Below are 57,671 nucleotides of genomic sequence, written 5' to 3'. Positions count from 1 at the left end.
TAAAAAATAATTTAAACAGATTATATATTATTACGCCAATTCATTTTAAATAAACAATCTAATTTATTATACGTTAATAAAAAAGAATAACCGTATGCTAAAGGTTAGCACACGGTTTATATCAAATTTAATTTTTTCTGAAAAATAAAGGAAGTAATAATGTGCTTAGTATCAAAATAACCAACGTTGATATCATGACCCCTGTGAATGCTTGGTCAAAAGCAATATTAGCCTGCGTGATTAATACATTAGCACTATCACTAGGCAAGCTTTCTGCAACGATAAATGCTTCATCAATACTGTCATAAGCTTTTGTATCAACAATAACGTCATCAGGTAACGATAATTTCATAGTATAAATGGCACTCATCAGCCCTCCCATGAAGGTCACACCTAGAACACTACCGATTTCATAAGCAACCTCTTCAATAGATGCAGCCATACCTGCTTTACTATCTGGAGCATTTAACATAACGGTGGTTGATGCTGTGGTGAACGCAACTCCTAGCCCAAAGCCAATAAAAAATAAGAACGCTAATAATATGGCTCCAGTTGAGCTTTGATATACATATGTAAGGCCGATCACCCCAATCAATGTACAAACAAAACCAAAAATAGTGAGATATCTTTCACCTATCTTATGTAAAAACATGCCCGCTAAAGGACCGGCTAATACCGATGCCAATGGAATAGGAATGATATACATCGCGGCTTGAAGGGGGGTATACCCCATCACGAGTTGCAATCTTTGGCTTAACAGCAATTCAATACCAACAATAATCAGCATTGATAATATGGCCATAATAACGCCAGCACTAAAACGTGGGTTAGTAAATAATTTAAAATCAATCATTGGCGATTGAGAACCCATTTGTCTACGGGTAAATATTGTCAAAAATACGCCACCAATTACCGCCGCAATAACAAATTCCCACCAGTTTGTATAAGGTTTACCGAGTTCTTTTAAAGCATAAATAGCTCCTATCAAGCCAATCAGCACCAAACCAGAACCCATATAATCAATTTTTTGCGAACCTTCACCACCACATTTAGGAATGAGGAAACACGCAAAAGGTAATACAAGTAATACAACAGGCACATTAATTAAAAAAACCGATCCCCACCAGAAATGGTTAAGCAAGATCCCTCCAACTAAAGGCCCTATTGCGGCTCCACCGGAAGCAACCGCAGACCAAATACCAATTGCTAACGCACGCTCTTTTGGCTCTAGAAAAACATGTCTAACGATCGATAAGGTTGCAGGCATACTCATTGCAGCCCCAACAGCCAAAAAACCACGTGATAAAATCAAACTCGTGGCTGTAGGCGAGAATGCAGCACAAAGTGATGCAAGTGCAAATAGGGGTAATCCCATCAAAAACATGGTCTTATGACCAACACGATCACTTAACATACCCGCAGCAGGCAATAACCCAGCCACAATCAATGGATAAGCATTCATGATCCATAATTTTTCGGAAGATGTTGCTCCTAAATCATGTGTTAATCGAGGTAAAGCGGTATATAACACAGTGACATCGATAACGATGAGGAAAAGTACACTTGAAACTAAAAGTAAAATAATCCAGCGTTTGTAATCTGCTAGCATAAAATAATCTCTACACGTTTATTTAATCACTATTCATTAATGATCGTGCTACAATATAAATCCATACGTACGTATTGAAAAGAGGTTTTTTTAAATGGGACGTCAACGAACGATTGATCGCGATAAAGTACTTGATGCTGCTGAAGACATTGTCATTAAACAAGGTGCTGCGGCTCTGACTATTGATGCTGTTGCAAAATCAATGGGAATTTCTAAAGGTGGGGTTCAATATTGTTTTGGAAACAAAGAAGCGTTAATCGACGCTATGTTTGATCGCTGGAGCTACTCCTATGATCAAATATTTAACCGTGAAATTGAAAAAGATGATTCCCCTGAAAATCGTATCAATGCCCATAGACTCGCAACATACGAGCACGATAAAACCGCAATTGCAAAAGGAGCCGCATTAATGGCTTCATTATTACAAACACCTGAATACTTAGAAAGTACACGAACTTGGTATCGAGATCGTTTACGTAACCTAGACACGTCAACAGAGCAAGGGAAGCGCGCTCGTTTAATGTTTCTTGCCACCGAAGGTGCTTTTATACTGCGCTACTTTGGGTTAATGGATATTGATGATAACGAATGGCAAGAAATGTTCCGTGATATGTCACGTTTCTTAGGTTAAGTAATCCCATTAAAAAATTAATAGATAACAGTGATAACTTGAGTTCCCATCAACCATCTAACCATCGTTTTGCTTGCAAAATTAGCGGCAAATCGACCATTTTTCCATCGACTTTAAATGCATATTGGTCTTGAGCTTTATGTAACACAGCTTTAGACCAAGCGACCTGCTGCTCGCTTATATCAAACGACTGTTTGATTATTGGAACTTGAGCCGGATGGATTGCTAATTTAGCAGTGAAACCTAAAGCTTTACCATGTAAGCATTCGGCCTCAAGTACTGATAACTCATCAATATCCGGTGTTACACAATCAATGGGAGATAAAAGCCCCGCTAAGCGTGAAGCAAGCACTACCAGTGTTCTTGCAAATAACAACGATTCTCGTGACATGTCACACTGCATATCTAATGAGAAATCTAACGAACCAAATGCCAAACGGTAAACCCCTGAACTCGCAATCTCATGTATACGATGTAGCCCCCATGCCGTTTCAATAATCGCGATGATGGGGCAATCTTTATCGGCAGATAAGTGAGAAAGCAGATGTGTTCTCACTTTATTAACCATGATTGCAGATTCAACTTTAGGTATAACAAGATAAGACAAATAAGGTAATAAATGATTATTGGTTATCCAATCAATATCTTTTTGATATTCAACACTATCTGGTTGGTTAATTCGAATCGCTATTTTGGGTGATTGCCCATTCTGTTGATAATTTATTAGCCAGCTTGCGATTTCTTGTCTAGCTATAGGTTTATGTAAAGGATGAACTGAATCTTCTAGGTCTAAAATCAATACATTTGAACCACTAATACAAGCTTTATCAAAGAATTGAGGATGATCACCGGGAACAAATAAATAAACCGTTGCATAATCAGCCATGGTTGTACCTTTCTTGTTAATTATTTGAATAGCATATTTATTTCCTTTCGCTCACAGCTGAGAATAAAAAAAAGAATAATTATCATTTACTATTTTTTTTTGTAATGCTAACGTTATTAGAATCTTCTTTCAAGTATTCTTATCTATATTCTCTCGTTAATGAATATAGATTATATATGACGTTAATTGATTCATTTTCACGGCTTAAGAGGCTGATTATGATAAATAACCCCATAAATAAAGCAGCTTTTAGCATTAATGAAAAATACTCGAATAATAATAGTCTTAGACGCTTTATTCATTGTTTATTTGCTGAGAACCTCATTGATAAAAAACGAATTTATTGGGATACAGATCATTGCGGATATATTTACAAACTCAAGAACGCTCCTGATAAAATCCTTTTTAATAATATGGAAATCTACCCAGCAGATACATTCTTTAATTATGGGGATATTTATTTAATTAATAAAAACAATCAAAAAGAAATTATTCAAACGACAGATTATCTTCTGGATAAGTTAGTCGATGAATTAGATATAAAATTTAATCATAATAATATAAATAAATTAAAATCAGATATTAAAAATAGTATCAATAATGATATTAACGCACGCAACTATCGTACCAAATGGTTAACACAGATTAACTCTCAAATGGAAGAAGGCAATATCCGCTACTTCACTGATTGGGTTACTGAACAATATAGTGTACGTAATGCAGCTTTGTTTCTTGATCAATGGGGGTCATTAGAAGGTCATCCTTATTATCCGACATGGAAAAGTAGACCAAACATGAGTTTTCAAGATGTCGCCGCTTACTCTCCTGAATTTAATGCAACCGTCAATTTAACAATTATGGCTCTTCGCCGAGATATGGCCTATGTTGAATCACTACCGCATGTGTCAAATATTCACGAGTGGTTCCTTCAACAATTCCCTATCGTCGCTCAGCAATGGGTTAAATGGCTCAGCCAACAAGGGAAAGATCCGCAACAATGGCTACCCCTTCCCGTTCATGAATGGCATTTAAATCATTGGGTAAAACAACAAGCAGCTTCACTGATTGAAGATGAGATTCTATTCATTGATGGCCCTCAGTTAGAAACAAAACCTACTATGTCATTTCGAACAATGCTACCAACAGATACGGCTAATCGCGCATTTATAAAGCTACCCATCTCTGTTTGGATGACTAGCGAAATGCGTAGCTTACAAGCGAAATCTATTCATATGGGGCCTAGGATCAGTCAGCTCATTGACGATATTTTAAATCACGAACATGATTTCAATGGAAAAATCCAGTCTCTGCGTGAAGATATGGGAATTTATTACCGCCATGCGATCGAGCAAGATGATGCCGCAGGCCGCTTTCTTTCAGTCGTATTTCGTTGCGCCGAGGCTTATGAAAACAACGATCATTTACTACCAATAACAGTAGCAACGCTGTTTACTGATTTACCCTATCAGCCTCGACCAATATTTACTGAACTGATTGAAAAATCAGGTTTAACACCTAGACAATGGTTTAACCATTATGCAACTGTGATTTTAGAGCCTTGTATTTCACTGTTTTTACTTTATGGGGTGGCTCTGGAAGCCCACCAGCAAAATACGCAAGTACTTTTCACTGCCCAAGGCATTCCTGAAAAGTTTTTAATACGCGATTATGGTGATGGACGAACTTTTTTACCGCTATTGAACCAACGAGGTTATCAGCTACAAGCTTATCGCTGGCCTGGTATCTTACCGACTGTTTTTGAAGAAGATATAGAGCCAGTTAGAACGTTTTTAATCGATGCTTGTTTAGTCAGTCATTTACATGAATTAGCCGTGCATCTAACCCGATATTATCGATTAACCAATCATCAACTCTGGCGAGAATTAAAAACCATTGTCCATGATATTTTTAAACAACTCCAACCACGAATTGATGCCAATTTATGGCAGCATGAATATCAAATATTTATGAATGCGCCTTGGCAAACGCGTTCGCTACTTAGTATGCATATTCAACAATATACTAATTATCGAATACAACATGGGTTAACCAATCCTTTTCGGTTATTCCCCGAAATAATTAGCACTCCATAAAATAAGAAGGCGATTATAACGCTGTTCCCTTCATTTTATTAAAAATCAATTGAATGATATTTAAATATGAAAAATAAACCAATAATGAAAAAAAGCAAATACACAGCTAAAAATATAAACATATATTCTACGTGGTTATATGTTGTTATAGGGCTATCCAGTACAATAACTGCACATGCTCAAACTAACGAGCCCAAAAATAAAGATAGTATCTTTGTAACCACAAAAAGTAATAATAACCAACAACCTAATAATTTTTCATCTCGAACAATGCAAGCTGGGTTATTAGGTGATAAAGATATTATGGATATTCCATTTAATATCTCGAATTACAACTCTGCCTATATGCAGTCACAACAAGCACAGCAAATTTCAGATATTTTATCCCATGATACCTCAATACAGATTAGTAGCTCAAAAGGTGGGCTTCTTGATTCTTTATATATTCGAGGATTTCCGATTACTGAAGGTAATATCGGCGAGTTTGCATTAAATGGAATTTATGGTGTATCCCCTAATTTTCAGCTGTTAACTGATTATGCAGAGCGTGTTGATATCTTAAAAGGACCAGCTTCACTGCTATACGGTATGTCTCCTGAAGGAGGTGTCGGTGGCGTTATCAACGTCGTGACTAAACGTGCAAGTGCCCAACCTATTACGCAATTAACCGCTCAGTACCTCAGTGATTCACAATTAGGCGGCAAACTGGATGTAGGACGCCTCTATGACCTAGGGAATAACCAATATTTTGGTATCCGTATTAACGGTAGCTACACCAATGGTGATACACCCGTAGACCATCAAAAACGTAGGCTAGGTGTTGGTGCAATTGCCTTAGATTACTCTAATGAACGTTTTCGCGCGTCCTTAGATTTAATTACTCAAAACCAAAACATGAATGCGAGTAACCGGCCTTTTTATTTAGGTGCTGATGGCATTGTTCCTTCTGCCCCAAATGGAAAAACTAATTTAGCCAGCCCTTGGACATGGTGGAAATCTAATGATGACTCCGCACTACTGCATATGGAATATGACATATTAAGTAATACTTCTCTATTTATGGATATAGGCGGAGCACGTACCCGTATTGATCGAGTTAGTGAACAAACCTATACCATTCTTAACGACCAAGGTGATATATCAACCTATATCATGAATTTTCAAAGCAAAACTCAACGCTATTCAATGGGGACTGGGGTTAAAAGCGAATTCATGACAGGGGATATATCACACCAACTCGCATTACAATGGAATCAATATTTTGATCGCTATAATGTCGGTACTACAGCAGGGACACCTTATATAACCAATCTATTTAACCCTACTTATATTGATAAACAGATCCCGACTTACCCTGAAATAACTAAGCGCTCTGAAAATACACTGTCAGGAATTTCCTTCGTCGATACTATTGGTTTCTTTAATGATGATTTTATGGTGACTCCAGGAGTTCGCTATCAAAAAGTACAGTCTGATAACTTTACTTCAGGCCAGCTTTCAACGCGTTATGATGAGTCCGCAATAACACCTCTCATCGGAGTATTATTTAAACCTACAGAAGATATTTCTCTATATGCAAATTATGTAGAAGGGCTAAGTAAAGGCAGTGCAGCACCAGCCAATGCAAAAAACAGTGGCGAAATGATGAAACCATTTCGTTCAAAACAGTACGAGTTAGGTGTGAAATATGAACGACCTTCCGCAATAACAACATTAAGCCTATTCCAAATTAGTAAACCAAGTGGGTCATTAGATCCTCACAGTATGATTTATTCAGCAAATGATGAACAAAGAAATAGGGGGATAGAACTGAGCATATCAGGTAAACCTTTTGAATCTCTTCGTTTAACGGGAGGAGTTACTTATATTCAAGCTGAGCTGACTAAAACTGCATCAGGACAAAATAAAGGTCATGAACCAATAGGTGTATCACCGTGGGTAGCGAATATTGGTGCAGAATATGATATTCCCTCAGTTTCTGGTTTAAGTATCAATGGCAATGTTAATTATCACACTCGCCAATACGTAAACAAAGAAAATACGCATTCAATTCCTTCATGGACAACTGTTGATGTCGGTTCTGCTTACAAAACAACGGTGTCTAATACCCCTGTCACTTTAAGGTTAAATATCAACAATATTTTAAATGAACGTTATTGGTCTGGTGTAGCGTCTTATAGCACTTTCGCTCAAGGCTCACCAAGAACGGTAATGGGATCAATCACTGTTGACTTTTAAGAGGTAAAATCATGGTGGATCAAACTAGCTTAGTCGATATCTCAACTGTTACTCTTTTATCAGCAAAAACAATCGCCCCAATAGAGCTTCCTCCTATTATGGATCCTCTAATTCATCAATTATGTTTTGCTAATAATGAACAGCTTGTCGGCTTGATTAAGCGGTATGGTTCACCATTGAACTTAGTTTTTCCTCATACAATGAAACAAAATATCCTAAAATTGAAAGCCGTTTTTCAAGAACATCACGTGAAAGGATGCATTTTATATGGCGTAAAAGTTAATCAATCAAATATCCTACTCAAAACAGCTATCGAAGAAAATATTGGCGTTGATGTTTCAAGCCTTCATGAATGGAAAGACGCTTACCAATACGGTATTTCACCTGAAAAACTCTGCGCGACAGGGCCCGCCAAAACAGATGATTTCCTCTGGCAACTTATATTACATCAGTCGCTGATTGTCGTAGATTCCCTTGAAGAGCTACACGATATTCTGCGTTTATTAGGATCTCATTCACGTAAAGCAAGAATATTATTGCGCTATCAACCGCATTCAAGCCATTCACGATTTGGTATGAAATACCCAGCTTTTGTTAGTGCTCTTAAATTAGTTAAACAACATAATCAATTACAATGGCAAGGTATTCACTTCCATTTAGGTGGCTATACACTAACCTCACGGGTGCAAGCTTTTCACGAAATATTACCACTGATTGAATTATCCCAACAATTAGGGCTTAACATCCAAACTATCGATATCGGAGGTGGGCTACCGATTCAATATGTCCCAACAGAACACTATCAAACTTGGATTAATAATCAAACCACTGAAACTTATCAAAATCACTGTATTCCAGCCGATTTTTATCCTTATGGTAGTGAACAATCCGCAGAGCAATGGCTTAACGCCTTACTGACAAGCCAATGTACGGATAATGAGACTATAGCCCAATACATTAATAGGCTAAATATCACACTAACGATAGAACCTGGCCGTAGCCTTGTCGATCAAAGTGCTATCACTCTATTTCGAGTAGTGCGTACCTGCCAGCAATCCAAACACCCTATTATATTTGTTGAAGGCAGTAGTTTTAGCGCCTGTGAAACATGGTTTAACTCTGAGTTTTTAATCGACCCCTTTCATATTGTTACTAAGCACGCAAAACAACAACCTATCCGAGCTTGGATAGCGGGACATAGTTGTTTAGAAGATGACGTTATTACTCACAGACTTATTTTATTTAATAACCTTCCCCAAGCAGGTGACTTATTAGGATTCGTTAATACTGCGGGATATCAAATGGATTTGCTTGAAAATCAATTTCATCGACACCCAATACCTTGTCGGTTATATGCACAGGAAAACAATGTTGGGCAGTTTATCTTTTTCAAAGACACTAAATAGGTAAGCTTATGATCTACAGCAAAATCACTGATTTGATAGGCAATACGCCCATTTTACGTATTGCAATTCCCCATAAGAAAAGTGCCCTATTTTTTAAAATAGAAAAGAACAATCCCGGCGGAAGTATGAAAGACAGAATGGCTCGCAATATGGTCATAGCTGGCCTTAAGTCTGGAAAAATTAAACCTAAAAGCACCATCGTAGAATCATCATCAGGCAATACTGGAATAGGCCTTGCACTTGCTGCCATTGAGTTTGGTTTGCATTTTATTGCTGTTGTTGATCATCACGCCTCCCCTGACAAAATCGCAATAATGAAAGCATTAGGTGCTGAAATCCGTTATGTCACAGGCAACTATCAGGAAAATGAAGTGGCTGTTGTCGAACGCCAACGCCTAGCGAATGAACTCGCATCTCAGCTCCCCAATGCAACATTTATGAATCAATCTGACAATGCAGCAAATTCAGGTGGTTATGCTGCATTAGTTTGTGAACTCATAGAACAAATTGGCAGAATTGATGCTTATGTAGGCTGCGTTGGTACCGGTGGTTCAATAACAGGTGTATCCCAAGGATTAAAGTCACATAATCCACAAACTATCACAGTTGCTGTTGAACCTGAGGGATCCATTGTTTTTGGGCATCAAGGAAAACCTTATTATCAATCAGGAACAGGAACCCCTGAAGGGGATGTCGTTGGGTTAGTACTAGACTACAGCTGTATTGACCATAATGCACAAGTTTCAGATATTCAAGCATTTGAAACGGCACGATATCTTGCTAGCCAATATGGTTTGTTAGTCGGAGGCTCAACTGGCGGAATTGTTTATAAAGCTTTAGAGTTCATTAATAACGATACTATTCACGGTAATATTGTTGTCATCGTTGCCGATGGCGGTGAAAAATACCTTAACACCGTATTCAATGAGCAGTGGCTCAGCGCTCGCAATCTGATCTCACCTGATATATCTCACCAACTTAATTACTGGCTCACTAATACGATTTCATTAGAGAAAGCTAGCTAAGGGGGAAGTGATGTCCAAAGACAAACATCTTAATATAGTGATTTGTGGAGGAGGTCAAACAGGCCACCTTGCTGTAGCTTTGTTTAGTCAATATCCTAATATAACAGCATCACTACTCACCCAAAATACCACAACAGTTGAACGCCACCAGCAACAAAATAATATCCTGTCCGTTCATTACAATAATGGCGAGATAAAAAACTATCCTGTAGAGCTAATAACCCATTCACCACAACAGGTGATACCTGAAGCAGACATTATTATTCTTACTGTTCCTTCTCACCGCCAAGCAAACTGGTTAGGTTTTATCTCTCCTTATTTATCTTCTGATAAAACTGTTTTTATTGGGGCTATTCCTGGGATCAATGGCTTTGACTGGCTTGCTGAACAGTTTTTTAAAGATAATCCTAATATCGTGATTTGGGGAATGAAAGATGTCCCTCATATTGCATGGGGGTTAGAGCCTGGGGTCAAAATCTGTTTCGGTGGTGAAAAATCGGCATTATTTATTGCTTTTCATCATCGAGAAAATCAAACCAATAAAAAGCAACTTCATGAATGGTTATCAAGGCTATATTCAGCTCCTATTGGTATTCTCGATAATTATTTAGAAATTACGCTAACACCAGCAAACCCCATCATGCATAGCTCAGTGATCTATGGGCTAATCGGCCCATACGCTCAATGGCATAATAGCTATTTTGAATCGCCTATCTGCTGGTGGAATGATTGCACTGAACTTAGTGCCTATTATTTACAGCGTTGCGATGAAGAACGACTCGCTATTTGCCGACATTTAGTCAATTGCGCAGGTATTTCTTTAGCGACAATAAAATCCTTAATTGATGAATTACGCGAAATCTATCCCAACCAAATTAGTGACACAAAAACACTTTGGTCAATACTTCGTACCAATCAAGCCTATCATGGGATCCAATTACCATTAATAAAGCGTGATCAAAAGGGCTGGTCTTTTAATAAACAACATCGAGTATTTCAAGAAGATATTGTTTATGGATTAAGTTTACTGGTTCGTATAGGTGAACATCTCAATATTCCGCTCCCTTATACAAATGAAATATATAACTGGTGTATGGGCTATTTAGGGCTAGATCCTAGCATCCCTCATCCAGCCTTCAGTAAACTAAATCTATCCCAATATCAGGTGAACAAACAGTGAATTTACTGAAAAGCCATCTGATTATCGGGTTTTTATTTGGTATCCAACTTATTTCAATGGGAGCGATGGAAATGAGTGGGCCTTTTTGGCCTATTCATTTACAAAATAATAGCTCAGGTTGGCTATTGTCTTTCGCTTTGACGATGGTTTATGTCGCGCCAATGGCAGGGATCATGTTAACCAGTACATTTTGGGGACGAATGGGTGATCAAATGGGTAATAAAGCAATGATGATCCGTGCATTGCTTGGCTTAGCAATTACCCAATTTTTATTATCATTTTGTAACGACCCTTGGCTAATTTTATTATTGAGAACTGTGCAAGGTGCTTGCGCAGGATATATTGCTCCAGCGCAAGCTTATGGCGTTTCAGTCACCGAGCCTAAAAAGCGAACACAACTTTTTGCCTTCCTGCAAGTCTCTACAAATATCGGATCTTTACTGGGGGCACTGTGTGGTGGGTTAATCTTAGATTATCTCAATTTCTTTTGGATCAATATGATTGCAGGGCTACTCTGCGCTGTTTGTGCTATTACTGTATTTGTTTTTTTACCTTCAGATAAAAAATATCACTCAGTGATGCAGGCAAAAAAATCATCTAACAACTCAAAAAAATACCGCCCTCAACAAATAGTGAAACATCTTATATTGCTAATGGGGCTTTTGTTAATGAGTCGAATGATCACTCTTCCCAGTTTTTCATTATACCTTAATCATACCTACTCAATAGATTATTGGGTTATTGGATTGATTTATGGTCTACAAGCTATGGGGGTTATTCTTTCCGCTCAACGATGGGCTAAATGGTTCGAATTTCAATCCATAACTGTGTCATTGATTCGTTTAAAATGGATTACCTTTGCCTGCATTATTGTTGTTATTGGTCTAGCAATAACCCCTATAATTTGGGGATTCGCCTTACTGTATTTACTTTGGGGGATTTTACTTGGTGCAACAACACCAATACTCACAGCATTAATCTCTTCTGCTACATCTTCTGAATATCAAGGTTATGTACTTGGTTTATCACAAAGTATCAATCAATTCGCCTCTATAGGAGGAATTGCCTTAGGAAGCATATTTATTCTATTTCCTGGAATAGATTGGCTTTTTTATTATGTTTCAATTAGTTATATCGCATCCTTAATTGCAATCATTTTACTGATAAAACATTCTCATAAATAAGGGACAATATGAAAGGAAAACATAAGCTATCTAGCAAAATAATCTCTCTGTTATTGTTTACTTTTACCTTGCTATTCTCTACGGCCACTTCAGCAAAGCCTATTGTTGTTACTGATATTTTAAGTAGAAGAGTTACTGTCAACGTTCCAGTAAATAAAGTCATTTTAGGCGAAGGCCGCATGCTTTATCTTGTTGCCATGCTAGATAAAGAGAATCCTGCAAAACGGATTGTTGCAATGGGGAACGACCTGCAAACTTCTGATCCTGCAACATGGCGTCAATATAGTCAGCATTTTCCTCAACTCAAAAATATCCCAACATTCAGTGGGACAGAAAAACGCTCTTTGAACATAGAACATGCGTTAGCTTTGCAACCAGATGTCATCATTATGAATATCGAAGCAAAAACTGCAATTGAAGAACAAGGGCACGATAAGGCATTACAGAAAGCAGGTATTCCGATTATCTATGTTGATTTTCGCTATAACCCATCAAACAATACCCCACTTACCATGCGCTTATTTGGTGCTTTATGGGGTGAAGAAAAAATCGCAGAGCAATTTATTGAATTTAGAGAACAGCAATTAAAGCGAGTTAGTGATGTACTCGCAAAGAACACCCCAAAGAAACCCAGAGTTTTTATTGAACGCATTGGCGGTTATACCGATGAATGTTGCCTTACTTTTGGTGATGGTAATTTTGGCCGCTTTGTTTCGCTTGCTGGCGGTGACAATATTGGTGCAAAAAATGCCCCTAACACATTCTACATGATGAACCCTGAACAAGTACTTGTCGCAGATCCAGATAAAATTGTTATTACCAGTGCTAATTTTTCAAAGTTTATGCCTGAAGGAGATTGGATTGGCTTAGGCCCCAATGAAGACCTCAATGCAGCCAAAATAAAATTAGAGAAATACTTAAAAAAACCGGCTTATACCGGCAGTAATGCAGTTAAAAACCAACAGTTTTATGCTATTTGGCATCAATTTTATAATAGCCCTTACGATTTTATTGCCATACAGCAGCTCGCACACTGGATCCATCCAGAGCTATTTGCTGATTTAAATGCAGATGACACTTTTAAAATATTCTATGAAAAATTTTTATCTATTCCTTATGAACCTGGATACTTTGTGAGCTTAGAGAATAAGTAGCGTTTTTAAGGCAGGTGATGTTATGACTAGCAATATCTACCATATTGAATTGAAACCAATACAATTTCTGTGCTCATCAGAAGAAACAGATAAACAGCATATTGATTATCTCAGTCACAAAATTGTCAGTGATGGAACTTGGACGACCCCCATTCCATGTGAAATACATACAGGTATTATTATGGATGGCAACCATCGCTACCAAGTCGCTAAACAACTAAAATTGTCGCTATTACCTTGTATATTACTGAGTTACCAAGATAACCGAGTCAAAGTTAGCTACCAAAACTCTGATAAACCTTATGATATACAAAAAATTTTTGAAGCCATTTTATATCAAAACAAGCTATTGCCTTATAAAACAACAAAACATCATTTTTCGCCATTCTTACCGACAATTAATGTAAATTTAGACTTACTAAAAAGGCTGTAAATATAAATAAATCCGATTATGCGCTCAGCTGCATAATCGGATTTGGTTTTGTGGGCGGACAAAATAGTTGGGAACTGGGAGGGGTGGAAATGGAGTTTTTAAGGATTATTTAGGGAAGAGTGACAAAATAGATGGGAACTGGGTGTAGCGTCGTAAGCTAATACGAAAATTAAAAATGACAAAATAGTTTGGAACTAGATTTCACTTATCTGGTTAACTAATCTAGCTAACCTGCCGCTCAGCTTAGTACGATCCTATATCCAACTGATCATAATCCTTTCATCAGTATCCCAAATTAAATCCCCCTCCTAGACTGCCTCACCAACACTTTACAGTGATCCCGTATTTCCGGACAGGTGATTGATTTTTTTCGCTTGTACAGGTGTTAAGCCACAGTTATCTTGATGTGGACATTATGCATTGTAATAGCCCATTAACATGCGCTAAGAGCATAAATTAATATACAGTAACAAGCATTACGAGGTGCTAATGTTTGGAAAGCAGCCTCTTCCAACTACAATAATAAGTTAACTATCCTCCACCCACAAATAATTACAAATGACCCCTTTCCGCTATAACTCCGATCTCACCAGCGGCTCGCTACAAACCCGAGAGTGTCGCATTATTACTGGCTTGTTACTCCAAGAGCTTGATGAAGCTGCCTGGGATAAAGCCATGTATAAGGAAAATGTGCTTCAGAAACGCACGCAATCTACGGTAAGACGTATTTCTTCAGCGCTTAGAAAACGCCTAGAACACCTAAGCTCTGACTTTTGGGCTTTTGCGTTTTTATGTTAGGCATTGTCTGGCAACTGGAGGAAGTGTAATGACCATGAATGGTCACTGTGATTGACAGTATCTTGCTTAAACTTATCTGAACAATGGTAGAACTGGCTCATATTTATCCCCTCTATGATTGTTTATCTTTTTCACCATAAAAAGTATCAGGGGCTACTCAGGGCTACATAAAGATATTTATCTACTTTTACTGATTGATAAGTAGCATCAGTCCATCCGCAGGACTGGTGGTGCCGGCAAAATGCTGACCCAACACATGCGTATAGATTTGCGTGGTCTTAACATCGTTATGCCCTAAGAGTTCTTGCACAGTGCGAATATCACGCCCCGCTTGTAATAGATGCGTAGCAAACGAGTGACGAAATGTATGACAAGTGACACGCTTGCTAACGATGCCTGCTTTTTGTACGGCTGCCTTCAATGCCTTTCGCGCAACGGAGTCATGCAGATGATGGCGGCATAATTTGCCGTTATACGGGTGGTTGCAGAGCGTGCTGGAGGGAAAGACAAACATCCACGCCGCTTGTCGATAAGCAGAAGGGTATTTGTGATCTAAAGCAAAAGGCAGCGATGGCCCTACGCCTTGTAAGTTGTCGTCTTGCTGAATAAGCCGCGCTTGCTCAATGAGTTATTTTATTGCTGGGATTAGGCGCGTGGGCAGTAGGCTGTTTCTGCTTTTCCCACCCTTACCGTCATGCACAGTGATGCAGCCATTATCAAAATCAAAATCTTTAACCCGCAAACGCAAGCATTCATTAATGCGCAAACCTGCACCATACAGCAGCGTAAAAATAACTTGGTTGCGAGTATCCATAACCTGCAAAATGCGTTGCACTTCATTTGCAGAGATAACAGAGGGTAGCCGTCTAGGCTTGCTTGCAGGGATATAATCAATATCGCCCAACGGCTGTTGTAAAAACCTGTTGTACAAAAAAGCTAGGGCATTTAAAGCGATTTTCTGCGTGTTTATGGCTACATGTCTGCTGTTTGCTAAGCTGGATAAAAACAGCCTGACCTCTTCACTGCCCATGGTCTGAGGATGACGTTTTTTGTGAAACAGAATAAAACGCTTAATCCAGTGCAGGTAAGTTTTTTCAGTTTTCAGCGCATAACCTTTTTGTCGCATATCCGTGCGTATAGAATTTAAAAATGGACTGTTAGACATAAAACGCTCCTTGTCTTGCAACTGTCTGCCTATACAGCCTATTCTAGCTGGGATTTAAAAAAGTGCCTGTTTTTTACGCCTAGAGATGCTTGTTTACCGGTAGAGTTTTAATTTAATGCTAAATAAATTAAAATGTTATGAGTTCTTTGGGTGAGATAATGTGCATCGTGCAAGCAGGATAGACGGCATGCACGATTTGTAATAACAGAGTGTCTTGTATTTTTAAAGAAAGTCTATTTAATACAAGTGATTATATTAATTAACGGTAAGCATCAGCGGGTGACAAAACGAGCATGCTTACTAATAAAATGTTAGAAAAGGGTAAATATGAAAAAATTATTTGTTTTATGTGTCTTTGTCTTTTGTAGTATTACTGTCGCAGGTGAGACTTTGCCTAATTTGAGAGTTGAAAAGCTTGAAGAAGGTGTTTATGTTCATACATCGTATGAAGAAGTTAAAGGTTGGGGTGTTGTTACTAAACACGGTTTGGTGGTTCTCATAGGCGCTGACGCCTATCTGATTGATACTCCATTTACTGCTAAAGATACTGAAAAGTTAGTCAATTGGTTTGTGGAGCGCGGCTATAAAATAAAAGGCACTGTTTCCTCACATTTCCATAGCGACAGTACGGGGGGAATAGAGTGGCTTAACTCTCAGTCTATCCCCACGTATGCGTCTGAATTAACGAATGAACTTCTGAAAAAAGACGGTAAGGTTCAAGCCAAAAACTCATTTGACGGGGTTAGTTATTGGCTGGCGAAAGATAAAATAGAAGTGTTTTATCCTGGCCCTGGCCACACTCAAGACAACGTAGTAGTTTGGCTGCCTGAAAAGGAAATATTATTTGGCGGTTGCTTTGTTAAGCCTCACGGCCTTGGTAATTTGGGTGACGCAAATTTAGAGGCTTGGCCAGAGTCCGCCAAAATATTGATGGAAAAATATGGTAAAGCAAAGCTGGTTGTTTCAGGTCATAGCGAAACCGGAGACGCGACACACTTGAAGCGTACCTGGGAGCAGGCTGTTAAAGGACTTAAAGAAAGTAAAAAGACATTGCAGCCAAGCAACTAAATTTCTAACAAAAGCAGTCAAGGCGACGCCAAAAAAACGGCGCGCTTGCTGCTGGCGTTGTGCTGACGAAAAAAAACAAAAATCTGCGTATACCTTTCCTCATAATCTGTGGCTTCAATAAAAGGATATTTCTATGCTTCAACTGAAAATGATCGAACTCTTCAAGGAAGGTTGTCATGAGGATGCACGAATAATCGCGGCATTGATGTTCGGCTCATTTGCTATCGGAGAGGGTGACGAGTTCTCTGATATCGAATTCGCAGTGTTCATCCAGGATGACCATTTTGAAAATTTCGATCAGCGCTCGTGGCTTAATGCCGTAAGTCCGGTTGCTGCTTACTTTCCGGACGACTTCGGCCACCACACCGCACTTTTTGAAAACGGCATTCGCGGTGAATTCCATTTCATGCGAAAATCGGACATACCGGTCATTTCCACTTGGCAAGGCTATGGGTGGTTTCCCTCGCTTGAGGCGGCTGTTTTGTTGGACCGATCAGGAGAGTTGTCAAGGTACGCAAGCGCTCTCGTGGGCGGTCCCCCGATACGTGAAGGCGCGCCGCTGGTGGAAGGGCTTGTGTTGAACCTCATCAGCCTGATGCTCTTTGGGGCCAATCTTTTAAATCGGGGAGAGTACGCTCGCGCCTGGGCTTTGCTCAGCAAAGCACATGAAAACCTACTCAAGCTGGTTCGACTCCACGAAGGGGCAACAGACCACTGGCCGACACCTTCACGCGCGCTCGAAAAGGATATCTCGGAGGACTCGTATAATCGCTATCTGGCATGCACAAGCAGTGCAGAACCAAGAGCACTATGTGCAGCCTATCATCAAACGTGGACGTGGAGTCTCGAATTGTTCAAGAGCGTGACAGAACCTCTGAATATCGAGCTTCCGAGAACTGTAATTGCGCAGGCAAAAAGGTTGCTCAATGAGTCTGCGACGCCGCACAATCGGGTAGCCGAGGGTTTCTAGCCCTCAGCCCCCACAACACCCTGCATGCGGCTCCGCACAGGGCGTTTCATCAAGAATGATGAAGCTTAATCCAACCATCGCGCAATGCGTACAGACCCTGAGATTTTAAGTAAGCATTTGATAATGCCTGATTAATTCCCGGAGTTTTAGAGCTACGCCATGGGCCTTTGCTGGTGATACCGCATGCAACTGCAGCTTGCACATGAACGCCCAACCGCATTAAGTTTCTTACTTTAGTGCGCGGCTTGCGCCACTGTCGCCAATAGGCCATTCGCACTCTGCGCCGGATCCAATGATCCAGTTCAACGCAGTGCTGATAGCCACTGGCAATACCAAAGTAGTTTATCCAGCCGCGTAAATATTGGCTGATCTTAAATAGCTGGTATTTCATTGACACGCCCCAGTTGCGATTCGTGAGTTTGCGAACATTCTGCTTAAATTTCAGCAGCGTTTTCGGATGCCAATGAATGCGATTCGCCTTGAACGTAAAGCCCAAGAACTGGCTTTCATTGGTTTTAACCACACGACTTTTGTCAGTGTTGACCACTAACTTCAAACGGCTTTGCAAGTACTGACTGATACTGCGCAGCACTCGTTCTCCAGCTCGCTGGCTCTTCACTAGAATCGTGAAATCATCCGCGTAGCGGGCAAACTTATGACCGCGTTTTTCAAGTTCTTTATCCAAAGAGTCGAGCATGATATTCGCCAGTAACGGCGACAATGGCCCACCTTGCGGTACACCCACTCGACTCTCACCTTTGAACTGATTATCGATAAACCCAGCTCTCAGGTAACGTTTAATCAGTCTAAGCAGACGTTTGTCTTTCACCTTGTCGCCAAGGCGCGTCATCAGTAGATCGTGATTAACTCGGTCAAAGAACTTCGACAGATCAACATCCACCGCGAAGCGGCGTCCTTCCTTGATGATGCTCTGTACCTGCTTAACCGCTTGCTGCCCATTACGACCTGGACGGAATCCAAAACTGTGTTCAGAAAACTCAGGATCGAAAATAGGTGTTAATACTTGGGTAATGGCTTGTTGGATTACACGATCAGTAACGGTTGGAATACCCAGCTGACGAGTGCCGCCATCTGGTTTAGCTATTTCAACACGCCTTACCGGTGAGGGTTGATAACAGCCTGTTACCAGTTGTTGTTTCAATGCTTTCCAGTTGCCGGATCTTACCCAAGCGGGGAATTCATCGATGGTCATGCCATCGATGCCAGCGGCCCCTTTATTGGCTCGAACGCGTTTCCATGCCGCAGAGAGGTTATCTTCCTGCAGCACGTGCTCGAATAGATCGTTGCTAAAGGCTGGCTTCATATCGCTACGCTGAGTCACGTCATCGCCGGACGGCGTTCGTGTGTTCAAGTGTGACAAGGCTCCTCCTTTGTTCTTAATGTTCAGGCCTTCACCGTGTCCCAACCATTACGATGGGCGTTTGGCTACTATGCCGTCTGCTGACTTCTGCTTAATCACTCACAGAGTTGCCTCTGTTCGCGCTATCGGTTTGCATCTAATTCGCTCTCCAAGGTCGATACATTCCTTAGAGCCAAGGCACTTATTAACCAGAGCCTCACTGGTGGATTACCGATCGCTTGTTAAGCAGATCTCCCCAGATAAGAGCATGTACTGTCACTGCACTGCTGCATCATTTACGGTGGCCGTTAGATCACATGGCTTCGTTGTCTTGTGCCAACTCGCCTTCAGCCTACGCCTCATATGATGTTTTTGTTCATCAGCTCGCAGCTTTGCGTCCGGCTTCCTCCAGACAACTCCTCGCGGAGCCGCCCTTGCCATTCGCTAGTAGTTAACATCTAATAACGATCATAAATCGCTAAGGATGGTGACCTTCCTACAGAGGACTTTCACCTCATTAGTTCATGCCCATGCTGGGCGTACACAATTCGTTCAAGCCGACGCCGCTTCGCGGCGCGGCTTAACTCAAGCGTTAGAGAGCTGGGGAAGACTATGCGCGATCTGTTGAAGGTGGTTCTAAGCCTCGTACTTGCGATGGCATCGGGGCAGGCACTTGCTGACCTGCCAATTGTTTTAGTGGATGAAGCTCGTCTTCCCTATGACTACTCCCCATCCAACTACGACATTTCTCCAAGCAACTACGACAACTCCATAAGCAATTACGACAATAGTCCATCAAATTACGACAACTCTGAGAGCAACTACGATAATAGTTCATCCAATTACGACAATAGTCGCAACGGAAATCGTAGGCTTATATATAGCGCAAATGGGTCTCGCACTTTCGCCGGCTACTACGTCATTGCCAACAATGGGACAACGAACTTCTTTTCCACATCTGGCAAAAGGATGTTCTACACCCCAAAAGGGGGGCGCGGCGTCTATGGCGGCAAAGATGGGAGCTTCTGCGGGGCATTGGTCGTCATAAATGGCCAATTTTCGCTTGCCCTGACAGATAACGGCCTGAAGATCATGTATCTAAGCAACTAGCCTGCTCTCTAATAAAATGTTAGGCCTCAACATCTAGTCGCAAGCTGAGGGGAACCACTAGTGTCATACGAACCTCCAAGAGACGGTTACACAAACGGGTACATTGTTGATGTCATGTATGACAATCGCCCAAGTAAGTATCCAGCTGTGTTCAGAACGTACGTCCGAATTCCAGACTATGTCGAACTAGATAACGCGGAGGAGCTGGCCGACGCAATCATTCGAGAGGTTGAGTTAAAGGAGGCATGGCTCACAAGGGTCTTGGGGAACTCAGCCGATCCTGACGCTTCTGTGGGCAAGTGGGACCGGCGCCTAGCGCAGTGCGGTGGTATTGATGAGATGTCAAGTGGGGTGCAGGCAACATACTTCAGTCCAAACGGTCAGCTGGTCGGCTTAGTGGCATACATTGATGCCGAATGGATGGATGAATAGCTCTGACGTTACGATTCAGGTGAGACAACCAGATGGGCATTGCGTACAAGCTCAGTTGCCACCGATGTGGCTACGAGTCTGATCTTCTTTACCTAGGCCAAGGTATGGCGATGCTTCCTGAGCAAATAGTCGGAACGTGCACATGCTGCGACAATCTAACGACGATTTCTATAAATGAAAGCTACGGAGTATGCTCACTTTGTGGGGCTAAGGATCGTGTGATATTTACAAGCTATCAGCATGAGGCAAGGCCAAGAAATCCCTGCTATCTAGAGAGAAGTTTCAAATATCAATGCCCAAGATGCCATGCCTTCAGTATGGAGCCTCCGGATCTACCGGAGATGCTTTGGGACTAATGCTCCGCTTTGCCTCGGGTATCCGTTCGACCTATGTTTAAGAGGAAACGCACGTGTCTGCCGCCAAAGCTCTTGCCTATGCACTTTGTGACAAGTTGGAAAGCAAAAAAGTTGATGAAGTCGTACGAAATCTTGTTTCTAGCGGCTGGAATATTAGGGAAGTGGCCTGGGAAGCTTCGTCCTTTGATCATGAAATGCCCTACTTTGACACGGGGCGGGACTTCGATATTGGATTTCCTGACACGCTGTCATCCAAGATTGAGTTTTTGACCGCGAATGGATCAATCGTCCAAGCACGTGCTCGCCTGCACTTCAAGCAGGCTCTAATTTTTGCCAAGGCGTCCAAACATGTCGCCGCGCTCAAGAACTCATTGGATTACTACTATGGATCGTCTGTAATCCCCCCTCAAAACCACGGAGGCTATTTGTAGAAAATTCCATTAATATGAACTCAAGGTGTTCCCTACGGACGAATCAGCGATGAAGGTGGTGTACCTGGCTATCCAGGCGGCGACCAAGAAATGGACGATGCCGATCCGCAACTGGAAGCCGGCCATGAACCGTTTTATGATCGAATTTGGTGACCGTTTAAATGGCCACCTTTAACTGACCGGCAAAAGCACTTACACAAAAGGGTTTACAGGCTCTTTCAGTCATTCCTTTAATGCGTAAATTGCTCTCTAACCACTCTCTCAGCCCACCCTTCCATATCCTCTCTCGATACTTGCAGCTCCCCCAACCCCTTTGGATGATTCACCCCTCTATGCCCGTCTTGTCCATATAATTGATCAAACAAACTATTTGGCCAATTCAATGAGCTCTTCACCACTCCACGCCGTATCTTTTCAAAATCATTCCGCCATGTTTCGCTATCAACGCCACTCAACACTTTGGTAGAAAGCATTTTCACCCCATCCGATGCATCCACCTCTAGCAATACAAATTCACTGCCATTACGTTGCACCCCAACGGCTTTAATCACTCTTGGTGAGCCATCTTTACACAGATGTAATCGGCTACGCCCAACTTTTGGCAAAACCAAGGTTTCTTCAAAAAGCACCCGACATGCAAATTTAGTTTTTAGAATTGAAAGTAGCTCATCAAAAGCAGCAAATCGATTAGCAAAAATAGAGTTGTAATTGGTTGCATCCTGCTTCCCACCCACATCTGCCGCTGCTAGGACACCACCTAAGTGTGGCTCATCAGTACTAACCAAATTACTATTTTCACTTGTTGTTGCTTCTTCTTTTTCTAAAATAGTTTGGCTACTTTTTCTTGCCCTGCGAGATTTTTCAATTCGACTAGGTCTACTAAAACTTATCCATGTCGGCTCAGCCTCTATGACTCGTGTGTCTGTGTCTATATTGGCTGTTTCCTCATCGTCCAACTGTAGATGCTCATCATCAACAACTGACTCTGTTGAAACCGCTATGTGCTGCGTACTACCATCACCTGCCTCCTTTTCCTGAAAAGAGGCATGGCTAATAGCTGTTGTGCTAGGAAGCATAGCGTTGATTTCTAAACCTACTATTTCCTCAACTAAATAATCCTTATCCTCGTTAGAAGAACGTCCTTTTACATGTAATTTCCAACCCTGCATGGGCGGAGGGTCAAAGCTAAAGCACCAGCTTTCAACGCCGTTCTTAATTTCTCTATTTTGTTGATAGTGCCTAAAAATACTTTCATACGAATCCATAACATCTTGATCCGAAAACAACCAAACCAAAAGCTGCACTACGGCCGACTGCTCTAACGCCCCTTTAGGAAACGATGAACTGGGTAAGATCCTTATCTCTAAATGATCTCGCTCAACCTCATACTGAACGTCGAACTCTTGCTGTAAAGCGGTACTGCTCAAACAGCTTCGACAGAAATAGGAGTTAATTAAAAATAATGACCGAGCTAGCTCTAACTGTGGGATGTGATAACGAGTCTTGCTATATGGTGTTTCAGCTTCGTAAATAAATGAACTCTGCGCTCCATCCTTGTTGCGTACGGAAGCAAAGGACGAGAGATTAGGAAAATCGATTATTTTGGCTCGTTGAAGATCCGATGCTTCAAACTCAATCACACGATCCGCCTTATTTATTTGCTTTGTTGTACTGTTAACCACCTTAGCTCGACTTAATAAAGGCAAATGAGTAAATCGAGTCCATTTCCGTTCTTGCATTGGATTAAACCAAACAAAAATACGCCACTCCTTATGACCCGAGTTACGGAATAAATGACCAATATGTACAACCTGCACATTGTCATTAAATGTAGCTAGCCTAACCACTCACTCTTCCCCATAAACCATTTCCAAGAATCTTTGTGCTTCCTCAGTTATCCGCTCTTTAGATAACGTTGCACTTCTTAATAATCGCCAGCGCCTAAGCTCAACATCTTCCTGTTTAAGCTTAATAAAAGCTTGGCTAATCCGTCTAATTTGATAATCTTCCACACTCTCTGAGTAACGCTTTAAGCAAAGCGCTACCAAAGGCAGTTTCTGTAGATTTTTTGCAAGAGAGGTTCCGTTAGGAGTTTGCTTTAACAGCCAGCTCGATGTCGCTCTTGGGTGATCAAGGCTACTATCTAGACGCTTTATGATTCTTAATAGTTGTCGTACAGCAATTCGATCTCTTTGGTTCCAATCAACTCTAGGGGCGGGTGCCAGACGCTCTTGTTGATGCTGTTGATTCCAGTGAACTAGCCAATCCCTGTCATGTCGGTAAAGCCAAGCGTATAGCACCCCACCCTCTAAAGACTGTCTTGCCGCCTTAATTCCTTGGTATTTATGCACTAGTTGCTGCCAGTCTTTATGCTTAACAGATAAATCTTCAGAGTTAGGTTGCACAGACTGGCTAACAGGTCTTGTCGTTATAGAGTGCTCAGTAAGAGCACTTGCCTGCTGTAGCGCTTCTATAACCGTTAGTTTTGGCAATAAGGCTTGCCACACAATACTATGCTGTAAATAACTAAAGGCTTTTCTATGCTTACGGAATATACTTTTCAGCCAACACGTGTCCTTGTTCTCTGCCAACTTTAAATCCAGTTTCTCTAGTGCCTCATCACTAAAAGTCTGCCTCACTCTCTCCGCCACCAAGTCATGACGAATGTGCTTGCTTTTGGTTAGCCCTAGATCCTGCGCTAAGCGCTGATAAAACAGCGTCCACTGCTCAAGGCTTGGGGAAAGCTCTTGCGCTCGTGGAGCATCTAACAGAGGGGCTATATAAGCAGCTAGTGCTGTTAATTGAGATAGGGAGTCTTTGGGGTAGTCTGAAAGCAGCTCAGTATGACCCAAAGCCCAAAATTGATGTCGGTGATCATCTACAGCTCTATCAAAGAAGACTAAAGCACCGTGTTTTGGACAATATGGCAAAGCGGGCAAATACCAATCTCGTTGCCAAAAGGCTTCCCCATACCTATTTAGCTGAAGAGCAACGCAATCAGGGCAGTATCTAAAGCGGTTATCGCTCTTAACTCTAGAAGCAGCGACTCCTAGCATTAAATGCACCGCACCTTGCGCTTGGTACTCCATTAACCGAATAGCTTCGTCTCGGCGCTCCTTGCCTACAAACGGAGCATATAAAGGGAATAAGGTATGCTCATAAATAAGCTGCTGAACAGCGTAACGTCCTGTTTGATGTAGATGTCTTGCTATCACACCTAAATGCGAGGGCAGACCTAAGGTAGCGACCACCTTGCGGTTGCCATACACCTCATCCAACAGCTGCTTAGGACTAACAATCCCTTGATAAACGCCTGCCCGTGCAATAGTGCTATAAATCAGCTCATTCGAGTACGGAACAGGAAAGTTTCTCATGGCTAACCTGCTTGTTTAAATAAGCTCGCCATATCCACTATTACCCCTTTCCCTTTTAACCGTTCATGCATGGTTTTTTCAGGTTGGCGTTGTGAATAGATATAACGTAAATCCGTATCAGGCAAGCTATCCCAGTCGCTGGGCTTGACTACCTTTATAGCCGAAACCTTTTTACTCTTGGAGGGCTTTTCTAGTTCTGACACTACCGTTTCGCCTTCCATCAACCACTGCAAAACAAGAGGCAGTAACTTTTGTCTTGTCATCGTTGGATTCTGGCTAAACGCTTTTTTAATAGTGGGAATTAACAGGCTTGAATCGTAATCCTCTTTCAGCATCAGATATAAATGACGCTGATCTTCGGTATCTAACTCTTGAAGGGCTTTTTCTTCTGGTGTTTGTTCTTGTATCGCTGCGATATCTAGCTGAAGTTGGATTAACCGTTTATCAATCTCGGGAACGACTAGATCAGAATAACGAGCAATGCGTTCTGGGATACCCGAGCGTAATGCCTCTAGCATGGGGTGCACAGGCTTTAACTCATCTTGATACACTTGCCGCAATAAACCAGCGGTAATACGCTCATTGCCTAAAGCTAGCGCACGGAGCTGAGCGAGTACAAAAAGTTTTACTACAATGTCCATCACTCCTTGGCTTAGCTCATACCACACATCACGGACCTCATCCGATAACAGCGCATCTTTGCGTTGTAAAAGCTGTAATTGCCAAAGATTATCCGTAAAAGCGATCCACTCTTGATTGGGCTTTCCACGTTGCGTTTGTTGTATAGGATCCCAGAATATAGCTCCAAACCCTGCCCCTCTACGTGCAGACCGCAAATCAGCCTCAAAAATCTCTCGTGCTTTAGGGGTACCAATCAACATCACTGGTACGCCAATAATATTCACCATCGTCACAAAAAAGTTCAGCATCTCTTGAGATCCACCCGAACGAGAGCGGCTTAAATGCTGAATTTCATCAATAACCAACAACCCTAAAGCATGTGCATTGGCTATTTGCGACATCAAAGCCAACATGGTTTCTATACCATGACGTTTTAAGCCATAACGACGCTCATAGTTCGAGCCCAAGGCTCGATCCAACGCTCTGAAAAAATTCAAGCAGATTTCTTTTAGCGAACCATTATGCGAGCAGTCTATTTTCAAATACACCACCTGCTCTACATTGAGTTCACGATGGTAAATCACCTGAGGATACGTGGCTAGAATACGATGAAGAGAGGTCGTCTTCCCACTACCAGAACAACCAATTAACAATAAGCTTTGTGCCGTAGATCGTGCCTCCTCAAAGCGAAATGTCTCCAACTCTCCCGTTTGAACACGCTCATAACCATTTTGTAAATGCTTTTGTAAATCTCCTGTTTTAGGATTTCTGCCTACGTAGCCACCTCGAATCATGACCGAAATACGCTCACTTAGTAGCAAATGCGTACCTAATGGCTGAAAATAGTCATCTGGAATACGACAAATGGTATGAGCTCTGATAACACGGGACTTTTGCAAGTCAGAGGAAGTAAGCTGTAAAGAGGATTTCAGTGATGCAGCACTATTCACTGACTCTTGTAATGGTGGTAAGGCCTCGATAAAAGGATTATCACGATAAGCCTCTACCCCCGTATCACGATAAACTGCTTGAATCCGGGTAGCACTCATGACTCATCCTTTTCTGGTGGATCCTGAAATAATTCAGGCACGTATGTGGGTAGGCTGTAATCTTCTTGATCATCCGCTTCCACTGCGTTGAAAGGAATAACTTTAGCCTCATCACCTGAAGAGCTTGGCTTCAAATGCTCCGCACGTTTTTTACGCTCCGAGGTCACGGCTTCTTTTTTATTAGTTTTAATCTGCTTAATGCGTGTTGATTTGGGCTCAGTAGTACTGGGCGTTAACTTATTCGCTTTCTGAATGGTTTGCTGAATAAACGCCTCAAGCTCCCTGCGTTTAGTTAACTCATCCTGCTTCGCATTGGCTTTATTGTGTTTTTCTTGTGCTTGTATATCCCAAACCTCCCAAAATGAGAGACCTTTAAACTGCCGACTACGTTCCGTCAGATTACAGCGCCAAAATACACGGCTGCCAACTTGCGGAAACAAATAAATCGTATCAACCAGCACTGGGTCATAAGCCGCTTCTAAATGTTGAGGTCTAGCTATATCAGTGCTCCGCTGCAACCAACCCTCACGCAGAATCTCTGACCCCGAGTAATACAAACCCCACAAATTAACGCCAAATGAAGAAATAGAGACCTTTCGGCGAGGCAGTAACGCTACTCGCAACTGCTCTTGCTCCACAGCCCTTAAACTACCTGTACGATGCTGCATACCCCATTGCCATAGCTGGACAGGAATAGACGGTAAATCTGTAGGAAAATCAGCATCTCGATCGTATTTATCCATCACCAGATGGTTATTTCTGAATAAGATCGTACGCAAAATAATTTGTGTGAACTCAAATACCGACAGAGATGCATCTAACCTATAGTCTGTTTCACCATGGCTTTTGATCCGACTGCCCTCTACAATGCCAGGTGCAAAGGACTTAAACTCGGCTTGTAGTGTTCTAAAAGTGCTTTCCACTATGCCTTTAGCATCGCCACGTCTAGGTGGAGCACTTTCCACTCGCACATTAAAACTAGAAACTAAGGCTTCGACCTGATGACTCATTAATTCGCCACGGTCCGCTAGCAACACATCTGGCAAACCTACACACGGCCAGTCTGAGCTACTAATCTCAATATCATGCTGGGCACAAATGGCCGTTTTGTCAGAGCAAGCATTTACAAAAGCCTGCATCGCCACCACATAAGACGGATTTTCAAAGCCGATATAAAAGCCCGTGATCATCCGACTAAACACATCAATCACAATGTAAAGCGTTGGTCTTCCTATGATTTTTTGGCGATCATGATGATCCACTAAATAAATATCAGCAATCGTGGCATCAATCTCATAACGACTCCCAGGGCCTAACGCCTGAGAAGTGGCTGTACTACTTAAGGGTCGTACGTCTTTTTTATATACCCCTGCTTTAACTCTAGACTTTAAGCGCTGAGCTTTAGGGTATTCTCGATCATAAAAATAACGAAACTGACGTAGTGTTGGGTAATCCTCTTGGGGAATGCGAGGAAAATACTGAGCAAACAAGTCCACAAATCGTCTATAGGCAACGGTGGTCTTTGTACCTTTTTGATTTAACAGGTGCTTTTCTATGGTCAACCTAAAAAGGCGTTCAATCTCGGGCGTTACCTTGGTTCCTTCACCCTTACCATATTCTCTGGCTCGGCCAATCTTTGCTGTTCCTGTCGCTGAACGTCTTTCCCCTGGTGCACCGCTGTTTTTGTAGTCAGGAATTAATGCATTAGGCGTTTGACCACGCTGCCAGTAACGGCGTAACAACTTATAAACTGTAGCCTTAGTAACCTTATGTTCTTGGACCACATGCTCAACGAGTTCGCTTCTGACTTTAGGGTCGAAACGATCCTTACTATTAATAATAGGAAGAATTTTTCGATAATCCTCCTCGCGCTTCTGGAAGCTGACAGAATCTACAGACGGCTCTTCTAAATCAAGATGTACATAAGGGTCATCAGTTCTAACTAAGCGGCCTTCATCTAAATACTGCATTAGCAACAACTCAGCCCTAGCTTGTGGAACTCCTTTATCAGCGCTTATTTGCATCCAGACAACTTGGCCATCCTCTATAGCCAAAATGCGATACGGATCATTATCAAATAGCACAACCTCATTAATTTGCCACATAGCGCAACTCCTCCATATTCACTACTTGGCTAATACAGAGATCTGCACACTTATTTGCCCTGAAAGACTTATAAATATTGAACTTAATAAAACCATTTGCGGTTAAGGCTCGTATCTCACTCAATGTTTTGCCTAACTCCAAATCATAAGCAATATCAACCTGCTTACAGACATTGATAATGTTTTCATCTCCTTTTTCTTGCAGGATATGGGCCAATGGGGATAGTTGTGCTAAAAGCTCCGCAGAAACTTCTTCTGTTTTCACTGAATAAAGCCATTCAATATTTTCTTTTACTACGGGATTTATTTCTTTATCAGTAAAAATGAACCAAGGAATTTGCTTTTGCTGCCAATAGCGACGCTCTAGTTCTAGTTTTTCTAAGGTACGCTCGTCTTGTAAGGCTGCTGCAGGTTTGACTTGAATAGCAAACTGCTCAAAAGGACCATCTTTGCAGTCCACTAAAAAATCAGTAGACATAACCTGATCTACACCACGAATAACAGGATGCTTAATACCACTATCTATTGCAATCTGCCTGGTATCACTAGGTAATAAGGGGAACTGCTCGCGTATATCTAGCACGCTGCTCTCCCACTCAAGACTGAGAAAAACAGCAAGCTCTAAGTCAGATAGCAAATGATGGACTCGTCCCGTCTTATGAGAATAAATACGGTGGGAACGACCTGAAGAAGGAACTTCTTGTACTGTTAGCCATGGAATATAGTCTTTACCATGCCCTTGGCCACGCCCCTCTTTAATACGACGGGCAATTTGCACTTCAGAAAATGAAGAGTTTGCTTTAGCCATAACAAAAGTCCAGTATGCTTTTTCACAGCATAACTGGACTGATTTCAGTTTACAACTATTCTGTCTAGTTTAAGACTTTATTGTCATAGTTTAGATCTATTTTGTTCAGTTTAAGACTTTATTGTCCGCCCACAGGTTTATTCATATTATTTAAGAAGTTACTCAACCGTTACCGATTTAGCCAAATTACGTGGTTGGTCAACATCAGTACCTTTGATTAATGCAACATGGTAAGACAACAACTGTAGAGGCACTGTATAGAAAATTGGGGCAATCAGTTCTTCAACATGAGGTAGAGGAATAATTTTCATATTTTCACTTTCCTCAAAACCAGCATCTTGATCAGCAAATACGTATAGTAAGCCACCACGAGCGCGAACCTCTTCAATGTTAGATTTTAATTTTTCTAACAGTTCGTTGTTTGGCGCGATTATAATGACTGGCATATCCGCATCAATTAACGCTAGAGGGCCATGCTTCAATTCACCTGCCGCATACGCTTCAGCGTGAATATAAGAGATCTCTTTAAGTTTCAGCGCACCCTCAACCGCAATTGGGTATTGCTCACCACGACCAAGGAACAAAGCATGGTTTTTATCAGAAAAATCTTCCGCCAGCGCTTCAATCACTTTATCGTGAGATAACATACTTTCGATACGTGCAGGTAATGCATGCAGAGCATTAGCAATATCTTGCTCTAATGCAGGATCACCGCCTTTAATGCGTCCCATATATGCCACTAGCATCAGCAACACAGTTAACTGTGTAGTAAACGCTTTAGTTGAAGCAACACCAATCTCTGCACCTGCTTTAGTCATGAGTGCAAAGTCTGATTCACGAACCAATGAAGAACCTGATACGTTACACACCGCAAGAGACGTCAAATAACCTAATTCTTTAGATAAACGTAATGCCGCCAATGTATCAGCAGTTTCACCTGATTGTGAAAGTGTGATCATCAAGCTACCTTTACGATGGGCAGGTTTACGGTAGCGATATTCAGAAGCGATTTCCACATCACAAGGGATACCAGCTAGAGATTCAAACCAGTAACGAGCAACCATTCCAGCGTTGTAAGAGGTACCACAAGCAACAATTTGAATATGCTCAACTTGCGATAAAATTTCAGCCGCTTTAGGGCCTAATTCACTGAGATCGATACCATTACTTTGACTAAAACGCCCTTCTAGGGTGTTTTTAATTGCCATTGGTTGTTCATAGATCTCTTTTTGCATATAGTGACGGTAAACACCTTTATCACCTGCATCGTATTGAACGTTTGATTCAATTTGCTCACGTTCAACCGCTTCCCCTTGCTGATCAAATACACGTACTGTACGGCGTGTAACTTCAGCAATATCCCCTTCTTCAAGGTAAATAAAACGGCGAGTAACTGGCAATAAAGCAAGCTGATCTGATGCTAGGAAGTTTTCACCAACACCCAGACCTATCACTAATGGGCTTCCCGAACGGGCCGCCACTAATAATTCAGGAGTACGGCTATCCATGATCACGGTGCCGTAAGCACCACGTAATTGAGGAATAACACGCTGAACCACTTCAACTAAAGAGCCACCTTTTTGCTGCTCATGATGAACAAGGTGAGCAATCACTTCAGTATCTGTTTCAGAGCTAAACACATAACCAAGTTGTTTTAACTCATCTTTCAGTTCTAAGTAGTTTTCAATAATGCCGTTATGAACAACAGCAATATAACCAGAGGTATGAGGGTGAGCATTGCGCTCGCTTGGAACACCATGTGTAGCCCAACGAGTATGCGCGATCCCGGTTCCGCCTGATACTGGATTTTTCTCTGCTTCTTCCGCCAGCATTTGAACTTTACCAACTTCACGCAAACGTTGGAGATGGCCTTCATGGTCAACTACAGCCATACCCGCAGAGTCATAACCACGATACTCAAGGCGACGAAGGCCTTCTATTAGAATTTCTGCGATATCACGTTGTGCGACAGCACCTACAATTCCACACATATTAATTAATTCCTAAACAAAGGGCTCCTGCCCTTATGATGTCGCTACCTGATTGTTGTTGCAGCTTTGCTGCGCCCCGAGCCTTTGTAGAGAGTGGGGTTTATTATTTATATATTCATACCGCGTTCTAGCTACACCCTGAATTATTTCAAATATGGCTAGAACTAACGGAGGAGAAACATAGTCTCCCCCTAAAATTTTTTATTTTTTCTTCACTGGACGTTGCCAGTTTTTGATATGAACTTGCTTAACACGACTCACAACGAGTTCGCCTTCATTCACATCACGGGTTACCGTTGTACCAGCACCAATAGTTACACCATTAGCAATGGAAACAGGAGCAACTAATTGCGTATCTGAACCAACAAATACATCATCACCAATCACTGTTTTGTGTTTATTAGCGCCATCGTAGTTACAGGTAATCGTACCTGCACCAATATTCACGTTATCGCCAATTTGTGCATCACCGAGATAGCTTAAATGACCCGCTTTAGAACCTAAGCCTAACGAGGCATTCTTCATTTCAACAAAGTTGCCTACATGTGCTTTTGCTGCCAATTTAGCACCTGGACGTAAACGAGCAAAAGGACCAACAGTACATTCCGCCGATAATTCAGAGTTTTCTATCACCGAGTAAGGGCTAATTACTGAGTTATCGCCAATCACACAATCTTTAAGAATACAGCCTGACTGGATATGTACGTTATTGCCTAAAGTGACATGGCCTTCGATGATAACGTTAGTATCAATGATAATATCGCGCCCATGCGTTAAGGTACCGCGAATATCAAAACGTTCAGGGTCAATTAACATCACACCCGCAAGTAATAGCTTTTCTGCTTGTTCTTTTTGATAAATACGTTCAAGAGCAGCAAGTTGCAAACGGTTATTAACACCTTCCATTTCACTGAGGCGGCTAGGGTGAACGGTTTCGATTTTGTTACCTTCTTTATGCGCTAAAGCAATAATGTCAGTGATGTAATATTCACCTTGGGCATTATTATTATCAAGCTGCGCTAACCAACGTTTAAAATCTTTACCACTTGCAACCATGATCCCAGTATTGATTTCTTGGATCTGACGTTGTTCTTCAGTTGCATCTTTTTGTTCAACGATACCAACAACTTCACCATTTTCACGAATAATACGGCCATAGCCTGTTGGGTTATCTAAAATAACCGTTAATAAGCCAATACCACCTTCCGGCTTAGCATCAACAAGGCGTTGTAAGGTATCTTGAGCAATCAAAGGAACATCACCATAAAGCATGATGATATCTTCATCATCTTGGAAGTTTGGTGCTGCTTGTTGCATTGCATGGCCCGTACCTAATTGCTCAGCCTGCAATACCCAATTAAGGTTTTGCTCACCCAATTTTTCTTTCAGTAAATCACCACCATGACCATAAACAAGGTGGATGTCTGATGCCCCAACAGATTTAGCGGTATCAATAACATGCTGAACCATTGATTTTCCTGCCAATAAATGCAGGACTTTAGGCAATTCTGAATACATTCGAGTGCCTTTACCAGCAGCTAGAATGACGACACTTTTTCTTTGCACAGTCATAATTTCCTGAAACTCCAACTTTGGGATGAAAGTAAACCTATTTCCTACATAAAATACTACATATTTCGCACAAATAAAAAAGCCAGTCAGGGATTAACCGACTGGCTTTTCTTTATACTGCCGTCATTACATCAGCTTTTTAGTTAACTCGATCACTCGAAGTTTCGCTATTGCTTTCGCAAGCTCTGCCGATGCTTGAGCATAATCAACATCACCGTGAGCTTTACGGACATGTTCTTCCGCTTTGCGTTTAGATTCCAGCGCACGCGCTTCATCTAAATCTTTACCACGGATAGCTGTATCAGCCAGTACGATAACACCATTTGGTTGAACTTCTAAAATACCGCCGGAGAGATAAATTAGTTCTTCTTCACCAAACTGCTTAGTAATACGTACCATGCCCGGTTTTATGGCAGTCAGCAGAGGGGTATGCTGTGGGTAAATACCCAGTTCACCTTCACTGCCTGTCACCTGAACTTTTTGTACCAGACCGTCAAACATCTGTTTTTCAGCACTGACAACTTTCAGGTGGTATGTCATTGCAGCTACCATATCAACCTCCCGTCAGCCAGATTAAAGCTTTTTCGCTTTTTCCACAGCTTCTTCAATGGTACCAACCATGTAGAACGCCTGTTCTGGCAGGTGGTCGTAATCGCCGTTCAGAATACCGCTGAAGCCACGAATAGTGTCTTTCAGGGAAACGAACTTACCTGGTGAACCAGTAAAGACTTCAGCAACGAAGAATGGTTGAGACAGGAAGCGCTGGATCTTACGAGCACGAGCAACAACCAGTTTGTCTTCTTCAGACAGTTCATCCATACCTAGGATTGCAATGATGTCTTTCAGCTCTTGGTAACGCTGAAGGATAGACTGAACGCCACGTGCAACATCATAGTGCTCTTGACCAACAATGAGTGGATCAAGCTGACGGCTAGTAGAATCCAGAGGGTCAACCGCTGGGTAAATACCCAGAGATGCGATTTGACGGCTCAGAACCACTGTTGCGTCCAAGTGAGCAAAGGTTGTTGCTGGTGATGGGTCAGTCAAGTCATCCGCAGGTACGTAAACAGCCTGTACAGAGGTGATAGAACCAGTCTTAGTCGAAGTGATACGTTCTTGAAGAACACCCATCTCTTCTGCTAGCGTTGGCTGATAACCTACTGCTGATGGCATACGACCTAATAGCGCGGATACTTCTGTACCTGCCAGTGTATAACGATAGATGTTATCCACGAACAACAGAACATCACGGCCTTCATCACGGAATTTCTCAGCCATAGTCAGACCAGTCAACGCTACGCGCAGACGGTTTCCTGGTGGCTCATTCATTTGTCCGTAAACCAGTGATACTTTGTCAAGAACGTTAGAATCGGTCATTTCATGATAGAAGTCGTTACCTTCACGGGTACGCTCACCAACACCTGCGAATACTGAGTAACCTGAGTGCTCAATCGCGATGTTACGGATAAGTTCCATCATGTTTACTGTTTTACCAACACCCGCACCACCGAACAGACCAACTTTACCACCTTTAGCGAATGGACAAATCAAGTCCATTACTTTGATACCAGTTTCAAGTAGTTCTGTAGAGCTTGAAAGCTCTTCATAGCTTGGTGCAGCGCGGTGGATAGACCAACGCTCTTCTTCGCCGATATCACCTTTCATATCAATAGGGTCGCCCAGAACGTTCATGATACGTCCTAGCGTTGCTTTACCTACTGGTACTTCAATTGGGTGATCTAAGTTTGTTACTTGTAAACCACGGCTCAGACCATCGGATGTCCCCATTGCGATACAACGGACAACACCACCGCCTAATTGTTGCTGAACTTCCAGCACCAATTTTTCTTTACCGTTCATAACCTCAAGAGCGTCGTACACTTTTGGTACTGCATCTTGAGGGAACTCGACGTCCACAACGGCGCCGATTACCTGGATAATCTTTCCAGTAGCCATCTTGAATCCTCTACGTAATTCGTAAACCTAGCTGTTAAACCGCGGATGCACCCGAAACGATTTCGGTAAGCTCCTGAGTAATGCTGGCCTGACGAGCTTTGTTGTAAACCAACTGCAACTCTTTGATCAGGTTTCCACCATTATCAGTAGCAGCTTTCATTGCTACCATTCGTGCGGCCTGCTCACTAGCCAGGTTTTCAACGACGCCCTGATAAACCTGCGACTCGATATAACGACGCAGCAGGGTATCCAGCAACGCCTTAGGATCGGGTTCGTATATATAATCCCAAGATTTCTTCTTCAATGTCTCGTCATTACTTGCAGGTAATGGCAGTAATTGAAGAATAGTCGGCTCTTGAGACATTGTATTGATGAACTTGTTAGTCACCACATACAGTTTATCCAAACGCCCTTCATCATAGGCTTGTAGCATAGAGTTAACTGGGCCGATCAAATCAGACAATGTAGGGTTATCACCCATCCCTGTAACCTGAGTGACAACATTGCCACCGACAGATCCAAAGAATGACACTGCTTTAGAACCGATCAAAGCCAAATCAACTTGAACGTTTTTTTCAGACCATGTTTTCATGTCTGTTAATAGTTTTTTGAACAAGTTAATGTTCAAGCCACCACACAAACCACGGTCTGTAGAAACAACCAGATACCCGACACGCTTAACTTCACGCTCTTCGAGATATGGATGTTTATATTCCAGATTACCTAATGCTAAGTGACCAATTACACTGCGCATGGTCTCTGCATAAGGACGGCTGGCCGCCATGCGTTCCTGCGATTTACGCATTTTGGACGCAGCGACCATTTCCATCGCTTTAGTGATCTTCTGCGTGTTTTGCACGCTGGCGATCTTGGAACGTATCTCTTTTGCGCCGGCCATTTCTGCTTCTCCTTATTTAACCAGACGGCCCATAAAAATTCATGGGCCGAATAGTATTACCAGGACTGGGTTGCTTTAAATGATTCGAGCAGTTGTTTCAACTTAGCTTCGATATCATCGTTATAGTTACCCGCCGGGCCGATTTGTTTCATAAGGTCAGCATGCTCGCGCAGTGCATAAGCAACTAATGCAGCTTCAAACGCACCAATTTTCGCTAGTTCAACATCATCCAAGAATCCACGTTCTGCCGCAAACAGAGACAATGCTTGTTCTGCTACTGACATAGGTGCATATTGTTTCTGTTTCAGCAATTCAGTTACTTTTTGACCGTGGCTCAACTGCTTACGCGTTGCATCATCAAGGTCTGAAGCAAACTGAGCAAATGCTGCCAGTTCACGATATTGAGCAAGTGCAGTACGGATACCACCAGACAATTTCTTGATAATTTTAGTCTGAGCAGCACCACCAACACGAGATACTGAAATACCCGGGTTAACCGCTGGACGAATACCAGAGTTAAACAGGTTAGATTCCAGGAAGATCTGACCATCTGTAATTGAAATTACGTTAGTCGGAACGAATGCAGAAACGTCACCGCCTTGAGTTTCAATGATAGGCAATGCTGTCAATGAACCAGTCTGGCCTTTAACTTCACCTTTAGTGAATGCTTCAACGTATTCAGCGTTAACACGAGCAGCACGCTCAAGTAAACGGGAATGCAGATAGAAAACATCACCTGGGTATGCTTCACGTCCAGGTGGACGACGTAGCAACAGTGAAATTTGACGGTATGCAACGGCTTGTTTAGACAGATCATCATAAACAATCAGAGCATCTTCACCGCGGTCACGGAAATATTCACCCATTGCGCAGCCTGCATAGGCTGACAGGTATTGCAGTGCTGCTGATTCAGATGCAGTAGCAACAACAACAATGGTATTTGCCAGTGCGCCGTGTTCTTCAAGCTTACGAACTACGTTAGCAACAGTTGATGCTTTTTGACCAATAGCGACGTAAACACATTTGATACCAGAATCGCGTTGGTTGATGATTGCATCGATAGCCAAAGCAGTTTTACCTGTTTGACGGTCACCGATAACAAGCTCACGCTGTCCACGACCGATTGGGATCATCGCATCGACTGATTTATAACCAGTTTGTACCGGCTGATCAACGGATTGACGCTCGATAACACCTGGAGCGATAACTTCAATTGGAGAGAAGCCATCGTTTTCGACAGGGCCTTTACCATCAATTGGTTGACCTAGTGTATTCACAACACGTCCAAGCAGGCCACGGCCAACTGGAACTTCAAGAATACGACCAGTACATTTAACCTTCATGCCTTCCGCTAGGTCAGCATAAGGGCCCATAACTACAGCACCAACGGAGTCGCGCTCCAAGTTCAGTGCAATTGCGTAACGGTTGCCAGGCAGCGCGATCATTTCACCCTGCATAACTTCGGCTAAGCCGTGAATACGAATGATACCGTCATTGACGGATACAATCGTACCTTCATTGTGAGCTTCACTCACAACATCGAACTGAGCAATACGCTGTTTGATCAGTTCGCTGATTTCGGTGGAATTCAGTTGCATATGCTCCAGTCCCCTTAAGACTGCAAGACGTCTGTTAGACGATCTAAGCGACCGCGGATACTCCCATCAATGACGAGATCTCCCGCACGAATAATCACTCCAGAGATAACAGACTTATCAATTTTGCAATTCAGCTTAACTTTGCGTGACAGACGTTTTTCCATCGCGGCAGAAATTTTAGCTAACTGCTGTTCATTCAATTCGCTAGCAGAAATAACATCAACTTCAATCGTTGATTCCAGAGCATCACGCAGTTGAATAAACTGAGCCAGCACTTCTGGTAGCGTACTTAGACGCCCATTTTCAGCCATAATTCGAATCAGATTTTGAACATGCTCGTCAATTTCATCTCCACAAACAGAGATAAACGTTTTAGCTAATCTTTCTGATGCAATAGAACCAGAAAGTAACTCACCAACCTGTTCATTGCGCGTCACCTCAGAGGTGAAGGCCAGCATATTCTGCCACTTTTCAACAGACTGGTTTTCCACAGCAAAGTCAAAAGCTGCTTTGGCGTAGGGGCGAGCTACAGTAGCGATTTCAGACATGCCCCTCCCTCCTTACAGTTCAGCGACTAGTTTATCAACGATGTCGCTGTTAGCAGCTTCATCCACGGAACGTTCGATGATCTTCTCGGCACCTGCGACAGCAAGCATCGCAACCTGTTTACGTAGCTCTTCACGTGCACGTTTACGCTCAGCATCAATTTCTGCTTGAGCTTGTGCGACGATTTTTGCACGCTCTGTTTCAGCTTCTGCTTTGGCTTCTTCAATCATCTGGTTGCGTTGTTTATTCGCTTGCTCGATGATGACTTGAGCTTCTGCTTTCGCTTTTTTCAGTCGGTCGGTTGCGTCGGTTTGCGCCAGTTCCAGGTTCTTTTTAGCACGTTCTGCGGAAGATAAACCATCAGCAATTTCTTTTTGACGTTTTTCTATGGCCGCCATAATCGGTGGCCATACATACTTCATACAGAACCAAACAAACAGGACAAACGCGATAGCCTGGCCGAGGATTGTTGCATTTAGATTCACAGACAATACCTCTTGTTAATTAATGAGTTAATGTTCTTAGTGTTCTGTAACAAAAGTTAGGCAACAGCGAACATTACATACAAGCCCAGACCAACAGCAATCATCGGAATAGCATCAACAAGACCCATAACGATAAAGAACTGAGTACGCAGCAGAGGGATTAAATCCGGCTGACGAGCAGCACCTTCTAAAAATTTACCACCTAGGATGCCGATACCGATCGCAGCACCGATCGCCGCTAAGCCCATCATAATAGCAGCAGCCATGTACAGCAGATCCATATTCAGGTTTTCCATGACAGTCTCCAGTTTGTTTCAGTTAAGACAATATTAATAGTGAAATTAATGTTCTTCAGATGCCATCGATAGATAGACAACAGTCAGAACCATAAATATAAAGGCTTGTAGCGTAATAATCAGTATGTGGAAGATAGCCCAAGGTAGGCTTAGCAACCACTGTGACCACCACGGTAGCAGACCAGCGATAAGAATAAAGATCAATTCACCTGCATACATGTTACCAAACAGTCGCAGACCGAGTGATACAGGTTTTGACAGCAGGCTTACCCCTTCAAGAATTAAGTTGATAGGAATAAAGACTGGATGATTAAAAGGTTGAAGAGTCAACTCTTTCGTAAATCCACCAATTCCTTTCATCTTAATGCTGTAGAAGAGGATCAGGATAAACACACCAATCGCCATCGATAAAGTGACACTAACATCTGCGGTTGGTACTGCACGTAATGCAGGTAACCCGAGATAATGCTCAGCAATATACGGAAGGAAATCGATAGGGAGTAAATCCATAAGGTTCATTAAAAATACCCAGACGAACACGGTTAAAGCCAGAGGGGCAATAACTTTGCTCTTACCGTGATACATATCACGGACTGAGTTATCAACGAAACCAATGATCAGTTCTATTGCAGTCTGTAACTTACCGGGTACGCCACTAGTCGCATTGACAGCAACTTTTCTAAATAGCCACAGGAACAATGCCCCGAGAACTACCGAGAAAAAAAGCGAGTCAATGTTCAACGTCCAGAACGTTGGACTAGCGTGGGGATCGACCAACTTAAAGGTACTTAGATCCAACTGAAGGTTTCTCAGGTGGTGACCTATGTACTCATTTGTAGTCATCACTTCTCCTGATGCAGACATGATGCCTCTTACCCTTTTGTAGTTTAAAAATACTTACCGTTTAAAAACGGCTGGTGCAACAATCTGAACAATTAGCACCGCTAAATAGGTCAAACCCAGTGGTGTTAATGACGCTTTAAACACACCGAAAGCAACAACTAACACAGTTATGGTTGTCACAACCTTTAACCCTGCTCCTAATGCAAAGAACCAGGCAATGCGGACAGGTTCATCCTCTTCTTTTGCTTTCTGGAAGTGGGTTAGCAGCATAAATACGATATTTGGTAACCAGCATGCTAAACCACCCGCAAGAGCAGAGGCCCCCCATTCTATACTATTTGCACAGAAAGCCCCACTGAGGATAACAAAAGTTATTAGCTGAAGAGACAACAGCTTTACCGCGTGCTTGTTGTCATAAAGGGATACAGACATAACTTTTTGTACTCCCAGCTGTTCTCAGCCTCAGAAACGCTAAGTGTTGTATAAAACTGCCTTTGCTTAAATGTGTCAAGAGACAAAAACGAGCAAATTATACGGGCAGGCGAAATGAATTCAATCAGTAAGTAGCGAAAAGGTGAATAAATATTTAATTTTTTCGAGATAGCGCAGAAATGTCGCAATAATAATTAATAAATAGTTAATGACTCGACATGCACAAACATTTTTTTGTGACTAATATCACAATAATTATTCCGTTCTTTATTTGCAGCTCTTCGCTTTGCTATACACAAAAAAAATATTTGAGCAGTAAATCAAATAATTAAAAGCGATAATTTTTAATCAAAAAAAAGATTTAATAAATCAAATATTTCATTATTAATCATTAGAAGCACAGTTGTGTTTTATCCTAAATATCCATTTAGAGATATTTTTTAGTTCCAAATGTTTATTTTTGATAGTTATTCGTTATTACCGTGTAAATATCACGTAAAATCCGAATTGATAAAATAGAGCTGAAAATAAAAATAGCAGTAACATTGTAAATGCGACTGCTAAAGCTCTAAAAGATAAAATTTTATTGATACAAAGCAACTTTATTTTAAGGATAAAATGACTAAATGACGCTGCTCATCAAGTTCAGGTACTTTCAATTCAGTGACAGAGTCAACTAAGAAACCATCAGGTAACTCCGCTAACTCTTCTTCACGTACCACACCTTTCAAGGCGTAGAATTTTCCTGAAGAGCTAGGGAGATGGTGGCACCAATTCAACATGTCACTCAAAGAAGCAAATGCACGGCTGATCACACCATCAAAACCGATATCGGGTTGGTATTCTTCAACACGTGATTGAATCGGTTCTATGTTAGTTAGTCCTAACTCATGTTGCACTTGCTTCAGAAAACGAATTCGTTTACCTAAGCTATCTAATAAAACAAAATGTGAATCAGGGCGCACAATAGCAAGTGGGACTCCAGGTAACCCAGGCCCTGTACCAACATCAATAAATGATGTTCCCTTGAGCTGACCGTTCACCACTATGCTATCCATAATATGGCGGATCAACATTTGTTGAGGGTCACGAACTGATGTCAAATTATAAGCTTTGTTCCACTTATCTAATAGTTCAACATATCCGACAAGTTGTTGTAATTGCTTCTCTGTCAGTTCAATACTAGCTTGTTTTGCTAAACGAGTTAGTTGTACTAATAAACTCATCGTTAAGCGCTCCTACGCAACATACCTTGTTTTTTCAACCAGACAAGCAAAATAGAAATAGCCGCTGGTGTGATCCCTGAAATTCGAGATGCTTGGCCAATCGATGTTGGTTTATGATCATTCAATTTAGCCATAACTTCATTCGATAAACCTTTCACTTGCTTATAATCAAGGTCAACAGGCAGTAACGTATTTTCATTGCGTAATTGACGCTCGATCTCTTCTTGCTGACGAGCGATATAACCTTCATATTTGACTTGGATTTCTACTTGATCGGCAGCTTGAGGATCAGTAATACCAGGAGCAAAACGACTGAGCGATATTAGTGTTTGGTAATCCATCTCAGGGCGACGCAATAAATCTTCCCCATTTGCTTCCTTAGACAAAGGAACGGACAATATTTGGTCAATTTCATCATGCCCTTCTGCTTTAGGGTGAACCCAAATATCTTTTAAGCGTTGGCGTTCTTTTTCAATCAACTCAACTTTATGATTAAAATGAGCCCAGCGAACATCATCAACCAGTCCTAGTTCACGACCTTTTTCTGTTAAGCGGAGATCGGCATTGTCTTCACGTAGCATTAAACGATATTCTGCACGGGAGGTGAACATACGGTAAGGTTCTTTTGTACCTAAAGTACAAAGATCATCGACTAATACCCCCATGTAGGCTTGATCGCGACGTGGGAACCAACCTTCTAAATCAAAAGCATATTGAGCAGCATTTAAACCTGCTAATAAACCTTGAGCACCTGCTTCTTCGTACCCTGTAGTACCGTTAATTTGACCAGCAAAGAATAGTCCATTGATAAATTTGCTTTCTAGCGTTTGTTTTAGATCTCTAGGGTCAAAGAAATCATACTCGATCGCATAACCAGGACGAACGATCCGAGCATTCTCCATTCCTTTCATGGAGTGAACAATTTGCATTTGTACATCAAATGGTAAGCTGGTGGATATACCATTTGGATATATTTCATTACTGGTTAACCCTTCAGGCTCTAAGAAGATCTGATGAGTGTCACGATCAGCAAAACGCATGACTTTATCTTCGATCGAAGGGCAATAACGTGGGCCGATCCCTTCAATGATCCCCGCATACATTGGGCTGCGATCTAAGTTATTTCTGATCACATCATGTGTTTTCTCATTAGTATGCGTGATATAGCATGGCATTTGCTGTGGATGTTGATCTTGAGATCCTAAAAAAGAAAACACAGGCATTGGGTCATCACCCAGTTGCTGACCTAATTGACTGAAATCGATAGTACGTGCATCAATACGTGGTGGTGTTCCTGTTTTTAAACGATTAACTCGTAACGGTAATTCTCTTAAACGTTGAGACAGAGAAATCGAAGGTGGATCACCAGCTCGACCCCCACTGTAATTTTCTAAACCAATATGGATTTTACCATCAAGGAAAGTCCCTACGGTTAATACCACTGCTTTAGCTTTAAATTTCAAACCCATACGGGTTATAGCACCTGTGACTACATTGTTCTCAACAATTAAGTCTTCAACTGGTTGTTGAAAAATCATTAAGTTAGGCTGATTTTCTAAAGCTGTTCTAACTGCTTGGCGATAAAGAACACGGTCTGCTTGTGCTCGAGTTGCACGAACAGCAGGCCCTTTACTGGCATTGAGGGTTCTAAATTGGATCCCTGCTTTATCAGTGGCGATTGCCATTAAGCCGCCAAGTGCATCAATTTCTTTTACCAGATGCCCCTTACCGATCCCACCGATGGCTGGGTTGCAAGACATCTGGCCCAATGTATCAATATTGTGAGTCAGTAATAGGGTTTGACGCCCCATACGTGCAGCTGCCATTGCTGCTTCTGTGCCGGCATGACCACCACCAATTACGATGACGTCAAATTGCTCTGGATAAAACATGTGTGAACCTTAACGTTAGAAAAATGCTGAGTGTCGCATTTGAGGAGAGGAATTCTACTCAAGTTTTAAGGATAGACCAAGCCCAGTTGATCCGTGCCTTATAATATAAAGATCTTTTTATTTAAAGATCTCTTTATTAGATCTTTTATTAGGATCATCGATATCTGTGGATAACTGAATATTCACTTTAAAGATCATCAAAGTGTAAAGGATCATATACTGTGAATGATCCGTGATCCTTTTGCGTATAAGCTGGGATCAAAAAGGGTACTTATACACAGGCTACGGATGTCCTAAAACTTATACTATGGATAACTACGGGTTAATACCGTGATCTTACCAGAGTTATCCACAGTCGATCGATGTTATTTTAAGCAAATCAGAGTTCGTTTGCCCAAATTTTAACCCATACCCCTGCTGGATCCTCGGGGATTTCATGCTGCTGTACATCAATTTCGAGTGTTTCACCGATCTTTTTTGCACCATGATCTTGTAATAACGTGTTCAATTTATGGATCGCACCACAGAAGGTGTCGTATTCCGAACTGCCAATACCAACAGATCCAAATTGAATATTGCTAAGATCAGGTGATTGAGCTTCTATTTCTTCAGCGAAAGACTGAATACTTTCAGGGAGATCACCTGCACCATGAGTAGAGCTCACCACCAGCCATAAGCCTTCATTAGGTAGTGAATCTAAATCAGGACCATGTTGCACATCGGTTTCATAGCCAAGTTCTTCTAAGATCTCTGCCATATGCTCTGCAACATATTCAGCACTACCCATTGTGCTGCCACTTATTAGGGTTACTTTTGTCATGGTGATTCCCAATAGCAATATTAAGGCACTATTGTACGCTGTGAATGAGCTGGGATCTACCTGTGGATAATGTGGTTATATAAATTTTTTTTTAAGGGCTAATCGTTCTCATGATCGGGTTCTGTAGCGAGATCAGCGTTTCTGTGGATTGAATTTCATCAATCGTTTGAATTTTGTTGATAAGTACATCTTGAAGGGAATCGATCGATCGACACATTACTTTGATAAAAATACTGTATTGGCCTGTTGTGTAATACACCTCAACCACTTCTTCTAAAGCATCCAATTTTTTGAGTGCTGTATGATAGTCTTTGGCACTTTTTAAAATAATGCCAATAAAACAGCAGACATCAAAGCCGAGTTGTTTCGGGCTGATATCAATGCGAGTTCCGGTAATGATCCCTGCTTGCTTCATTTTTTCAACACGAACGTGAATTGTTCCTGGGCTAACAGAGAATTTTTTCGCTAATTCGGCGTAAGCGGTTCGTGCATTTTTCATTAACTCGTGAAGTATGTCACGATCGAGATTATCGATTTGATAATTTTCAGGCATTATTAACCCTCTATTTTAACGATTTGTTATTTTTATACCTATTTTTTTAAATAAAATAAACGATAAAGTGTTTTTTTAATGATGTATATTGAATTTATGCCCCATTTTGTTGCTTAATCTACACATCGGCTAACACAGCTAACAAATTATGGGTGAACACAATGGACAAATCATTTATCGAACAACAACAGCAAATCAGCTTTGTTAAATCTTATTTCTCACGTTTGCTTGAAAAAGAGCTTGGCTTAATTGAAGTTCAAGGACCTATCCTGAGTCGTTTAGGTGATGGTACTCAGGACAACTTATCAGGTCATGAAAAAGCCGTTCAAGTGAAAGTGAAATCAATTCCTGATGCAACCTTTGAAGTGGTTCACTCTTTGGCTAAATGGAAACGTAAAACATTAGGTCGTTTCGATTTTAAACAAGGCCAAGGACTGTATACACATATGAAAGCGTTACGTCCGGACGAAGATCGCTTAACACCAATCCATTCCGTCTATGTCGACCAATGGGATTGGGAAAAAGTGATGGCAGATGAGGAGCGTACACTTCCTTATCTGAAGCAGACAGTGGGTAAAATCTATCAGGCAATAAAACAAACAGAAGCCGCTATTAGTACTGAATTTGGACTGGCACCGTTCCTGCCAGAACAAATTCACTTTATCCACAGTGAAGAGCTGTTACAACGTTACCCTGATTTAGATGCGAAAGGCCGTGAGCGTGCGATTGCTAAAGAATTAGGGGCTGTTTTCTTGATCGGTATCGGCGGTAAACTTTCTAGTGGCGAAGCACATGATGTACGTGCTCCTGATTACGATGACTGGACTACTGAAAACGAAGAAGGCTTTAAAGGCTTGAACGGCGATATCATTGTGTGGAACCCTGTTTTACAAGATGCATTTGAAATTTCTTCAATGGGGATCCGTGTTAGCCCTGAATGCTTGACTCGCCAGTTAGGGTTAACAGGTGATGAGAAACGTATGGAGCTAGATTGGCACCAAGCATTGGTTCAAGGCAAAATGCCTCAAACTATCGGCGGTGGAATTGGCCAATCACGTTTAGTGATGCTTCTCCTACAACGTCAGCATATTGGTCAGGTTCAGTGTGGTGTTTGGTCACCTGAGATGCGTGAATCAGTTGCAGGTATGCTTTAGTCTCTAGCGACTGAAACGGCGCAGTAATCTACTTTTTAACCCGGTATCGAAGCGCCAGATATGATCAAATATTTTCATGATACCGGGCTTCCCATAATTTGAGACTGATACCGCATGGAAGCGGTATTTTCCTACCTTTTGTAGCGATCTTATTTTCTGAACTAACTCATCTGGTAAACGTTGAGAAACAAAATCAGAAATTACCACTGCGTCAGCATCTGCCCACGAAGGGGACTCTAATCTTTTCACTGTTTCTTGAAGGCAAGCCGCTAAATCAGTACCTCCACGAAATGTTTGATGTAAAAAGCGCATACATTGCTCTAATCCATCCACTGAGAGTAGATCATAGTGAACAATTTCAGTGGAAAATAACATAACGTGGCAAGAACGATTATCCGCTAGCGCAATCTTCATCAAAGCAAGGCAAAATGCTTTTGCACAACGTTCATTCAATCCTCCCATTGACCCTGATGTATCTATACAAACAATAAAAGGGCCTCTTGGTTGCTCTTCATCTTGATGATGAGTGACAGGGCGTAGCACATGCCTTTCTTGCCAACTCTCTCCTTGTAAACGATAAGTAAGGAGTTGTTTTTCCAATAACTTACGATAGAACTCCAATTCGATTTCTTCTATCCCTAGCATTGCTAGCTCAGTGGGTAACAATCGCAAGATATCGTCACTTTGTCCTATACCATCAACTTGCTCAGGAACAGTTTCTGGGACTTTTTCCATAATAGTGACTGGTTCTAAAAGAATGCTATCTTCAGGTAATGAACGGGCGGATTGGCTTCGACCGAGTAATTGTGCAATTTTTTCTAATTCAGGCTGCTGGCGTAAAAACTCACTATAACGATTTAATAATTTATCGTTATAAGCAGAAGTGGTATTGAGTCCTTTACTTAAATCCCATAATCGTCCTGCGGCTCTTTCATTTTCGCCTAAAATCTCTTCTAAGTTGCCGCTTAAAGCCAACCGGCGTTGCAATTCAGCCAATAATTGCTCTTTTTCTTGCTCTAATAATTCTTTATGTAAGGTGGTGACTTGTAAAATTAAGCTAATTCGCCAACGCTGAATAAATAAGCTTTGTCTAGCGCTACGATTATCTATTTTTCCTGAACTTAATTTGCTTGCCTCTGCATAAAAAGGCGAATCAATTTTCTCTAACTTTTCAATTAGCGAGGGCAATTGTTCAAAAAATAATGTCGTTGGTTGACCCAAGGATTGTTGGTAAAGCTGAAATTCTTCGGTTAATTGAGCAGGAACTAATGCATCTTGTAACTTTTGTTTGAGATCCTTTTTCCATTCAGACAAATCTTTTAACAATGCTTTTTTTAATCTCGGATGTTTTTCAAAGAAAACGGCTAATTGAGGTGTAGCGAGAAGAGATATAATAATCTCTTCTATTAGTTGGCTTTCATTTACTGAGAGCAATAAGTCTAGCGTGGCTAAACTAAGCATTATTGTCCGCCACTTTGCCAGTTATTTGATTACGTAACTGTGACAGCTTTTCTGAAAGTTTAATAAAGCTTCCTTCTATACCTGCTAGCCAATAGGATTCTATAAACAGATTAGGTTGCTGTTTTTCAAATTGATATCGTGCTGACTGGATATCTTGTTGGATTTTATCAAGCTTTTCTAACCAAACAGTATTGTCAGTTTTATCTACACGGGTTGCTGACTGCTGTAAATAGAGCGTTGAGGTTTGATGGCTAACATCAAGTAATTGTATTTGATTCAAATTATTAATTTCAGCAGCAATTTCTTGTGCAAAGCCAATCCCATTTAGGTGAGCTGAGAGTGTTGTTCCTTTAGTTAAAAATTGGGTTAACAGCTTTTTGTCAGTGGTAATAAAGGTCACTTTCATATCATGCAGCTGTAATGGTTTGTGTAAAAACAGTGTTAAGCGACCTTCTTGAATATCTTCAGGTAATGTATAGGTTGGACGTCGAGCAAACATAGGTGTGCTTTTATTGACTTTAAAAGCATTCTGGTTGTTTTGATCTTGAGTTGATGATGTCCATTCTTGATAGAGCATCTCCATTTCACGTGATAATTTTCTTTGCTGCCATCCATCCTCTTCCAGAATTGATTTTAGTAATTGAGGTAATGCATTCATTGATTGCATGTCATGCCATAAACAATCTTTTAGCAGGATAATATCGAGAGGTGAAATGGTATTCCTGCCATTAAAAAAGGCACTGGCTTGTAGCAAATAAATCGCTTTTTTCCAACGTCGGTCGGAAACATAGAGTTGTTTATCGGTTGCGTCTAATTGTTGACGTAGCTGATAAATCAACTCAAAACAGTGATCGGGCAGCGTAATTAGGGGGATCTGTTGCTGCCATTCATAATATTCATCATCGCTGATTTTTAAATGTTCAGGTACTAACGAATCATCTGGTAATGATTTACTGGTTAATAGCGCACGAAAATTTTGTTTTTCTTGGACTTTATCCAGCCAAATACGTATTAACATTCTATCGAATAGAGCTTCTAAGCTATTATCTGCGTCGGGTAATTCATTAGAAGCGGTGACGAGTAATCGCATCGGGATATTACTTTCACCATCGCCATTACGAAACTTGCGCTCATTTATTGCTGTCAGTAAGGTATTTAATATAGCGGGGCCTGCTTTCCAAATTTCATCTAGAAATACGACTTCAGCATCAGGTAAATAACCTTTTGTTAGGCGTTGATAGCGACCTTCATCTTTTAAGGCTTGAATAGAGAGTGGACCAAAGATCTCTTCCGGTGTGGAAAATCGGGTCATTAAATATTCAAATGCATTAGCATGACGGAATGCATACTTCATGCGGCGTGCAATTAAGCTTTTAGCGATACCTGGAGGCCCTAAAAGAAAAACGCTTTCTCCACTTAACGTTGCAAGTAGGCATAAACGGATCGCATGTTGGCGTTCATATAAGCCACTTTCAAGATAGTTGCTAAGTTGGGCAATTCGTTCCGCTAGCTGCATGTTTTTTCCTTGATGCTTTTAATTATTACTTAGGCAATATATTCCCTAGGTTAGCGATCTTAAGACAAATAGTGCAACGTATTTTGTCATTTTTCTTTGATTGCTAATATGTTCGTCATATTTCAAATCACAGCATTGCTGGCTTCATTTACTCGTTCTAGTTGCATATTTATCTATATTCCAAGCAATTTACATATTGAATGCTTAGCTATACTTCTAATTTAATCACAAAAACGATTCAGCCTTAATTAATTCAATACATTCATTTTTTTAGTACTTTTTTTTGTCAACGAAACGTTTCGATAACGATCACAAATCTTGCGTAATAAGATTGAGTTGTTCAATTTTTTATCTATGATTAAGTTTAGCGAAACGTTTCGCTAACAAGGAAATGGCGGGAACAATGAAGAAAGGTATATTGCTTAATTCTAATATTACGTCAGTGATTGCTAAGTTAGGCCATACAGACCATATCACTATTGCTGATGCTGGGCTGCCTATCCCTCAGCAAGTTGAGCGAATAGATCTAGCAGTCACCCATGGTTTACCTGATTTTATGTCTGTATTGAATGTGGTAACGCAGGAAATGCAGATAGAAAAAGTGATTTTGGCAGGGGAAATTACGACCATTAATCCTCAGATGGAACAGGCAATATTGACACATTTAAAAGCGTTAGAGCTAACTCAAGGAAAAGCTATAGAGGTGGAATATTGTAGCCATGAAAGCTTTAAACAGCTAACACGCGACAGTAAAGCCGTTATTAGAACAGGGGAATGTTCACCTTTTGCCAATGTAATTCTCTGTTCTGGTGTGACTTTCTGAGGTGTATATGCAACCTTTATTAGAACTTATCGGTATTGATAAATCTTTTCCGGGTGTAAAAGCGCTAAATGGAGCCGCTCTTAAAGTTTACCCCGGGAAAGTGATGGCTCTTGTTGGGGAAAATGGTGCGGGTAAATCCACCATGATGAAAGTATTAACAGGGATCTACAGTAAAGATGCCGGCGCTATCCGTTATTTAGGTAAAGAAGTAGTCTTCCATGGTCCTAAGAATTCACAAGAAGCTGGTATTGGTATCATCCATCAAGAACTGAATCTAATTCCTGAACTCACCATTGCTGAAAATATTTTTCTCGGCCGTGAATTTGTGAATAGATTTGGCAAAATTGATTGGAAAACGATGTTTAGTGAGTCCGATAAGCTCCTAAAACGCCTTAATCTTGATTATGACAGCCACCAGCTGATCGCTGAACTCTCTATTGGTGAGCAGCAAATGGTTGAGATAGCGAAAGTATTAAGCTTTGAATCCCAAGTTATTATTATGGATGAGCCAACGGATGCATTAACAGATACTGAAACCGCTTCATTATTCCGTGTTATTGAAGAACTTAAAACACAAGGTCGTGGCATTGTTTATATCTCTCATCGTTTAAAAGAGATCTTTGAAATTTGTGATGATGTGACGGTTTTCAGGGATGGGCAATTCATTGGTGAGAAATCAGTGAATGAATTAGAAGAAGAAACATTAATCGAAATGATGGTTGGTCGTAAATTAGAAGACCAATATCCACGCATTGATATTCCTGTTGGTGAGGTGCGTTTACAAGTTGAAAATTTATCAGGCGTGGGTGTAGAACATGCCAATTTCTCTCTACGCAGTGGTGAGATTTTAGGCGTTTCAGGACTTATGGGGGCTGGGCGCACTGAACTAATGAAGATTATCTATGGTGCCTCACCCAAAAAATCAGGTGATATACGCCTAGAAGGTAAAACGCTTTCCTTAAAAACCCCTCAAGACGGATTAAATAACGGTATTGTTTATATCTCTGAAGATCGTAAACGTGATGGTTTAGTGCTTGGTATGTCAGTAAAAGAAAACATGTCTTTAACTGCGTTACGTTATTTTAGCCGTGCTGGTGGAAATCTTAATCATAAAGAAGAACAGCAAACTGTCGGCGATTTTATCCGTCTATTTAATATTAAAACACCATCTATGGATCAAATCATCGGCAACTTATCAGGTGGTAATCAGCAAAAAGTGGCTATTGCTAGAGGTTTGATGACCAGACCTAAAGTGTTGATTTTAGATGAGCCAACACGTGGCGTGGATGTTGGCGCAAAAAAAGAAATCTATCAGTTAATTAACCAGTTTAAGAAAGAAGGGCTGAGTATCATTTTAGTCTCTTCTGAAATGCCAGAAGTGATTGGAATGAGTGACCGCATTCTTGTTATGCACGAAGGGCATATCAGTGGTGAATTTTCAGCTAAACAAGCGACACAAGAAGTTCTCATGGCAGCGGCTGTTGGGAAAAGTTACGGATCAGCTCAGGAGTTATCAGCATGACATCGAATAACACAACATCAAAACGCTGGTTCAGCAAAGAATGGTTAATGGAGCAAAAATCGCTTATTGCTTTATTAGTATTAATTGCCATTGTTTCATCACTTAGCCCCAATTTTTTTACCCTTAATAACCTGTTTAATATTCTACAGCAGACTTCAGTCAATGCGATCATGGCAGTTGGTATGACATTGGTTATTTTGACTTCAGGGATCGACTTATCGGTTGGATCATTGCTGGCACTAACAGGTGCTGTTGCTGCTTCAATGGTTGGAGCGGATGTTAATGCTTTTGTTGCTGTCGCTGGTGCACTTGCGCTTGGTGCTGCAATTGGGGCATGTACAGGGGTGATCGTTGCAAAAGGTAAGGTACAAGCTTTCATTGCCACTTTGGTAATGATGTTATTACTGCGTGGTGTTACTCGGGTTTATACGGATGGTAGCCCAATCAATACAGGATTTAGTGATAATGCCGATTTATTTGGTTGGTTTGGTATTGGCCGTCCATTAGGTATTCCAACGCCAATTTGGCTGATGATCATTGTCTTTGCCGCAGCATGGTATTTATTACACCACACTCGTTTAGGTCGTTATATTTATGCCCTAGGTGGTAATGAATCAGCTACTCGCTTATCCGGTATCAATGTTGACCGCATTAAAATTATTGTTTACTCCCTTTGTGGCCTATTAGCAGCATTAGCGAGTGTAATTGAAGTTGCTCGTCTCTCTTCTGCGCAGCCGATGGCTGGAAATGGCTATGAGCTCGATGCAATTGCAGCGGTTGTGCTTGGGGGCACAAGTCTTGCTGGTGGTAAAGGCCGCATTGTGGGAACTTTAATTGGTGCGCTGATCTTAGGTTTCTTAAACAATGGCCTAAACTTATTAGGCATATCGTCCAACTATCAAATGATTGTAAAAGCCGTCGTAATTCTGCTTGCCGTACTCGTTGATAACAAAAAATAATACCCTACAGGAATCTGATTATGAAAATGAAAAAGTTAGCAACCTTATTATCAGTAATGGCGTTAACCGCAACTGTTAGTGTTAATGCAATGGCAAAAGAGAGTATTGCGTTAGTGATTTCAACGCTGAATAACCCATTCTTTGTAACTATGAAAGACAGCGCCCAAAAAGAAGCTGATAAACTTGGTTATGAATTGATTGTACTGGATTCACAGGATAATCCAGCGAAGGAGTTAGCTAACGTTCAGGATTTAACCGTTCGTGGCACTAAACTGATGTTGATTAACCCAACGGATTCAGATGCGGTTGGTAATGCCATTATTATGGCAAATAAAGCAAAAATCCCTGTGATCACACTTGATCGTGCTGCGAATAAAGGGGAAGTGGTTAGCCATGTCGCATCTGATAACCGCATGGGCGGTAAAATGGCTGCTGACTTTATTGCACAAAAAACCGGTAATGATGCCAAAGTTATTCAACTAGAAGGTATTACAGGTACCTCAGCAGCACGTGAACGTGGTGAAGGCTTCAATACAGGGGCTAAAGAACATAAATTCAATGTGCTAGCAAGCCAACCAGCTGATTTTGATAGAACAAAAGGCTTGAACGTGATGCAAAACCTACTGACAGCGCATCCTGCTGTGCAGGCTGTTTTTGCTCAAAATGATGAAATGGCTTTAGGGGCATTAAGAGCGTTACAAACCGCGGGTCGTGATGATGTATTAGTGGTTGGTTTTGATGGTACCAATGATGGTATTAAAGCAGTTGAAGGCGGTAAATTAGGGGCCACTATTGCACAACGTCCTGATCAAATCGGTATTGTAGGTGTGCAAATCGCCGATAAGATCCTAAAAGGTGAAAAAGTAGAGCCAACCGTTCCTGTTGAATTGGAATTGGTTGTAAAAAAATAAAACTTAAAAAACCGCCGTTGTAATTAACGGCGGTTTGCTCTGCTGATTGAATTAAAAAAGAATACAAGGAACTTGATGTTATGGGCACTGCTAAACTTGTTGTTTTAGGTAGTATCAATGCTGATCATATTTTGAATATTGAGCAATTTCCCCAACCCGGTGAAACTGTTAGGGGAAATCATTACCAAGTTGCATTTGGTGGTAAAGGTGCTAATCAGGCTGTTGCTGCTGGTCGAAGTGGTGCGGATATAACATTTATTGCTTGTGTTGGTGACGACAGCATTGGGCAAAATATTAAAAAACAACTGGAAACAGATAGCATACATATTGAATGTATTGATGCTGTTAAAAATGAAACGACAGGTGTTGCGCTGATATTTGTCAATCAGCAAGGTGAAAACGTTATTGGTATCCATGCAGGTGCAAATGCACATTTAACAACTGAGCGGGTTAATCACTACCAACAAAAAATCATTGATGCTGATGCTGTTCTTATGCAATTAGAATCGCCAATTGAGGCAGTACAACTAGCCGCTGAGATCGCACAAAAAAATAATACTAAAGTAATATTAAACCCTGCTCCGGCTCAAGCGCTTCCTGATTCATTGCTTGCACTGGTTGATATTATTACGCCAAATGAAACGGAAGCAGAGCATTTAACAGGTATTGCTGTTAATGATGATCATGGTGCTCAAGCTGCGGCTCAAGCCTTGCATGATAAAGGTATTAGTAAAGTGATAATCACATTAGGCGCTAGAGGTGTGTGGTTTAGTGAAAAAGGTAAATTAGGCAAAATTATTGCTGGATTTAAAGTCAAAGCCGTCGATACTATTGCAGCTGGAGATACCTTTAATGGGGCTTATGTGACGGCATTGCTTGAGGGAAAAAATGATACACAAGCAGTTCGTTTTGCCCATGCAGCCGCTGCTATTGCGGTAACTCGCGCAGGTGCTCAGCCTTCTGTGCCATGGCGCAATGAAATTGATACCTTTTTAACTCAACAGGAATAGCTTGTGGCAACAATGAAAGATGTTGCGCGCCTTGCAGGTGTATCAACATCCACAGTTTCTCATGTCATCAATCAAAATCGTTATGTTAGCGAAAGCGTGACATTGCGGGTAAAAAATGCAATCGAGCAGCTAAATTATGCGCCGTCAGCGCTTGCCCGCAGCTTAAAAATGAATCGCACTAATACGATTGGGATGCTACTGACAACAAGTAATAATCCCTTCTATGCCGAAGTGGTACGTGGTGTAGAACGCAGTTGCTATGAATTAGGTTATAGCTTGATCTTGTGTAACACAGAAGGCGATCTTCAACGGATGAATCACAGCTTAGAAACCTTATTACAAAAGCGGGTTGATGGCTTATTGATCATGTGTACAGAGGCTCAAGGACCATCAAAAGAAGTCCTTTCACGCTATCCATCAGTACCTACCGTGATGATGGATTGGTCACCTTTCGAATCTGGAGGTGATATTATTCAAGATAACTCCTTTCTTGGTGGCGAAATGGCTACGCGTTATTTGATTGAAGCGGGTTTCACTCAAATAGCTTGTATCGCTGGCCCACAAGATAAATCACCAGCTCAAGCACGTTTTCAAGGGTTTCTAGCCGCGATGAAACAAGCTTCGCTATCTATCCCTGATGAATATATTATTTTTAGTGACTTCGAGTTTGCTGGTGGTTTTGAGTCAATGAATAAGCTGTTAGAGCTTGCTAACCCACCAAAAGCGATTTTTGCGGGTAATGACGCAATGGCAGTGGGAGCCTATCAGGCGGTATTTCGCCAAGGGTTAAAAGTCCCTGATGATATTTCAATTATTGGCTATGATGATATCGATTTATCACCGTATATGATCCCGCCATTAACGACAATCCATCAACCGAAAGATGAACTTGGTAAATTAGCCGTTAATCAGCTTATTTTTAGGATGGATAACCCTGAAGCTTCTGCAAATGTTTTAGTATTGACGCCCAAATTGATTGAGCGCCAATCGGTTAAATATCGTTAGCTTTTATCGGCTGCTTGTTTAGCCTTACTTTTTATTAGATTTTGCCCATCATTTTTCTTTAACAATAAAAAGACAAATGCAGAAAGTAAGGTAATAACGCCAATAGTGATAAAGGTGTAATGGAAATTATCAACCGTATTCCCACCGGGTTTGCCTTCATAAAAGCTCAATATTGCCGCACTGACTGCGATACCGAAACTGATTGATAACTGTTGAGTAACGGCCAACATACTATTACCAGCACTGGCGTTATTATCGGTTAAATCAGCTAAACAGATAGTATTCATGGCCGTAAATTGAGTCGACATCACCATACCAAGCACAAACAAAGGTAGCACCAATAAATAAATGGACATACTCGGTGATTGCAAGGAAAACTGAGCTATCATAAAACCGATAATCACAGTTACAGTAAATAACGTATTACGATAGCCAAATTTAGTGAGTATGCCTGTGACCGAAGACTTCGCAATAATCGAACCAATCGCCATTGGTGCCATCATCATACCGGCAATAACAGCTTCGTAGCCAAAACCAACCTGTAACATGAGTGGCATTAGAAAAGGAATACTGCCTGTTCCTAAGCGAGTCGCTATATTGCCACTGATACCTATACTAAAAGTGCGCGTTTTAAATAAATTTAATGGAATGATGGCATGCTTAATGCGTCTTGCATGGAAAATATATAGGAACAAACAAAAAAAGCCGCCAAGAACAAGGGATGTAGGGACATAGTTAGAAAGTGAAGCATCACTAAATAAATCTAAGCTCACCGATAGCATGACTAAACCAAAGCCGAATAAGATAAATCCAAGGACATCAAATTTACGTTTTGGCATTTTAAAATCAGGCATGGATTTTAACGCGTATAAAATTCCTAATACACCTATTGGTATATTGATAATAAAAATCCAATGCCATGTTGCATAGGTTACCAATATTCCACCTAATAGAGGGCCGAGTATTGGGCCAACTAAGCCTGGAATGGTGACAAAATTTAAAATGGGTAATAATTCACTTCGCGGATAGGCACGGATCAACGCTAAACGTGCAACAGGCATCATCATTGCACCACCAATACCCTGAATAACTCGCGATGTGACTAAGAATGTGAGTGATGGTGATAATGCACATAAAAGAGAGCCGAATGAAAACAAGGAAACGGCAATAATAAAAATACGGCGTGTACCAAATCGATCTGCAAACCAGCCACTTACTGGTATTAACAGTGCTACAGTTAACGTATAGCTCACAATAGCTGACTGCATAGCAAGTGGCGAGTGATGAAGACTCTTGGCGATATCAGGTAGAGCCGTATTCAAAATGGTTGCATCAAGGGCTTGCATGAAAAATGCCATTGCCGCAATCCATGGAAGACCTGACATGCTTTTGGCTGTTTTTAACATCGGTAACCTATTAAATAGAAAGTTAAAGCAAACATGGAAGTTATCGTGTTAGGTTTGTTTCCCTGTAATGGTTAATAACTTATAGCAAAGATCGAACGCTTTGGCGCTATTACATTTTATTATGGCATTGGCCAGCTGTTTATGGATATCAACTTCAATCACATCATTCTCCGTTATCGCATCAAAGTAAAATTGATAAACCGAACGGAACAAATTCGCAAAAGAAAGTAAAAATGGATTTGCGCAAGCTTCATAAATGGCGAGATGAAAACGGTGATCAACATCAATCCAATGCTGTCTATCAAATTGTTTTGCGAGTAATTGCATTTCATTTGCTAATAATTTCAGCGATTGCTTTTGTTCATCGGTAGCATTTTGAGCAGCAAGATAACAGGCTTGAGGCTCTATCGCGAGGCGTACAATATGGAAATGCTTAATAACAACGGATTGCTCGCCACTATTAATCCACCATTTAAGTAGATCTTGATCCAAAAAGTTCCAATGTGAAGAAGGCATCACTCGTGTTCCAATGCGTGGACGAGCTAATAACATGCCTTTAGCCGCTAGAATTTTAACGGCTTCTCTTATTGCTGTCCGGCTAGCTTGAAACTTATCAGCGAGTTCTACTTCATTAGGAAGTATTGAACTAGGTGAATAAGTGCCTTTGAGTATCAATTGACCAAGCTGTTCTGCAATAACATAAGAAAGGTTTTTTTGCGAAGCAGTTTGCTGCTCACTAAATTCCATAATTAATCCCAATACGTAACTCTAAGCGATTATATTACGTGAGTAGGCGAGCAATTGCTGCTGAAATAATCAATTTCACGTTGGGTTTAGCTGATTTTTCACCATTTTGATGAAAAAAAACGCTAACGAAAAGAAAATGCAAAAAAGGGGTTGCCAGAATTTTCTGACTCCCTATAATGCGCATCCACTGACACGGCAAGCCGCTCCGGTGGTGAGGTTTGAAAAATAACCCCGATGACAGTTGAGGTGAAAAAAGAAAGAAAAGGTTGAAAATAATTACTTGACTTTCTGATAGAAAAACGTAGTATACGACACCTCGCGACAACGACCTAAGTAATTAAATCCTAGGAAGTTAATTGATAAAAATTATCAAAATGTCGCAACGCTCTTTAACAATTTATCAGACAATCTGTGTGGGCACTCACAAGACACTATCAAAAAATATTTGATTTTAAAGTCTTGAAGAGTGACTAACACGTTAATTCATATACATATGAACTAATAGGTAATCTGGTTTCTTCGGAAATCAGGCGACAGTAAAACATTCTTTGAGCATCAAACAC

The 57,671-nt window shown here is 41.3% G+C and carries 49 protein-coding genes and 2 pseudogenes; 23 read left to right on the top strand and 28 right to left on the bottom strand.

Annotation, left to right across the window (positions count from 1 at the left end; genetic code table 11):
- Positions 1 to 127: 127 nt before the first annotated feature.
- Positions 128 to 1,609, bottom strand: coding sequence for an MFS transporter (locus SC428_RS17465; RefSeq protein WP_318709283.1), 1,482 nt, complete (start codon positions 1,607 to 1,609; stop codon positions 128 to 130).
- Positions 1,610 to 1,703: 94 nt separating this feature from the next.
- On the opposite strand from SC428_RS17465, the gene SC428_RS17460 reads away from it, so the two are divergent.
- Positions 1,704 to 2,240 carry a TetR/AcrR family transcriptional regulator gene (locus SC428_RS17460; protein ID WP_070929821.1) on the top strand — a complete coding sequence of 179 codons (537 nt, stop codon included), beginning with the start codon at positions 1,704 to 1,706 and terminating at the stop codon, positions 2,238 to 2,240.
- 49 nt (positions 2,241 to 2,289) lie between these two features.
- Here SC428_RS17460 and SC428_RS17455 read toward each other — a convergent pair whose 3' ends face one another.
- A complete protein-coding gene (locus SC428_RS17455) occupies positions 2,290 to 3,126 on the bottom strand; it encodes a CoA ester lyase (protein ID WP_318709279.1) in 837 nt (278 codons plus the stop codon).
- Positions 3,127 to 3,344: 218 nt separating this feature from the next.
- On the opposite strand from SC428_RS17455, the gene SC428_RS17450 reads away from it, so the two are divergent.
- From SC428_RS17450 to SC428_RS17410, 9 genes are all read left to right on the top strand, one after another.
- Complete coding sequence (locus SC428_RS17450) at positions 3,345 to 5,219, top strand: IucA/IucC family protein (protein WP_318709277.1); 1,875 nt, start codon at positions 3,345 to 3,347, stop codon at positions 5,217 to 5,219.
- 66 nt (positions 5,220 to 5,285) lie between these two features.
- Complete coding sequence (locus tag SC428_RS17445) at positions 5,286 to 7,457, top strand: TonB-dependent siderophore receptor (RefSeq protein ID WP_318709275.1); 2,172 nt, start codon at positions 5,286 to 5,288, stop codon at positions 7,455 to 7,457.
- Positions 7,458 to 7,468: 11 nt separating this feature from the next.
- Positions 7,469 to 8,863, top strand: a complete 1,395-nt coding sequence (locus SC428_RS17440; protein ID WP_283126085.1) for a Y4yA family PLP-dependent enzyme — start codon at positions 7,469 to 7,471, stop codon at positions 8,861 to 8,863.
- A gap of 8 nt (positions 8,864 to 8,871) precedes the next feature.
- Positions 8,872 to 9,888, top strand: a complete 1,017-nt coding sequence (locus SC428_RS17435; protein ID WP_070929818.1) for a PLP-dependent cysteine synthase family protein — start codon at positions 8,872 to 8,874, stop codon at positions 9,886 to 9,888.
- A gap of 10 nt (positions 9,889 to 9,898) precedes the next feature.
- Entirely contained in the window at positions 9,899 to 11,068 is a 1,170-nt protein-coding gene (locus tag SC428_RS17430; RefSeq protein WP_318709272.1) for an NAD/NADP octopine/nopaline dehydrogenase family protein, read from the top strand.
- Positions 11,065 to 12,252, top strand: a complete 1,188-nt coding sequence (locus tag SC428_RS17425) for an MFS transporter (RefSeq protein ID WP_318709270.1) — start codon at positions 11,065 to 11,067, stop codon at positions 12,250 to 12,252. Before SC428_RS17430 ends, SC428_RS17425 begins: the two co-directional genes overlap by 4 nt.
- Positions 12,253 to 12,260: 8 nt before the next feature.
- Positions 12,261 to 13,406 carry an ABC transporter substrate-binding protein gene (locus tag SC428_RS17420; RefSeq protein ID WP_318709268.1) on the top strand — a complete coding sequence of 382 codons (1,146 nt, stop codon included), beginning with the start codon at positions 12,261 to 12,263 and terminating at the stop codon, positions 13,404 to 13,406.
- Between the two features lie 22 nt (positions 13,407 to 13,428).
- Positions 13,429 to 13,839 (top strand): hypothetical protein, encoded by a 411-nt coding sequence (locus SC428_RS17415; RefSeq protein ID WP_318709266.1) that lies wholly within the window; start codon positions 13,429 to 13,431, stop codon positions 13,837 to 13,839.
- A gap of 558 nt (positions 13,840 to 14,397) precedes the next feature.
- Complete coding sequence (locus SC428_RS17410; protein ID WP_001353740.1) at positions 14,398 to 14,637, top strand: BrxA family protein; 240 nt, start codon at positions 14,398 to 14,400, stop codon at positions 14,635 to 14,637.
- 187 nt (positions 14,638 to 14,824) lie between these two features.
- On the opposite strand, the pseudogene intI2 reads toward SC428_RS17410, so the two are convergent.
- A pseudogene (gene intI2 / locus SC428_RS17405) lies at positions 14,825 to 15,802 on the bottom strand (class 2 integron integrase IntI2).
- Positions 15,803 to 16,129: 327 nt separating this feature from the next.
- Between intI2 and SC428_RS17400 the strand changes: the two are divergent.
- Positions 16,130 to 16,870 (top strand): subclass B1 metallo-beta-lactamase IMP-27, encoded by a 741-nt coding sequence (locus SC428_RS17400; RefSeq protein ID WP_063860585.1) that lies wholly within the window; start codon positions 16,130 to 16,132, stop codon positions 16,868 to 16,870.
- 133 nt (positions 16,871 to 17,003) lie between these two features.
- Positions 17,004 to 17,840, top strand: coding sequence for a lincosamide nucleotidyltransferase Lnu(F) (lnu(F), locus tag SC428_RS17395; RefSeq protein WP_094962569.1), 837 nt, complete (start codon positions 17,004 to 17,006; stop codon positions 17,838 to 17,840).
- Between the two features lie 49 nt (positions 17,841 to 17,889).
- On the opposite strand, the gene ltrA is transcribed toward lnu(F), so the two are convergent.
- Complete coding sequence (gene ltrA, locus SC428_RS17390; protein ID WP_094962570.1) at positions 17,890 to 19,221, bottom strand: group II intron reverse transcriptase/maturase; 1,332 nt, start codon at positions 19,219 to 19,221, stop codon at positions 17,890 to 17,892.
- Positions 19,222 to 19,812: 591 nt separating this feature from the next.
- On the opposite strand from ltrA, the gene SC428_RS17385 reads away from it, so the two are divergent.
- The 4 genes and pseudogenes from SC428_RS17385 to SC428_RS17370 all read left to right on the top strand — a co-directional run.
- Positions 19,813 to 20,310, top strand: a complete 498-nt coding sequence (locus SC428_RS17385; RefSeq protein WP_001444089.1) for a hypothetical protein — start codon at positions 19,813 to 19,815, stop codon at positions 20,308 to 20,310.
- Positions 20,311 to 20,370: 60 nt separating this feature from the next.
- Positions 20,371 to 20,742 (top strand): hypothetical protein, encoded by a 372-nt coding sequence (locus tag SC428_RS17380; RefSeq protein ID WP_000119696.1) that lies wholly within the window; start codon positions 20,371 to 20,373, stop codon positions 20,740 to 20,742.
- Positions 20,743 to 21,151: 409 nt separating this feature from the next.
- A complete protein-coding gene (locus SC428_RS17375) occupies positions 21,152 to 21,529 on the top strand; it encodes a hypothetical protein (protein WP_001271300.1) in 378 nt (125 codons plus the stop codon).
- A 22-nt stretch (positions 21,530 to 21,551) separates the two neighbouring features.
- Positions 21,552 to 21,704: pseudogene (locus tag SC428_RS17370) on the top strand (IS256 family transposase); the annotation flags it as partial.
- A gap of 55 nt (positions 21,705 to 21,759) precedes the next feature.
- Here the strand turns inward: SC428_RS17370 and SC428_RS17365 are convergent.
- From SC428_RS17365 to asnC, 20 genes are all read right to left on the bottom strand, one after another.
- On the bottom strand, positions 21,760 to 23,376 hold the full coding sequence (locus tag SC428_RS17365; protein ID WP_000251879.1) for a Tn7-like element transposition protein TnsE: 1,617 nt from the start codon (positions 23,374 to 23,376) through the stop codon (positions 21,760 to 21,762).
- Entirely contained in the window at positions 23,377 to 24,903 is a 1,527-nt protein-coding gene (locus SC428_RS17360; protein ID WP_001243518.1) for a TnsD family Tn7-like transposition protein, read from the bottom strand.
- A 2-nt stretch (positions 24,904 to 24,905) separates the two neighbouring features.
- Positions 24,906 to 26,573, bottom strand: a complete 1,668-nt coding sequence (locus tag SC428_RS17355) for an AAA family ATPase (protein ID WP_001276994.1) — start codon at positions 26,571 to 26,573, stop codon at positions 24,906 to 24,908.
- Positions 26,570 to 28,678: a DDE-type integrase/transposase/recombinase gene (locus SC428_RS17350; RefSeq protein WP_000267723.1), complete on the bottom strand. Its 2,109-nt coding sequence runs from the start codon at positions 28,676 to 28,678 to the stop codon at positions 26,570 to 26,572. The genes SC428_RS17355 and SC428_RS17350 overlap by 4 nt, the downstream gene beginning before the upstream one ends.
- The gene (locus SC428_RS17345) at positions 28,665 to 29,486 is read right to left on the bottom strand and encodes a TnsA endonuclease N-terminal domain-containing protein (RefSeq protein WP_001029679.1); all 822 of its coding nucleotides are present in this window, start codon (positions 29,484 to 29,486) and stop codon (positions 28,665 to 28,667) included. Before SC428_RS17345 ends, SC428_RS17350 begins: the two co-directional genes overlap by 14 nt.
- A gap of 158 nt (positions 29,487 to 29,644) precedes the next feature.
- Entirely contained in the window at positions 29,645 to 31,477 is a 1,833-nt protein-coding gene (gene glmS / locus SC428_RS17340) for a glutamine--fructose-6-phosphate transaminase (isomerizing) (RefSeq protein ID WP_140187330.1), read from the bottom strand.
- A 201-nt stretch (positions 31,478 to 31,678) separates the two neighbouring features.
- Positions 31,679 to 33,049 (bottom strand): bifunctional UDP-N-acetylglucosamine diphosphorylase/glucosamine-1-phosphate N-acetyltransferase GlmU, encoded by a 1,371-nt coding sequence (gene glmU / locus SC428_RS17335; RefSeq protein ID WP_070929813.1) that lies wholly within the window; start codon positions 33,047 to 33,049, stop codon positions 31,679 to 31,681.
- A gap of 126 nt (positions 33,050 to 33,175) precedes the next feature.
- The gene (locus SC428_RS17330; protein ID WP_070929812.1) at positions 33,176 to 33,601 is read right to left on the bottom strand and encodes a F0F1 ATP synthase subunit epsilon; all 426 of its coding nucleotides are present in this window, start codon (positions 33,599 to 33,601) and stop codon (positions 33,176 to 33,178) included.
- A gap of 21 nt (positions 33,602 to 33,622) precedes the next feature.
- Positions 33,623 to 35,005: a F0F1 ATP synthase subunit beta gene (gene atpD, locus SC428_RS17325; RefSeq protein ID WP_070929811.1), complete on the bottom strand. Its 1,383-nt coding sequence runs from the start codon at positions 35,003 to 35,005 to the stop codon at positions 33,623 to 33,625.
- Positions 35,006 to 35,039: 34 nt separating this feature from the next.
- Positions 35,040 to 35,903: a F0F1 ATP synthase subunit gamma gene (gene atpG / locus SC428_RS17320; RefSeq protein ID WP_140179965.1), complete on the bottom strand. Its 864-nt coding sequence runs from the start codon at positions 35,901 to 35,903 to the stop codon at positions 35,040 to 35,042.
- A gap of 56 nt (positions 35,904 to 35,959) precedes the next feature.
- Complete coding sequence (gene atpA, locus SC428_RS17315) at positions 35,960 to 37,501, bottom strand: F0F1 ATP synthase subunit alpha (protein ID WP_318709251.1); 1,542 nt, start codon at positions 37,499 to 37,501, stop codon at positions 35,960 to 35,962.
- Positions 37,502 to 37,515: 14 nt separating this feature from the next.
- Positions 37,516 to 38,049, bottom strand: coding sequence for a F0F1 ATP synthase subunit delta (gene atpH / locus SC428_RS17310; RefSeq protein ID WP_070929809.1), 534 nt, complete (start codon positions 38,047 to 38,049; stop codon positions 37,516 to 37,518).
- Positions 38,050 to 38,061: 12 nt separating this feature from the next.
- The gene (atpF, locus tag SC428_RS17305; RefSeq protein WP_070929808.1) at positions 38,062 to 38,532 is read right to left on the bottom strand and encodes a F0F1 ATP synthase subunit B; all 471 of its coding nucleotides are present in this window, start codon (positions 38,530 to 38,532) and stop codon (positions 38,062 to 38,064) included.
- A 56-nt stretch (positions 38,533 to 38,588) separates the two neighbouring features.
- A complete protein-coding gene (gene atpE, locus SC428_RS17300; protein ID WP_004393045.1) occupies positions 38,589 to 38,828 on the bottom strand; it encodes a F0F1 ATP synthase subunit C in 240 nt (79 codons plus the stop codon).
- Positions 38,829 to 38,873: 45 nt separating this feature from the next.
- Positions 38,874 to 39,692, bottom strand: a complete 819-nt coding sequence (atpB, locus tag SC428_RS17295; RefSeq protein ID WP_070929807.1) for a F0F1 ATP synthase subunit A — start codon at positions 39,690 to 39,692, stop codon at positions 38,874 to 38,876.
- A gap of 33 nt (positions 39,693 to 39,725) precedes the next feature.
- Positions 39,726 to 40,103, bottom strand: a complete 378-nt coding sequence (atpI, locus tag SC428_RS17290) for a F0F1 ATP synthase subunit I (protein ID WP_070929806.1) — start codon at positions 40,101 to 40,103, stop codon at positions 39,726 to 39,728.
- Between the two features lie 602 nt (positions 40,104 to 40,705).
- A complete protein-coding gene (gene rsmG / locus SC428_RS17285; protein ID WP_140179967.1) occupies positions 40,706 to 41,329 on the bottom strand; it encodes a 16S rRNA (guanine(527)-N(7))-methyltransferase RsmG in 624 nt (207 codons plus the stop codon).
- Between the two features lie 2 nt (positions 41,330 to 41,331).
- On the bottom strand, positions 41,332 to 43,221 hold the full coding sequence (mnmG, locus tag SC428_RS17280) for a tRNA uridine-5-carboxymethylaminomethyl(34) synthesis enzyme MnmG (protein ID WP_070929804.1): 1,890 nt from the start codon (positions 43,219 to 43,221) through the stop codon (positions 41,332 to 41,334).
- A 379-nt stretch (positions 43,222 to 43,600) separates the two neighbouring features.
- Positions 43,601 to 44,041 carry an FMN-binding protein MioC gene (gene mioC, locus SC428_RS17275; RefSeq protein WP_140187332.1) on the bottom strand — a complete coding sequence of 147 codons (441 nt, stop codon included), beginning with the start codon at positions 44,039 to 44,041 and terminating at the stop codon, positions 43,601 to 43,603.
- A gap of 91 nt (positions 44,042 to 44,132) precedes the next feature.
- Entirely contained in the window at positions 44,133 to 44,594 is a 462-nt protein-coding gene (gene asnC / locus SC428_RS17270) for a transcriptional regulator AsnC (protein WP_070929802.1), read from the bottom strand.
- 161 nt (positions 44,595 to 44,755) lie between these two features.
- On the opposite strand from asnC, the gene asnA reads away from it, so the two are divergent.
- The gene (gene asnA / locus SC428_RS17265) at positions 44,756 to 45,748 is read left to right on the top strand and encodes an aspartate--ammonia ligase (RefSeq protein WP_140179971.1); all 993 of its coding nucleotides are present in this window, start codon (positions 44,756 to 44,758) and stop codon (positions 45,746 to 45,748) included.
- A 3-nt stretch (positions 45,749 to 45,751) separates the two neighbouring features.
- Here asnA and viaA read toward each other — a convergent pair whose 3' ends face one another.
- Together viaA and ravA are read right to left on the bottom strand one after the other, a co-directional pair.
- A complete protein-coding gene (gene viaA / locus SC428_RS17260) occupies positions 45,752 to 47,209 on the bottom strand; it encodes an ATPase RavA stimulator ViaA (protein ID WP_318709155.1) in 1,458 nt (485 codons plus the stop codon).
- Positions 47,202 to 48,725 carry an ATPase RavA gene (gene ravA, locus SC428_RS17255; RefSeq protein WP_070929800.1) on the bottom strand — a complete coding sequence of 508 codons (1,524 nt, stop codon included), beginning with the start codon at positions 48,723 to 48,725 and terminating at the stop codon, positions 47,202 to 47,204. The genes viaA and ravA overlap by 8 nt, the downstream gene beginning before the upstream one ends.
- Before the next feature lie 403 nt (positions 48,726 to 49,128).
- On the opposite strand from ravA, the gene rbsD reads away from it, so the two are divergent.
- The 6 genes from rbsD (at position 49,129) to rbsR (ending at position 54,955) form a co-directional block, all read left to right on the top strand.
- Positions 49,129 to 49,548, top strand: coding sequence for a D-ribose pyranase (gene rbsD / locus SC428_RS17250; RefSeq protein WP_070929799.1), 420 nt, complete (start codon positions 49,129 to 49,131; stop codon positions 49,546 to 49,548).
- 7 nt (positions 49,549 to 49,555) lie between these two features.
- On the top strand, positions 49,556 to 51,070 hold the full coding sequence (gene rbsA / locus SC428_RS17245) for a ribose ABC transporter ATP-binding protein RbsA (protein WP_140187334.1): 1,515 nt from the start codon (positions 49,556 to 49,558) through the stop codon (positions 51,068 to 51,070).
- Complete coding sequence (gene rbsC, locus SC428_RS17240) at positions 51,067 to 52,029, top strand: ribose ABC transporter permease (RefSeq protein WP_140187336.1); 963 nt, start codon at positions 51,067 to 51,069, stop codon at positions 52,027 to 52,029. Before rbsA ends, rbsC begins: the two co-directional genes overlap by 4 nt.
- Before the next feature lie 20 nt (positions 52,030 to 52,049).
- Positions 52,050 to 52,940, top strand: coding sequence for a ribose ABC transporter substrate-binding protein RbsB (gene rbsB, locus SC428_RS17235; RefSeq protein ID WP_140179979.1), 891 nt, complete (start codon positions 52,050 to 52,052; stop codon positions 52,938 to 52,940).
- A gap of 80 nt (positions 52,941 to 53,020) precedes the next feature.
- Entirely contained in the window at positions 53,021 to 53,950 is a 930-nt protein-coding gene (rbsK, locus tag SC428_RS17230) for a ribokinase (RefSeq protein WP_070929797.1), read from the top strand.
- Between the two features lie 3 nt (positions 53,951 to 53,953).
- Entirely contained in the window at positions 53,954 to 54,955 is a 1,002-nt protein-coding gene (gene rbsR / locus SC428_RS17225) for a ribose operon transcriptional repressor RbsR (protein ID WP_175442587.1), read from the top strand.
- On the opposite strand, the gene mdtD is transcribed toward rbsR, so the two are convergent.
- A complete protein-coding gene (gene mdtD, locus SC428_RS17220; protein ID WP_070929796.1) occupies positions 54,952 to 56,361 on the bottom strand; it encodes a multidrug transporter subunit MdtD in 1,410 nt (469 codons plus the stop codon). The genes rbsR and mdtD overlap by 4 nt on opposite strands.
- A gap of 48 nt (positions 56,362 to 56,409) precedes the next feature.
- Positions 56,410 to 57,108 carry a FadR/GntR family transcriptional regulator gene (locus tag SC428_RS17215; protein WP_070929795.1) on the bottom strand — a complete coding sequence of 233 codons (699 nt, stop codon included), beginning with the start codon at positions 57,106 to 57,108 and terminating at the stop codon, positions 56,410 to 56,412.
- Between the last annotated feature and the right edge of the window lie 563 nt (positions 57,109 to 57,671).

It is taken from the genome of Providencia sp. 2023EL-00965, from assembly GCF_033550225.1.
GTDB classification, from domain to species: Bacteria; Pseudomonadota; Gammaproteobacteria; order Enterobacterales; family Enterobacteriaceae; genus Providencia; species Providencia manganoxydans.
Note: the sequence above shows the minus strand (reverse complement) of the source record. Positions and strands in the feature narration are given on the sequence as shown.

Bases quoted from the DNA above. Each gene is read 5' to 3' on its own strand.
- SC428_RS17400 (WP_063860585.1), top strand. From the start codon at position 16,130: ATGAAAAAATTATTTGTTTTATGTGTCTTTGTCTTTTGTAGTATTACT.
- viaA (WP_318709155.1), bottom strand. From the start codon at position 47,209: ATGCTTAGTTTAGCCACGCTAGACTTATTGCTCTCAGTAAATGAAAGC.
- SC428_RS17385 (WP_001444089.1), top strand. From the start codon at position 19,813: ATGCGCGATCTGTTGAAGGTGGTTCTAAGCCTCGTACTTGCGATGGCA.
- SC428_RS17430 (WP_318709272.1), top strand. From the start codon at position 9,899: ATGTCCAAAGACAAACATCTTAATATAGTGATTTGTGGAGGAGGTCAA.
- SC428_RS17445 (WP_318709275.1), top strand. From the start codon at position 5,286: ATGAAAAATAAACCAATAATGAAAAAAAGCAAATACACAGCTAAAAAT.
- rbsC (WP_140187336.1), top strand. From the start codon at position 51,067: ATGACATCGAATAACACAACATCAAAACGCTGGTTCAGCAAAGAATGG.
- rbsA (WP_140187334.1), top strand. From the start codon at position 49,556: ATGCAACCTTTATTAGAACTTATCGGTATTGATAAATCTTTTCCGGGT.
- glmS (WP_140187330.1), bottom strand. From the start codon at position 31,477: ATGTGTGGAATTGTAGGTGCTGTCGCACAACGTGATATCGCAGAAATT.
- SC428_RS17355 (WP_001276994.1), bottom strand. From the start codon at position 26,573: ATGAGTGCTACCCGGATTCAAGCAGTTTATCGTGATACGGGGGTAGAG.
- atpH (WP_070929809.1), bottom strand. From the start codon at position 38,049: ATGTCTGAAATCGCTACTGTAGCTCGCCCCTACGCCAAAGCAGCTTTT.
- mioC (WP_140187332.1), bottom strand. From the start codon at position 44,041: ATGACAAAAGTAACCCTAATAAGTGGCAGCACAATGGGTAGTGCTGAA.
- SC428_RS17420 (WP_318709268.1), top strand. From the start codon at position 12,261: ATGAAAGGAAAACATAAGCTATCTAGCAAAATAATCTCTCTGTTATTG.
- rbsB (WP_140179979.1), top strand. From the start codon at position 52,050: ATGAAAATGAAAAAGTTAGCAACCTTATTATCAGTAATGGCGTTAACC.
- rbsK (WP_070929797.1), top strand. From the start codon at position 53,021: ATGGGCACTGCTAAACTTGTTGTTTTAGGTAGTATCAATGCTGATCAT.
- SC428_RS17350 (WP_000267723.1), bottom strand. From the start codon at position 28,678: ATGTGGCAAATTAATGAGGTTGTGCTATTTGATAATGATCCGTATCGC.
- SC428_RS17435 (WP_070929818.1), top strand. From the start codon at position 8,872: ATGATCTACAGCAAAATCACTGATTTGATAGGCAATACGCCCATTTTA.
- SC428_RS17415 (WP_318709266.1), top strand. From the start codon at position 13,429: ATGACTAGCAATATCTACCATATTGAATTGAAACCAATACAATTTCTG.
- atpD (WP_070929811.1), bottom strand. From the start codon at position 35,005: ATGGCTACTGGAAAGATTATCCAGGTAATCGGCGCCGTTGTGGACGTC.
- SC428_RS17460 (WP_070929821.1), top strand. From the start codon at position 1,704: ATGGGACGTCAACGAACGATTGATCGCGATAAAGTACTTGATGCTGCT.
- SC428_RS17455 (WP_318709279.1), bottom strand. From the start codon at position 3,126: ATGGCTGATTATGCAACGGTTTATTTATTTGTTCCCGGTGATCATCCT.
- SC428_RS17215 (WP_070929795.1), bottom strand. From the start codon at position 57,108: ATGGAATTTAGTGAGCAGCAAACTGCTTCGCAAAAAAACCTTTCTTAT.
- mnmG (WP_070929804.1), bottom strand. From the start codon at position 43,221: ATGTTTTATCCAGAGCAATTTGACGTCATCGTAATTGGTGGTGGTCAT.
- SC428_RS17410 (WP_001353740.1), top strand. From the start codon at position 14,398: ATGACCCCTTTCCGCTATAACTCCGATCTCACCAGCGGCTCGCTACAA.
- SC428_RS17360 (WP_001243518.1), bottom strand. From the start codon at position 24,903: ATGAGAAACTTTCCTGTTCCGTACTCGAATGAGCTGATTTATAGCACT.
- atpG (WP_140179965.1), bottom strand. From the start codon at position 35,903: ATGGCCGGCGCAAAAGAGATACGTTCCAAGATCGCCAGCGTGCAAAAC.
- ravA (WP_070929800.1), bottom strand. From the start codon at position 48,725: ATGCAGCTAGCGGAACGAATTGCCCAACTTAGCAACTATCTTGAAAGT.
- glmU (WP_070929813.1), bottom strand. From the start codon at position 33,049: ATGACTGTGCAAAGAAAAAGTGTCGTCATTCTAGCTGCTGGTAAAGGC.
- SC428_RS17465 (WP_318709283.1), bottom strand. From the start codon at position 1,609: ATGCTAGCAGATTACAAACGCTGGATTATTTTACTTTTAGTTTCAAGT.
- rsmG (WP_140179967.1), bottom strand. From the start codon at position 41,329: ATGAGTTTATTAGTACAACTAACTCGTTTAGCAAAACAAGCTAGTATT.
- SC428_RS17330 (WP_070929812.1), bottom strand. From the start codon at position 33,601: ATGGTAGCTGCAATGACATACCACCTGAAAGTTGTCAGTGCTGAAAAA.
- SC428_RS17440 (WP_283126085.1), top strand. From the start codon at position 7,469: ATGGTGGATCAAACTAGCTTAGTCGATATCTCAACTGTTACTCTTTTA.
- asnC (WP_070929802.1), bottom strand. From the start codon at position 44,594: ATGCCTGAAAATTATCAAATCGATAATCTCGATCGTGACATACTTCAC.
- mdtD (WP_070929796.1), bottom strand. From the start codon at position 56,361: ATGTTAAAAACAGCCAAAAGCATGTCAGGTCTTCCATGGATTGCGGCA.
- rbsD (WP_070929799.1), top strand. From the start codon at position 49,129: ATGAAGAAAGGTATATTGCTTAATTCTAATATTACGTCAGTGATTGCT.
- atpI (WP_070929806.1), bottom strand. From the start codon at position 40,103: ATGTCTGTATCCCTTTATGACAACAAGCACGCGGTAAAGCTGTTGTCT.
- atpA (WP_318709251.1), bottom strand. From the start codon at position 37,501: ATGCAACTGAATTCCACCGAAATCAGCGAACTGATCAAACAGCGTATT.
- SC428_RS17450 (WP_318709277.1), top strand. From the start codon at position 3,345: ATGATAAATAACCCCATAAATAAAGCAGCTTTTAGCATTAATGAAAAA.
- atpB (WP_070929807.1), bottom strand. From the start codon at position 39,692: ATGTCTGCATCAGGAGAAGTGATGACTACAAATGAGTACATAGGTCAC.
- atpE (WP_004393045.1), bottom strand. From the start codon at position 38,828: ATGGAAAACCTGAATATGGATCTGCTGTACATGGCTGCTGCTATTATG.
- SC428_RS17345 (WP_001029679.1), bottom strand. From the start codon at position 29,486: ATGGCTAAAGCAAACTCTTCATTTTCTGAAGTGCAAATTGCCCGTCGT.
- asnA (WP_140179971.1), top strand. From the start codon at position 44,756: ATGGACAAATCATTTATCGAACAACAACAGCAAATCAGCTTTGTTAAA.